The sequence below is a fragment of the Mycobacterium sp. PS03-16 genome (genome assembly GCF_004570325.1).
Lineage (GTDB): Bacteria > Actinomycetota > Actinomycetes > Mycobacteriales > Mycobacteriaceae > Mycobacterium.
The window spans coordinates 1-56,995 of record NZ_SPQO01000019.1; the positions used below are offsets into that span (position 1 = coordinate 1).

Annotated in this window: 52 protein-coding genes, 2 pseudogenes and 2 riboswitches; of the genes and pseudogenes, 25 read left to right on the forward strand and 29 right to left on the reverse strand. The window is 70.1% G+C overall.

Going from position 1 to position 56,995, the window contains the following annotated elements; translation table 11 throughout:
- The 8 genes and pseudogenes from E4P42_RS16640 to cobN all read right to left on the reverse strand — a co-directional run.
- Positions 1-289 (reverse strand): annotated as a pseudogene (locus tag E4P42_RS16640) (acetyl-CoA C-acyltransferase); the annotation flags it as partial.
- Between the two features lie 145 nt (positions 290-434).
- A complete protein-coding gene (locus tag E4P42_RS16645; protein ID WP_135127184.1) occupies positions 435-1,211 on the reverse strand; it encodes an ABC transporter ATP-binding protein in 777 nt (258 codons plus the stop codon).
- Positions 1,208-2,218 carry an iron ABC transporter permease gene (locus E4P42_RS16650; RefSeq protein WP_245234065.1) on the reverse strand — a complete coding sequence of 337 codons (1,011 nt, stop codon included), beginning with the start codon at positions 2,216-2,218 and terminating at the stop codon, positions 1,208-1,210. The genes E4P42_RS16645 and E4P42_RS16650 overlap by 4 nt, the downstream gene beginning before the upstream one ends.
- An 8-nt stretch (positions 2,219-2,226) precedes the next feature.
- On the reverse strand, positions 2,227-3,249 hold the full coding sequence (locus tag E4P42_RS16655) for an ABC transporter substrate-binding protein (RefSeq protein WP_135127186.1): 1,023 nt from the start codon (positions 3,247-3,249) through the stop codon (positions 2,227-2,229).
- A 55-nt stretch (positions 3,250-3,304) separates the two neighbouring features.
- A riboswitch (cobalamin riboswitch) is annotated at positions 3,305-3,501 on the reverse strand.
- Complete coding sequence (locus E4P42_RS16660; protein ID WP_135127187.1) at positions 3,499-4,275, reverse strand: cobalt-precorrin-6A reductase; 777 nt, start codon at positions 4,273-4,275, stop codon at positions 3,499-3,501. Its footprint overlaps the riboswitch before it by 3 nt.
- Positions 4,272-5,747, reverse strand: coding sequence for a cobyric acid synthase (locus tag E4P42_RS16665; RefSeq protein ID WP_135127188.1), 1,476 nt, complete (start codon positions 5,745-5,747; stop codon positions 4,272-4,274). The genes E4P42_RS16660 and E4P42_RS16665 overlap by 4 nt, the downstream gene beginning before the upstream one ends.
- Positions 5,747-6,520, reverse strand: coding sequence for a precorrin-6A synthase (deacetylating) (cobF, locus tag E4P42_RS16670; RefSeq protein WP_135127189.1), 774 nt, complete (start codon positions 6,518-6,520; stop codon positions 5,747-5,749). Before cobF ends, E4P42_RS16665 begins: the two co-directional genes overlap by 1 nt.
- Positions 6,520-10,134 (reverse strand): cobaltochelatase subunit CobN, encoded by a 3,615-nt coding sequence (gene cobN / locus E4P42_RS16675; RefSeq protein ID WP_135127190.1) that lies wholly within the window; start codon positions 10,132-10,134, stop codon positions 6,520-6,522. Before cobN ends, cobF begins: the two co-directional genes overlap by 1 nt.
- A 34-nt stretch (positions 10,135-10,168) precedes the next feature.
- Positions 10,169-10,319: riboswitch (cobalamin riboswitch) on the reverse strand.
- 158 nt (positions 10,320-10,477) lie between these two features.
- Between cobN and E4P42_RS27200 the strand changes: the two genes are divergently transcribed.
- The gene (locus tag E4P42_RS27200; RefSeq protein WP_371287046.1) at positions 10,478-10,702 is read left to right on the forward strand and encodes an HD domain-containing protein; all 225 of its coding nucleotides are present in this window, start codon (positions 10,478-10,480) and stop codon (positions 10,700-10,702) included.
- A gap of 80 nt (positions 10,703-10,782) precedes the next feature.
- Here E4P42_RS27200 and E4P42_RS16685 read toward each other — a convergent pair whose 3' ends face one another.
- Entirely contained in the window at positions 10,783-11,085 is a 303-nt protein-coding gene (locus E4P42_RS16685; RefSeq protein WP_135127191.1) for a hypothetical protein, read from the reverse strand.
- Positions 11,085-11,741 (reverse strand): DJ-1/PfpI family protein, encoded by a 657-nt coding sequence (locus tag E4P42_RS16690; RefSeq protein ID WP_135127192.1) that lies wholly within the window; start codon positions 11,739-11,741, stop codon positions 11,085-11,087. The genes E4P42_RS16685 and E4P42_RS16690 overlap by 1 nt, the downstream gene beginning before the upstream one ends.
- Positions 11,742-11,836: 95 nt before the next feature.
- On the opposite strand from E4P42_RS16690, the gene E4P42_RS16695 reads away from it, so the two are divergent.
- Positions 11,837-12,907, forward strand: coding sequence for a hypothetical protein (locus E4P42_RS16695; protein ID WP_135127193.1), 1,071 nt, complete (start codon positions 11,837-11,839; stop codon positions 12,905-12,907).
- Here E4P42_RS16695 and E4P42_RS16700 read toward each other — a convergent pair.
- The 9 genes and pseudogenes from E4P42_RS16700 to E4P42_RS16740 form a co-directional block, all read right to left on the reverse strand.
- Complete coding sequence (locus tag E4P42_RS16700) at positions 12,900-13,460, reverse strand: hypothetical protein (protein WP_135127194.1); 561 nt, start codon at positions 13,458-13,460, stop codon at positions 12,900-12,902. The genes E4P42_RS16695 and E4P42_RS16700 overlap by 8 nt on opposite strands.
- A 10-nt stretch (positions 13,461-13,470) precedes the next feature.
- Positions 13,471-14,112: a hypothetical protein gene (locus E4P42_RS16705; protein WP_135127195.1), complete on the reverse strand. Its 642-nt coding sequence runs from the start codon at positions 14,110-14,112 to the stop codon at positions 13,471-13,473.
- Between the two features lie 98 nt (positions 14,113-14,210).
- Entirely contained in the window at positions 14,211-14,885 is a 675-nt protein-coding gene (locus tag E4P42_RS16710; RefSeq protein WP_135127196.1) for a GntR family transcriptional regulator, read from the reverse strand.
- Between the two features lie 56 nt (positions 14,886-14,941).
- Complete coding sequence (locus E4P42_RS16715) at positions 14,942-16,507, reverse strand: GMC family oxidoreductase (protein WP_135127197.1); 1,566 nt, start codon at positions 16,505-16,507, stop codon at positions 14,942-14,944.
- Positions 16,508-16,671: 164 nt separating this feature from the next.
- Positions 16,672-17,481: an alpha/beta fold hydrolase gene (locus E4P42_RS16720; RefSeq protein ID WP_209305797.1), complete on the reverse strand. Its 810-nt coding sequence runs from the start codon at positions 17,479-17,481 to the stop codon at positions 16,672-16,674.
- A gap of 274 nt (positions 17,482-17,755) precedes the next feature.
- A pseudogene (locus E4P42_RS16725) lies at positions 17,756-18,051 on the reverse strand (SDR family NAD(P)-dependent oxidoreductase); the annotation flags it as partial.
- A gap of 4 nt (positions 18,052-18,055) precedes the next feature.
- The gene (locus E4P42_RS16730; RefSeq protein WP_135127199.1) at positions 18,056-18,421 is read right to left on the reverse strand and encodes a nuclear transport factor 2 family protein; all 366 of its coding nucleotides are present in this window, start codon (positions 18,419-18,421) and stop codon (positions 18,056-18,058) included.
- A gap of 45 nt (positions 18,422-18,466) precedes the next feature.
- On the reverse strand, positions 18,467-19,531 hold the full coding sequence (locus E4P42_RS16735) for a permease (protein WP_245234066.1): 1,065 nt from the start codon (positions 19,529-19,531) through the stop codon (positions 18,467-18,469).
- A gap of 48 nt (positions 19,532-19,579) precedes the next feature.
- Positions 19,580-20,800, reverse strand: a complete 1,221-nt coding sequence (locus tag E4P42_RS16740; protein WP_135127201.1) for a cytochrome P450 — start codon at positions 20,798-20,800, stop codon at positions 19,580-19,582.
- 185 nt (positions 20,801-20,985) lie between these two features.
- On the opposite strand from E4P42_RS16740, the gene E4P42_RS16745 reads away from it, so the two are divergent.
- The 11 genes from E4P42_RS16745 to E4P42_RS16795 all read left to right on the forward strand — a co-directional run bounded on the left by E4P42_RS16745 (position 20,986) and on the right by E4P42_RS16795 (position 30,753).
- The gene (locus tag E4P42_RS16745; protein WP_135127202.1) at positions 20,986-21,531 is read left to right on the forward strand and encodes a TetR/AcrR family transcriptional regulator; all 546 of its coding nucleotides are present in this window, start codon (positions 20,986-20,988) and stop codon (positions 21,529-21,531) included.
- Between the two features lie 107 nt (positions 21,532-21,638).
- Positions 21,639-22,238, forward strand: coding sequence for an L-lysine exporter (lysE, locus tag E4P42_RS16750; protein ID WP_135127203.1), 600 nt, complete (start codon positions 21,639-21,641; stop codon positions 22,236-22,238).
- A gap of 306 nt (positions 22,239-22,544) precedes the next feature.
- Positions 22,545-23,342, forward strand: coding sequence for an SDR family oxidoreductase (locus E4P42_RS16755; RefSeq protein ID WP_135127204.1), 798 nt, complete (start codon positions 22,545-22,547; stop codon positions 23,340-23,342).
- A gap of 52 nt (positions 23,343-23,394) precedes the next feature.
- Entirely contained in the window at positions 23,395-24,369 is a 975-nt protein-coding gene (locus E4P42_RS16760) for an ABC transporter substrate-binding protein (RefSeq protein WP_135127205.1), read from the forward strand.
- 45 nt (positions 24,370-24,414) lie between these two features.
- The gene (locus E4P42_RS16765) at positions 24,415-25,095 is read left to right on the forward strand and encodes a queuosine precursor transporter (protein ID WP_135127206.1); all 681 of its coding nucleotides are present in this window, start codon (positions 24,415-24,417) and stop codon (positions 25,093-25,095) included.
- Between the two features lie 48 nt (positions 25,096-25,143).
- Positions 25,144-25,812 (forward strand): allophanate hydrolase subunit 1, encoded by a 669-nt coding sequence (locus tag E4P42_RS16770; protein ID WP_135127207.1) that lies wholly within the window; start codon positions 25,144-25,146, stop codon positions 25,810-25,812.
- A gap of 11 nt (positions 25,813-25,823) precedes the next feature.
- On the forward strand, positions 25,824-26,711 hold the full coding sequence (locus E4P42_RS16775; RefSeq protein WP_135127208.1) for a 5-oxoprolinase/urea amidolyase family protein: 888 nt from the start codon (positions 25,824-25,826) through the stop codon (positions 26,709-26,711).
- Positions 26,712-26,747: 36 nt separating this feature from the next.
- Positions 26,748-27,320: a GNAT family N-acetyltransferase gene (locus E4P42_RS16780; protein WP_245234067.1), complete on the forward strand. Its 573-nt coding sequence runs from the start codon at positions 26,748-26,750 to the stop codon at positions 27,318-27,320.
- Between the two features lie 95 nt (positions 27,321-27,415).
- Positions 27,416-28,804, forward strand: coding sequence for a NarK/NasA family nitrate transporter (locus tag E4P42_RS16785; RefSeq protein WP_135127209.1), 1,389 nt, complete (start codon positions 27,416-27,418; stop codon positions 28,802-28,804).
- A 117-nt stretch (positions 28,805-28,921) separates the two neighbouring features.
- Entirely contained in the window at positions 28,922-30,073 is a 1,152-nt protein-coding gene (locus E4P42_RS16790) for a uroporphyrinogen-III synthase (protein WP_135127210.1), read from the forward strand.
- A complete protein-coding gene (locus E4P42_RS16795; RefSeq protein WP_135127211.1) occupies positions 30,070-30,753 on the forward strand; it encodes a sirohydrochlorin chelatase in 684 nt (227 codons plus the stop codon). The genes E4P42_RS16790 and E4P42_RS16795 overlap by 4 nt, the downstream gene beginning before the upstream one ends.
- 3 nt (positions 30,754-30,756) lie before the next feature.
- Here the strand turns inward: E4P42_RS16795 and E4P42_RS16800 are convergent, their stop codons facing one another.
- Positions 30,757-31,491: a GAF and ANTAR domain-containing protein gene (locus E4P42_RS16800; RefSeq protein WP_135127212.1), complete on the reverse strand. Its 735-nt coding sequence runs from the start codon at positions 31,489-31,491 to the stop codon at positions 30,757-30,759.
- A 72-nt stretch (positions 31,492-31,563) separates the two neighbouring features.
- On the opposite strand from E4P42_RS16800, the gene E4P42_RS16805 reads away from it, so the two are divergent.
- Positions 31,564-32,133, forward strand: coding sequence for a DUF2231 domain-containing protein (locus tag E4P42_RS16805; RefSeq protein ID WP_135127213.1), 570 nt, complete (start codon positions 31,564-31,566; stop codon positions 32,131-32,133).
- Here E4P42_RS16805 and nirD read toward each other — a convergent pair whose 3' ends face one another.
- Positions 32,134-32,511 carry a nitrite reductase small subunit NirD gene (nirD, locus tag E4P42_RS16810; protein WP_135127214.1) on the reverse strand — a complete coding sequence of 126 codons (378 nt, stop codon included), beginning with the start codon at positions 32,509-32,511 and terminating at the stop codon, positions 32,134-32,136. It lies immediately after the preceding gene.
- Positions 32,508-35,102 (reverse strand): nitrite reductase large subunit NirB, encoded by a 2,595-nt coding sequence (gene nirB, locus E4P42_RS16815; protein WP_135127215.1) that lies wholly within the window; start codon positions 35,100-35,102, stop codon positions 32,508-32,510. The genes nirD and nirB overlap by 4 nt, the downstream gene beginning before the upstream one ends.
- A 204-nt stretch (positions 35,103-35,306) precedes the next feature.
- Between nirB and E4P42_RS16820 the strand changes: the two genes are divergently transcribed.
- Positions 35,307-35,744: an Hsp20/alpha crystallin family protein gene (locus tag E4P42_RS16820; RefSeq protein WP_135127216.1), complete on the forward strand. Its 438-nt coding sequence runs from the start codon at positions 35,307-35,309 to the stop codon at positions 35,742-35,744.
- Between the two features lie 83 nt (positions 35,745-35,827).
- Here the strand turns inward: E4P42_RS16820 and E4P42_RS16825 are convergent, their stop codons facing one another.
- Positions 35,828-36,586: an isocitrate lyase/phosphoenolpyruvate mutase family protein gene (locus tag E4P42_RS16825; protein ID WP_135127217.1), complete on the reverse strand. Its 759-nt coding sequence runs from the start codon at positions 36,584-36,586 to the stop codon at positions 35,828-35,830.
- A 109-nt stretch (positions 36,587-36,695) separates the two neighbouring features.
- Here E4P42_RS16825 and E4P42_RS16830 point away from each other — a divergent pair, with 109 nt between their 5' ends.
- From E4P42_RS16830 to E4P42_RS27030, 5 genes are all read left to right on the forward strand, one after another.
- Positions 36,696-36,992 (forward strand): hypothetical protein, encoded by a 297-nt coding sequence (locus tag E4P42_RS16830; protein WP_135127218.1) that lies wholly within the window; start codon positions 36,696-36,698, stop codon positions 36,990-36,992.
- Between the two features lie 104 nt (positions 36,993-37,096).
- Positions 37,097-37,915: a hypothetical protein gene (locus tag E4P42_RS16835; protein WP_135127219.1), complete on the forward strand. Its 819-nt coding sequence runs from the start codon at positions 37,097-37,099 to the stop codon at positions 37,913-37,915.
- A gap of 54 nt (positions 37,916-37,969) precedes the next feature.
- The gene (locus tag E4P42_RS16840) at positions 37,970-39,916 is read left to right on the forward strand and encodes a fumarate reductase/succinate dehydrogenase flavoprotein subunit (protein WP_135127220.1); all 1,947 of its coding nucleotides are present in this window, start codon (positions 37,970-37,972) and stop codon (positions 39,914-39,916) included.
- Positions 39,916-40,671 (forward strand): succinate dehydrogenase/fumarate reductase iron-sulfur subunit, encoded by a 756-nt coding sequence (locus tag E4P42_RS16845; protein ID WP_256371159.1) that lies wholly within the window; start codon positions 39,916-39,918, stop codon positions 40,669-40,671. The genes E4P42_RS16840 and E4P42_RS16845 overlap by 1 nt, the downstream gene beginning before the upstream one ends.
- 93 nt (positions 40,672-40,764) lie before the next feature.
- On the forward strand, positions 40,765-40,926 hold the full coding sequence (locus E4P42_RS27030; protein ID WP_167759515.1) for a hypothetical protein: 162 nt from the start codon (positions 40,765-40,767) through the stop codon (positions 40,924-40,926).
- An 11-nt stretch (positions 40,927-40,937) separates the two neighbouring features.
- On the opposite strand, the gene E4P42_RS16850 is transcribed toward E4P42_RS27030, so the two are convergent.
- On the reverse strand, positions 40,938-41,423 hold the full coding sequence (locus E4P42_RS16850; RefSeq protein ID WP_135127222.1) for a flavin reductase family protein: 486 nt from the start codon (positions 41,421-41,423) through the stop codon (positions 40,938-40,940).
- A 195-nt stretch (positions 41,424-41,618) separates the two neighbouring features.
- Here E4P42_RS16850 and E4P42_RS16855 point away from each other — a divergent pair, with 195 nt between their 5' ends.
- The gene (locus E4P42_RS16855) at positions 41,619-45,803 is read left to right on the forward strand and encodes a serine/threonine-protein kinase PknK (protein ID WP_135127223.1); all 4,185 of its coding nucleotides are present in this window, start codon (positions 41,619-41,621) and stop codon (positions 45,801-45,803) included.
- Between the two features lie 5 nt (positions 45,804-45,808).
- Here the strand turns inward: E4P42_RS16855 and E4P42_RS16860 are convergent, their stop codons facing one another.
- Positions 45,809-46,888, reverse strand: coding sequence for a dihydrodipicolinate reductase (locus tag E4P42_RS16860; protein WP_135127224.1), 1,080 nt, complete (start codon positions 46,886-46,888; stop codon positions 45,809-45,811).
- 238 nt (positions 46,889-47,126) lie between these two features.
- On the opposite strand from E4P42_RS16860, the gene E4P42_RS16865 reads away from it, so the two are divergent.
- Positions 47,127-48,962, forward strand: coding sequence for an acyl-CoA dehydrogenase (locus tag E4P42_RS16865; protein WP_135127225.1), 1,836 nt, complete (start codon positions 47,127-47,129; stop codon positions 48,960-48,962).
- A gap of 51 nt (positions 48,963-49,013) precedes the next feature.
- On the opposite strand, the gene E4P42_RS16870 is transcribed toward E4P42_RS16865, so the two are convergent.
- Both E4P42_RS16870 and E4P42_RS16875 read right to left on the reverse strand, forming a co-directional pair.
- Positions 49,014-49,937, reverse strand: a complete 924-nt coding sequence (locus E4P42_RS16870; RefSeq protein WP_135127226.1) for a TIGR03564 family F420-dependent LLM class oxidoreductase — start codon at positions 49,935-49,937, stop codon at positions 49,014-49,016.
- A gap of 325 nt (positions 49,938-50,262) precedes the next feature.
- Positions 50,263-51,546: an acetyl-CoA C-acetyltransferase gene (locus E4P42_RS16875; RefSeq protein WP_135127263.1), complete on the reverse strand. Its 1,284-nt coding sequence runs from the start codon at positions 51,544-51,546 to the stop codon at positions 50,263-50,265.
- Between the two features lie 127 nt (positions 51,547-51,673).
- Here E4P42_RS16875 and E4P42_RS16880 point away from each other — a divergent pair, with 127 nt between their 5' ends.
- The 3 genes from E4P42_RS16880 to E4P42_RS16890 all read left to right on the forward strand — a co-directional run bounded on the left by E4P42_RS16880 (position 51,674) and on the right by E4P42_RS16890 (position 55,086).
- Positions 51,674-53,038 carry a 3-oxoacyl-ACP reductase gene (locus E4P42_RS16880; protein ID WP_135127227.1) on the forward strand — a complete coding sequence of 455 codons (1,365 nt, stop codon included), beginning with the start codon at positions 51,674-51,676 and terminating at the stop codon, positions 53,036-53,038.
- Position 53,039: 1 nt separating this feature from the next.
- Complete coding sequence (locus tag E4P42_RS16885) at positions 53,040-53,885, forward strand: MaoC/PaaZ C-terminal domain-containing protein (RefSeq protein ID WP_135127228.1); 846 nt, start codon at positions 53,040-53,042, stop codon at positions 53,883-53,885.
- A 112-nt stretch (positions 53,886-53,997) separates the two neighbouring features.
- Positions 53,998-55,086 (forward strand): methyltransferase, encoded by a 1,089-nt coding sequence (locus E4P42_RS16890; protein WP_135127229.1) that lies wholly within the window; start codon positions 53,998-54,000, stop codon positions 55,084-55,086.
- A 15-nt stretch (positions 55,087-55,101) separates the two neighbouring features.
- Here the strand turns inward: E4P42_RS16890 and E4P42_RS16895 are convergent, their stop codons facing one another.
- A complete protein-coding gene (locus E4P42_RS16895; protein WP_135127230.1) occupies positions 55,102-55,713 on the reverse strand; it encodes a TetR/AcrR family transcriptional regulator in 612 nt (203 codons plus the stop codon).
- Positions 55,714-55,741: 28 nt separating this feature from the next.
- Positions 55,742-56,932 (reverse strand): glycoside hydrolase family 3 N-terminal domain-containing protein, encoded by a 1,191-nt coding sequence (locus E4P42_RS16900; protein ID WP_209305798.1) that lies wholly within the window; start codon positions 56,930-56,932, stop codon positions 55,742-55,744.
- Positions 56,933-56,995 lie beyond the last annotated feature (63 nt).

Genomic DNA, 56,995 nt, shown 5'->3' on the forward strand with positions numbered 1-56,995 from the left:
ACGCGATCGCATCGATGCCCGACAGGCACATCTTGTTGATCGTCAACGCCGGCACATCCCAGCCGATCCCCGCCGCCACCGCGGCTTGGCGCGCCGGCATCTGCCCCGCCCCCGCGGTCAGCACCTGCCCCATGATCACGTAATCGACCGCCGACGGCGCCACCCCCGACTTCTCCAGGGCGGCCTTGATCGCGATGCCCCCCAGATCACTGCCCGAGAAATCCTTCAACGACCCCATCAACTTGCCCACCGGCGTACGGGCTCCAGCAACGATCACCGATGTCGTCATGACGACCTCCAGACTGGGCAGTGCGTCTGATCCGGTCGATCAGACGCCGAGTGGGTCGGCGCTCGCCATGGTTGACCACAGCGTGGTTCTACCATAGGGAGCGCGCGGTGATCTGTGCAACACCATGCGGTGAACATGGCGCGGATCATGAGGCGAACACCGGCACCGGCCGGCCGAACCGCACGAAGGGACGGTCGCCGTCGATCTCGACGACGGCGGGCACGCCGTACACCTCGGCGATGACCTCCGGAGTCAGGACAGCCGCCGGCGGTCCCGCGGTGTGCACCCGGCCGCGGTGCAGCAGCACCAGTTCCTGGCAGTACGTGGCGGCCATGTTGAGGTCGTGCAGCGCCATCAGCGTGGTCGTGCCGGCGGCGGCCACCAGTTCCAGCAGCTCGAGCTGATGGCGGATGTCGAGGTGGTTGGTCGGCTCGTCGAGCAGCAGTTCGGTGGGTTCCTGGGCCAGCGCCCTGGCGATCTGCACGCGCTGACGCTCGCCGCCGGACAGCGTGGAGTAGCGCCGGTCGAGCAGCCCGGCGACGCCGGTGGTGGCCGCGGCGGACGCGACGACGCCACGATCGTGCGCCGACATCGGCGCCCACGGCGGCCGGTGCGGCAGCCGGCCGAGTTCGATCACGTCGCGCACCGTCGGTTCCTGATCGGTCGCGGCTTCCTGGTCGACCACCGCCAACCGCTGCGCCAATCTGCGGCGGCCCAGGGTGGTGAGGTCGGTGTCGTCGAGGCGGACCACGCCCGAGGAGGTGGCGCGCAGCCCGGCGAGCAGCCGCAGCAGCGACGACTTCCCGGACCCGTTGGGGCCGAGCAGGCCGACGGTGGCGCCGCGCGCGACGGCGATGTCGACGCCGTCGATGATGATCGTGTCGCGGGTCTGCCAGGTCACCCGCCGGGCGGTCAGGCTCATACCGTTCTCCTTCGACGAAGCAGGATCACCACGAAGGCCGGCACCCCGACGATCGCGGTCGCCACCCCGACGGGCAGCTCCTCCGGGGCGATCACGATGCGGGACGCGGTGTCGACCCACACCAGGAAGACGGCGCCGAGCACGGTGGCCGTCGGGACGAGCACACGGTGCCGGGTCCCGACCAGTGCGCGGGCCGCATGGGGCAGCACCAGGCCCACGAATCCGATCGCCCCCGAGGTGGACACGATCACCGCGGTGACCAATGCGGTCACCACCAGCAGCAGCAACCGGATCCGCGCCACCGACACCCCGAGCGCGGCGGCGGCGTCCTGACCGAACAGGAACGCGTCCAGCGTCCCCGCGCACAGCCAGCAGACGATCACGCCGGCGCACACCAGGACCCCGCACACCGCGACGTCGCGCCACGACGCCGTGCCCAGCGAGCCCATCAGCCAGAACAACACCCCGCGGGTCTGTTCGGCGTCGGCCGTGGTGAACACGATGAACGCGGTGAGCGCCGAGAACAGCTGAGTGGCCGCGACACCGGCCAGGATCATCCGGTCCACCCCGCCGCCCGCGGCGACGGCCAGCAGCAGCACCAGTCCGAACGCCACCACCGCCCCGACGAACGCCCCGGCGGCCAACCCGATAGCACCGGCGCCGATCCCGACCACCACGATCGACACCGCGCCGGTGGAGGCGCCGGAGGCCACGCCGAGGATGAACGGGTCGGCCAGCGGATTGCGCAACAGCGACTGCAGCAGGACGCCGCACAACGCGAGGCCGGCACCGCACGCCGCGGCGAGCAGGGCGCGGGGTAGGCGCAGCTCCCAGATGATGCTCTGCTGCAGCAGCGACAGCTGCGAGGATGGGCCGCCGAGCCGTTCGATCACCACCGCGAGCGCGTCGCGGGGACCGAGGTTCGTCGGCCCGATCGTCGTGGCCACGGCGATCGACACCGCCAGCACGACCAGCGCGGCCGGGGCCGCCACCACCGAGGAGCGCACCGCTGTGCTCAGTGCGCCAGACCGAAGCGGCGCAGTCCGTCGGCCACCTTCTCGATGGCGTCCGCCATCCGGATCGACGGGTTGAGTTCCGCGCCGGCCAGCGCGATGTAGCGCTTGTTCTTCACCGCGCTCATCTCCCGGGTCACCGGATTGGCCTCGAGGAACCCGATTTTCGCGGCGGCCGTCTCGGCGGTCTGGCTCTTGCGGGTGAGGTCGCCGAGGACGAGCACGTCGGGATTGCGCTGCGCGACGGTCTCCCAGCCGATCTGCGGCCAGTCCTCGGGGGCGTCGGCGAACGCGTTGGTCAGGCCGAGCGTGCGGGTGATGACGCCGGGACCGCCGCAGCAGCCGGCCAGGTACGGCGATTCGGAGTTGGCGAACCAGTACATCACCGTGGTGTCGCCGGCATCGAGGGCGGCGGCCGCGGTGACCCGCTCCTGCAGGTCGGACACCAGGCTCTCCGCCCGCTGCGGCGCGCCGACCAGCGCGCCGAGATCACGGATCTCGGTGTAGATCTCGTCGATCTGGAGAGTCTTGGTGCGGGCGCCGTCGGAGTTGCCGGCCTCCTTGGTGCATTCGACGGCCGACATGTAGGACGGCACACCGAGCCGCTGCAGCTCCTCAGGCGTGGTGACGCCACCGGGGCCGAGTGTGCCCTGCAGGGATGCGGTGACCAGATCGGGCTCCTCGGCCAGGACCGCCTCGAACGAGGGCGCCTGGTCGGCGAGCCGCTCAACACCGGCGATGTCGGCTTCCAGCCCGGGCAGCACAGGGTCCGTCCAGCCGGCGGCGCCCACCATCCGGTCGGCCACGCCGAGGGACAACAGCACCTCGGTGCTGCCCTGGTTGAGCGAGACGATGCGCTCGGGCCGCTGTTGCACCGTCACCTCTCGGCCGCAGTTGGGGAGCGTGACCGGGTAGCCGGCGCCGTCGGGCGCGGCCTGCGGGGTTTGCGCCGCGGAGTCGCTGCATCCGGTCAGCGTCAACACCACCGCGGACAGCACAACCGGAACCGAATACGTCAATCGCATGGCGATCCTCTTCACCAGGGGTCTGATCAGCGAGACCCGATGACACGAACCGCGGCCGGAAACCACGGCTGCCAGCAGGTATTCGGACTCGGGGGTCGTCCTCGGCGGGCCGCCTTCCCAGGAGCGTGCGCTCCCAGTGGCTCTCGTGCGCGAGAGGCCCGCCTCGTCATCCCCACACCGCTGCGCGTCAGTCCCGGAATCTCACCGGGTTCCCTTTACCTCGCGGAGGTGACTGGCCCGCCCAGGCTATCAGTTCCCGCGCTGCGCTCCGGGCGGCGTCGACCGCAGCGCGTGCACCCACGCCACCGCGTCGTCGACGGCCGCGACCACCGCAACGTCCCCCGGCACCGGCGGGCGGCGCACGATCACCACCGGCACGCCGAGTTCGTCGGCCGCCTGCATCTTCGGCCAGGTGTACTCACCGCCGGAGTCCTTGGTGACGAGCACATCGGCGGCGTGCAAGCGCAGCAGCGCGACTTCGTCGGCCAGCGTGTAGGGGCCGCGGTCGTGGCGCACCTGCCACGACGCGGGCAGCTCGATGTCGGGGTGGTCCACCACGCGGGCGAGCACCGTGTGTTCGGCCAGGGCGGGCAGGAACGCCGCGAGTTGCTGGCGTCCCACGGTGAGCAGGGGTCGGCGGCCCAGCCGGGCGGCCAGCGCGGCGGCCTCGTCGTGAGTGTCCACCCACCGCCAGGATGGACGCGCCCGGTCGGCCCAGCCGGGCCGCTCCAGCCGCAGCAGCGGGCGGCGCACGTCGCCGGTGGTGCAGGCGGCGACGGCGTGGCGCGACATCGTCACCGCGAACGGGTGCGTGGCGTCGACGACGGCGTCGAAATCAGCGAGCGCGGAACGTAATCCGGCGACTCCGCCGAAGCCGCCGACCCGCACCGGTCCGACCGGCATTCGCGGCCGGGCGACCCGGCCGGCCAGCGAGCTGGTGACGTCGACGCCGTCGGCGACCAGGCGGGCGGCGAGCGCCCTGGCTTCCGAGGTACCGCCGAGCAGCAGGACGCGCGGCCCGGTCACGGCGCCCCCGGCGGGAGGAACGGCAGATCCGGGTCAGGTCCGGCTGCAACGAGTTCCAGCAGCGCGTCGACGTCGAGGTGGGACTCCACGAGATCGCCCAGCACGTCGAGGCGGCGCTCCCGCGCGGCCGTGAAGGACACCTCGGACGGTGCCAGCCCGAGCGTCTCGGCCAGGAATGCCCTGCGCAGCGCGTCGCCCTCCAGCGAGCCGTGCCACATCGTGCCGAACACCTGCCCCGCCCGGGCGCCGCCGAGGAACTCGTCGACACCGGGCGCGCGGGTGATACGGCCGTGGTGGATCTCGTAACCCGCTGCCGCGGCGCCCAAGCCGGACCCCTGCGGCAGCCGCAGGGCCTTCTCCGGCGCGAACGTCGTCTCGACCTCCAGCAGACCCAGGCCTTCGGCTTCCGGAACCGGGCCCTCCACCGCGTGCGGGTCGCGAATCATCCGGCCGAGCATCTGGAAGCCACCGCAAATGCCCAGCAACGGTTTTCCGGCCGCGGCGTGGGCGCGTACCGCCCGGTCCAGCCCACGCGAGCGCAGCCACGCCAGGTCTGCGATCGTGGCGCGGGTACCCGGGAGCACCACCAGATCGGCGTCGCCGAGCCCGCGGGGGTCGGAGACGAACACGACGTCCAGCCCGGGTTCGAGGCCGAGTGCGTCCACGTCGGTGAAGTTGCTGATCCGCGGCAGCCGGATCACCGCCGCGCGGCGGGCGCCCGATCCGGTCGACCGGCGGCCCTCGAGGTCCAGGGCGTCCTCGGAGTCCAGCCACAGGTCCGGATGCCACGGCAGGGTGCCGTAGACCCGCCGCCCGGTGACCCGCTCGAGATCGCGCAGACCCGGTTCGAGCAGCGCCTGATCACCGCGGAACTTGTTGACCACGAAACCCGCCAGCAGCGCCTGATCCTCCGGCGACAACAGCGCCACCGTGCCCAGGAATGCCGCGAACACCCCGCCGCGGTCGATGTCACCGACCACGACCGTCGGCAGGCCGGCGTGCCGGGCGAGCCCGAGGTTGACGTAATCGCCTGCGCGCAGGTTGATCTCGGCCGGGCTGCCGGCCCCCTCGGCGACCACGACGTCGTAGCGCGATGCCAGGTCGTCGAACGCGGCGTGCGCCGCCTCGGCCAGCGGCCGTCGCCCCTCCAGCCAGTCCGATGACGACACCTCACCCCACGGCCGGCCCATCAGGACCACGTGGCTGCGCCGGTCGCTGCCCGGTTTGAGCAGCACCGGGTTCATCGCGGGCTCGGGGACGGCCTGCGCGGCGAGCGCCTGAACCCATTGCGCCCGGCCGATTTCCACGCCATGACCGTCGGACGCGGCACACACCATGGAGTTGTTCGACATGTTCTGGGCCTTGTACGGCGCCACCTTCACCCCGCGCCGCGCCAGGGCCCGGCACAACCCCGTGGTCACGACGCTCTTGCCCGCGTCGCTGGTGGTGCCCGCGACCAGCAGACCGGCCATCAGGATTTCCTCACCAGAAACAGGTCCATCACCCAGCCGGCGTCGGCCTTGGCTTCCGCACGCGCGGCGACGATCCGGTCGAACACGTCGCCGAGCCGGCCGGTGATCAGACGTTCGCCGGTCGCGCCGAGGTTGGCGCCCCACCACACCGTCCAGTCCGACAGGCCCGTCAGGTCCAGGCGGTCGGGGGGTGGGTTGAGCATCGCGACGACGTTGTCGATTCCGGCCGCGACCGCCTCCTGCAGCCGTCGTCCCGTGGTCACGTGCACGGGCCGCCCGACATCGTGCAGCACGATGCGGTGCCGGGCGGCCAGCAGCTGCGGGGCGCTGATGCCGGGCAGCACGTCGTAGTCCACGGCCACCCCGAGCTCACGCACCTTCTCGACGATCCGGATGGTCGAGTCGTACAGCGACGGGTCACCCCACACCAGGAACGCCGCGGTGCCCCCGCGCTCGCGCAGCACGTCGGCGTAGCGGGCGGCGCGGGCAGCATGCCAGTCGGCCACCGCCCCCTGGTAACCCTTCTCCGACAACGACTCCGAGCGGTCCCGTTCGGGGTCGCGGATCGCGACGATCTCGGCGGTACCCTGCGGCCCGGCGTGTGCGCGCAGGATCTCCCGGCGCAGCGCGAGCAGCCCGTCGTCATCGCCCTTGTCGGCCTTGTCGGCGGCGAGCACGTAGTCGACCGACCGCAGCGCCTCGGCCACCTCGACGGTGACGTGCCGGGGTCCCATGCCGACGCCGAGGATGCGGACGGTCACCGGCGCGGCCATCAACGGTCCTCCAGGCTGCCTTCGACCTCGAGGTAGGCCTGCTGCAGCGCGGCCACCGTCTCCGGTGACGGCTCGGCCCACAGACCCCGGTCGGCCGCCTCCTGCAGGCGCTCCACGATGCCGTGCAGCGCCCACGGATTGGAGGTGTCGAGGAACTCGCGCGTGACAGGATCCAGCACGTAGGACTGCGCCAGCTTCTCGTACATCCAGTCGTGCACCACACCGGCGGTCGCGTCGAACCCGAACAGGTAGTCCACGGTCGCGGCGAGTTCGAACGCGCCCTTGTAGCCGTGCCTGCGCATCGCGGAGATCCAGCGGGGGTTGACGACCCGCGCTCGGAACACGCGGGCGGTCTCCTCGGCCAGCGTGCGGGTGCGCACCGCGTCGGGCGTCGTGGAATCCCCCACGTACGCCTTGGGATCCGACCCGGTCAGCGCCCGCACCGTGGCGATCATCCCGCCGTGGTACTGGAAATAGTCGTCGCTGTCGGCGATGTCGTGTTCGCGGGTGTCGATGTTCTTGGCGGCGACCTTGATCCGCGCGTAATTGGTGCGCATGTCTTCTGCTGCCGGCGCGCCATCCAAGCTGCGCCCGTAGGCGAATCCACCCCAGGTCGTGTACACCTCGGCGAGATCCTTGTCGTCGCGCCAGGTTCCGGCCTCCATGAGCTGCAGGAGGCCGGCGCCGTAGGAGCCGGGTTTGGAGCCGAAGATACGGGTGGTGGCGCGCCGCTCGTCCCCGTGCGCGGCCAGATCGGCGCGGGCGTGGGCGGCGACGTAGTTCTGCTCGTCGGGTTCGTCGAGCGCAGCCACCATCCGCACCGCGTCGTCGAGCATGGCCACCACGTGCGGGAAGGCGTCGCGGAAGAAGCCCGAGATGCGGACCGTCACGTCGATGCGCGGCCTGCCGAGCTCCTCGAGCGAGACGATCTGCAGCCGGCTCACCCGGCGCGACGCCTCATCCCATTCCGGCCGCACGCCCAGCAGCGCCAGCACCTCGGCGATGTCGTCGCCGGAGGTCCGCATGGCGCTGGTACCCCACACCGAGATGCCCACCGACTCCGGGTAGGCGCCGGAGTCGTCGAGGTAGCGCTGCACCAGCGACTCGGCCATCGCCTGCCCGGTCTGCCAGGCCAGCCGCGACGGCACCGCCCGCGGGTCCACGGTGTAGAAGTTGCGGCCGGTGGGCAGCACGTTGACCAGCCCGCGCAGCGGTGACCCCGACGGACCGGGGCGGACGAAACCGCCTGCCAGCGAATGGATCACCGCGTCGAGCTCACCGGCGGTGCCGGCCAGCCGGGGAATGACCTCGGTGGCGGCGAAGTGCAGCACCCGGCGCACCTCGGGATCGTCGTGCAGACCGTCGACGGCACCGGTGTCCCAGTGCGCGGCCTCCATCGCCTCGACCAGCGTGCGGGCGCGCTGTTCGATCTCGTCGACCGCCGCGGTTTCGGCGCCCTCCTTGAGGCCGAGTGCGGTGCGCAGCCCGGGCACGGCGTGGTCCTGACCGCCCCACACCTGCGCGGCGCGCAGGATCGCCAGCACCAGGTTGACCCGCGCCTCGCCTTCCGGCGCACCGCCGAGCACGTGCAGCCCGTCGCGGATCTGCGCGTCCTTGATCTCGCACAACCAGCCGTCGACGTGCAGCAGGAAGTCGTCGAACTCCTCGTCGTCGGGCCGGTCCTCCAACCCGAGGTCGCGGTGCATCTCCGCGGCGCGCATGAGGTTCCAGATCTCACCGCGGATGGCCGGCAGCTTGCCCGGGTCCATCGACGCGATGTTGCCGTACTCGTCGAGGAGCTGTTCGAGCCGGGCGATGTCGCCGTAGGTATCGGCGCGGGCCATCGGCGGGATGAGGTGGTCGACGATGGTGGCGTGCGCGCGCCGTTTGGCCTGCGCACCCTCACCGGGGTCGTTGACCAGGAACGGGTAGATCAGCGGCAGCGCGCCGATGGCCGCGTCGGTGGCGCACGCCGCCGAGAGCGCGGCGTTCTTTCCGGGCAGCCACTCCATCGAGCCGTGCTTGCCCAGGTGCACCACGGCGTGGGCGCCGAAACCCTTCTCCAGCCAGCGGTAGGCGGCCAGGTAGTGGTGACTCGGCGGCAGATCGGGATCGTGGTAGATCGCCACCGGGTTCTCGCCGAAACCGCGGGGCGGCTGGATCATCAGCACCACGTTGCCCGAGCGCAGCGCGGCCAGCACGATCTGCCCGGCCTCGTTGACGAACAACCGACCGGGTGCGGGACCCCACGCCCCGGTCATCGCGTCGGTGAGATCGGCGGGCAGGTCGGCGATCCACTCGGCGTACTGCGCGGCGCTCACCGTCACGTGCGCGTCGCTCAGTTGCGCTGTGGTGAGCCAATTCTCGTCCTGGCCGCCGGCGTCGATGAGGGTGTGGATGAGCCGGTCGCCGGCCTGCGTCTCGTCCTCGAGTCCCAGCACCCCGAAGCCGTCACCGACGTCGTAGCCCTCGGCGGCCAGCCGCCGCAGCATCCGCACCGCCGACGCCGGGGTGTCCAGCCCGACGGCGTTGCCGACGCGGGAGTGCTTGGTCGGGTAGGCCGACAGCACCAGCGCGAGGCGCTTGTGGCTGTTGGGTACCCGGCGCAGCCGGGCGTGGTTGACCGCGATGGTCGCGACGCGGGTGCAGCGTTCGGCGTCGGCGACGTAGCGGGGCAGGCCGTCGGCGTCGATCTCCTTGAAGGAGTACGGCGCGGTGATGATGCGGCCGTCGAATTCCGGGATCGCGATCTGGGTGGCGGAGTCCAGCGGCGAGACGCCGTCGTCGTTGGCCTCCCACTCCTCCCGCGAGGACGTCAGGCACAGCCCCTGCAGCACCGGGATGTCGAGGGCGGCCATGCGCTCGATGTCCCACGAGCCGTCGTCCTCCCCCGCGGCGGCCGCCGCCGGCTTCGAACCGCCCGCGGCGAGCACGCTGACCACCAGCGCATCCAGCGTCCCGAGCGCGTCGTACAGCTCCTGGGGCGCAGAACGCAGCGAGGAGGCGAAGATCGGCACGCCGACGGCGGCGCCGGTGGCGTCGATCGCGTCGGCGAGCGCGTGGGCGAAGGCGGCGTTGCCGCTGACCTCGTGGGCGCGGTAGTAGAGGACGCCGACGCGCACCGCGTCCGCGCCGCGGTCGGCGGTCGGGCGGTCGCCGTAGCCCCACTCCGGGATGGCCACCGGCGCGTCGAAGCCGTCGCCGGTGAGCAGCACCGTGTCGCACAGGAACCGGTGCAGCTGGCGCAGGTTGGCCGGTCCGCCCTCGGCGAGGTACGAATGTGCCTGCGCCGCAAGGCCGACGGGCACCGTGGACTGTTCCATCAGGTCGGCGCTGGGCTGCCGCTCACCGCCGAGCACCACCAGGGGGATCCCGGCCGCGCGCAGGATGGCCAGCTCGGCCTCGATCTCGGCCGACGAGCCGAGCACCCGCAGCACCGCGATGTCCGCACCGGCCAGCACCGGTTCGATCTCCTGGCGCGACGGGTTGCCCAGCTGGTAGGCCGCGCCGCTGGTCCGCGCCGACAGCAGGTCGGTGTCGGAGGTGGACAGCAGCGCGATGCGCCGGCGCTGCGTCGTGTCGTCGGGCAGCGTCGATTCCTCGGACGAAGACATGATCGGTGGGCTCCTCCTCGGGGTTCGCGCCCCGTGTGGTCGGATGCCCCGTGCCCAGTATCTGGCTGTGGGCCGCCGCGCGTGACGCCGGCCCTCACAGTGGCGGAACCGCCCCGGGATCTCACCGGGTTCCTGCGCCACGGAACGTCCCGACAGCCTATCGCAGCATGACTGTCCAGATCCTGACGGTGGATGGCCGTTTGACCGCTGGCGGGCGCGCGACCCCGCCGGGCACCGTTCACTCATGTCACCGCAGCAGCTCAACGCCCCGTTCGAGGCCCTGGCCGCCTGGAACGTCCCCGATTCGCCCGTCTGCGCGCACGCCTGAGAGCTGACGGCCGAGGTGTCCCCGGAGTACCTCGCGAACCACTGTGTCCGCAGCTACCTGTTCGGCCGCGAACTCGCGGCGGCCGAAGGGCTGGATTACGACGACGAGGACCTGTTCCTGGCGTGCATCCTGCACGACCTCGGCGTCACCGGCCACGGCCGCGGCGAGCAGCGGTTCGAGGTCGACGGCGCCGGTAAGCACCGCCGTTCTCGTTCCCCGCCCACCTGCACCAGCTGCTGAACAATGCCGCCTCGCCGACGTTCCTCGACGTGGTCGGCAACAACGGCTGGGGCGACCGACCGCCGCGGACGTGAGCCGGTCTAGATGCGTCGCACGCCGGTGACCGCCGACCGGGGCAGCCGGCCCGCCCGGGAGTGTCCGGTGAGCCGGTCGCCGTCGACGACCACCTCGAACTCCAGCTTGAGCCGCATCGGCGCGGTGATCGTCTGCCGCCACGTCACGTGGTGCCCGTCGACCGCGAGGTCGGTCAGCGGCACCGTTTCCTGCTTGCCGGTGGCGCTGCCGGCCAGAATGCCGTCGCGGTGCTCGAAGCGGTAGAGCACCTGCAGCGTGCCGATCGGCGTCTTGATCGCGACGTCCCAGTCACCCGCGATGCCGGCCATCACACCGCCTCCGGGAGCCGGCCGGTGTTCGTCCACACGGTGCCGCGGCGTTCGTAGGCGAACATCTCCTCGACGGCCAGCGCGATGCGCGGGCCGTAGGTGCGGTGCAGCAGATGCAGCGCCAGGTCGAGGCCGGAGGTGACGCCGCCGGCGCTGACCAGATCGCCGTCGTCGACCACGCGGGCGCGAACCGGAACCGCGCCGGTGGCCTCCAGCACGTCGACGCCGAGGTGGTGGGTGGTGGCGTGGCGGCCGTCGAGCAGCCCTGCCATCGCCAGCGCGAGTGAACCGCCGCAGACCGTGGCCACGGTGACGGCCGGGTTCTCGAACGCCGCGCGAATCAGCGGCACGGCGGCGGTCTCCCCGAACCGGGCCAGCAGCACCGGAATGGTGTCCACACCGTCATCGGGGTCGCCCTCGATCGGCCCGACGGCGCCGGGGACGACGAGGTAGCCGGGCCGGGCCGGATCCAGCGCGCCGGTGGCCCGCAGCGTCAGGCCCCGCGACCCGCTGACCACCTCCCGCGGGCGCTCGGCGGAGACCAGCTCCACGGTGAGCTCACCGCCGACCGCGTCGCTGCCGGCGACCAGTACCTCGTACGGGGCGATGACGTCGAGCGGGTCGAAGCCGTCGAACAACACGATTTGCGCATGCATGCCGTGATCATCGGCGCGGTGCGGCGACGTGCACACCGGCGCACGGGACAGCTTGCGCCGCGATCTGGCCAGGGCCCGCTCGATACCATTCGCGGATGACGCCGGATCTGACCACCGTCGACCTCGCCCACGAGGGCAACGAGGCCTCCGACCTCGTGCACGTCGACAACGATGCGCTGCTCGACGCGCACGGCTGGGACGTCGGGTTCTGGACCGTGCTCGACGAGGGTCCGGTCGAGCAGTGCATCGCGGTGTTCGGCCACGCCGGTGGCGAGGCGTCGGACCGCGGCTGGGAGATCTTCCGGCTGCCGGTCGACGCCGGTCCGGAGACCGGCCGCACCGAGGACGCCGAAGCTGTTGCGCGACATGATGGCTGGATCTACGTGATCGGCTCGCACTACGGCTCCAAGGGAGGCCCGCTACAGGCCAGACGAGCCTTCATCGCCCGCTTCGCCGAGCAGTCGATCGACCGCACCGTCTCCGAGCTGGACCTTCCGATCGATGTGCGCCGCAACAAGTTCCGCCTGCACCGGCTGATCAACGACGCACTCGACGCGTCCGCCGTCGTCCCGATCACCCCGGGAGACACCGTGCGCACCCGCCTGATCGCCCGCACCATCGAGCGCGGCACGACCAGGAAAAAGACGTGGGTGGACCGGCTGACCGACCGCGACGTGCCGGTCAACATCGAAGGCGCCGCGTTCCGGCCCAACGGCAACCTGCTGCTCGGTCTGCGGTTCCCGACCACCGCGGAGGGCGAGCCGATCCTCGTCGAACTGACCGGGGTACCGGAGCAGTTCGAGGGCGACGCGGTACCGCTGGCGGTCACGCACGTCTGGGAACTCTCGGGCGTGTCACCGCCCGGTGTGCTGGTCGGCTTCCGGGCCCTGTCGCACTCGTGCGAGGACGTCTACGACGCGATCATCGGGTCGATCGACGCGACCGGGAAGGGCTCGGCGCTGCTCGAGGACCATCCCGAAGGCGCCGACGTCCACTGCACGCACTGGCGCTTCCGGCTGCCCGCCGACTACCGCGGCGGCCCGGTGCCGGCCGAGAAGGTTCGCGACTTCCCCGACCTGCGCAACGTAGAAGGCCTGTCCCTGGAAGGCGCACAGGCCTTCTACGTCACCGACGAGGACCACCGCATCCAGCTGCGGTTCAGCTGACGGATCCGGGCAGCAGCCGCTGGACCAGGCCCTTCGACACCTCTTCGGGCCGGTACTGCTCGGCCGCGTACGCGCCGATGGCCGTCAGCGTGCCGGTCAGGGCGGGCACCGCCCACTGCAGCATCTTGAGCTGCTTCTGGGCGCTGGCCACCTCCGGCGGTGTGGAAGCGGCCGGAGTCGTGCCGTCCGCGGCCGGCACGTCCCGGTGGGCGGAGACCTTCTGGCCGAGCGCCCGGCTGTAGGCGGTGACCCCGAGCGCGGCCACGGTCAGCACCGTCTTGGTCGCAGCCATGCTGGGCACGCCCTGCTGCGCCTTCATCCGGCCCATATCGTGTTTGAGCAGGCCTGCGGCGCCGACGAGGTGCACCCCGATGGCGGCGGCGTTGACCGGTGTCCAGCGGTCCCAGCCGGCGTTGGCCACGGCGCCGACGCGCGAGGTGCCCCCGGCTTCGGCGGCCGCCGCGTTCAGCGCCACGGCGTTGGCGAGGGTGCCGCCGAACCAGGCGGCGAGGCCGAGATCGTGCATCTGGTGGAACAGGGTGGCGCGCGCCATGACAACTCCTTCAAGCAGATTTCTGGTCGGGCGCCGCATACCCGGGCGGGAAGCCACCAAACGATCGCCGCGGTGACGGCCCGCAGCCGACCTGGCCTCCTGTTGACCCTCCCCCTACATCAAGGCTCTGTTGAGCACCGGCGACGCCGACGCCCGTTCCGAGATCCTGGCCCGCCACCTCGAGCGCATGGAGCGCCGGCTCCGGGAGACCCAGGAGACCGTCGCCGCTCTGCGCGACCTGCTCACCCCCGCGCGGTCCCATCCCCAGGTGACGTTGCGCCACCTGCCCGCGACCCCGGTCTGGCTGGTCGGCGACACCATCGACCACACCGATCTCGGCGAGTGGTTCACCACGGGCATGCGCCGCCTCCACGGTGCGCTGACCGACGTGGGGCTGCGCCCCGACGGACCGCCCGGCGGGCTCTACGAGCGCGAGCTGTTCAGCGAGCATCGCGGCCGCGCAATGCTGTTCATCCCCGCCGCCCACACCGCGCGGAGTCCGGACCCGGTCCGGATGGAGGTGCTGGCGGCCGGTGAGTTCGCGGTGCTCACGCACACCGAGGGCGACGACCGGATCGACCTCAGCGACGGCGCGCTCGGTACCCACGTTCACGAACACCTGATCAGCCGCGAGGGTCTCATCCGGGAGCACTACCCGGGTCTGTCCACCGGTGACCGATCGAGTGGTCGTCGACCGAGATCTGCTGGCCGGTGTTCCACACCGCTCCGCGCGACTGATCGCGCGTTGCCTCACTCGCCGGCGGTCTCGGACTCGAGGTCCGTCAGCTGCGAGAGGTTCTGCCAATTGTGTTCGGTCGCTGCGGCTGCGGCGTCCGCGTCGCGTCGACGGCACAGATCGATGATCCGCTTGTGCTGGGCGATGGAGCCGCGCCCCGACAGCGATGAGAAGCGCTGGAACTCCAGGCGTCGCAGTACCGGGGTGACCTGTTCGAGCACCTGGCCGATCACCGCGTTCTGGCACGCGCGCACGGCCACCCCGTGGAATTCGTCGTCGCTGCGCATCGCCGCTTCGGCGTCACCGCGCGACATCGCCTCGGCGAACTTCTTGTTCGCCCGCGTCATCTCGTCGAAGTCGGTGCGTCCCATCAGCGGAACCGCGGTGCGGACCGCCAGCGCGTGCATGGCCGCGGCGACGTCCTGGGCGTTGAGCACCGCACGCCGCTCGATCTCGGACACCACCGTGGACCGGCCCGGCGTGGTGTGGACCAGCCCCGCCGCCTCCAGCCGGGCGAGCGCCTCCCGGATCGGGGTCCGGCTGATGCCCAACCACTCTTCGAGTTCGGGGTCGCGGAGCTTCTCGCCGGGGGCCAGGGTGCCGTTGATGATGGCGTCGCGGATCGACTCGTAGGCCTGTTCACGCAGCAGCGGCCTGCGGTGTCTTCCCCGTTCTCCCGGTACCGGCATGCGAAGTATCGTATATCGCGGTTTCGGCCGAACCGTCGTGCCGGGGCCGCCCGCCGTCAGTGGCGTGCGGCGCGGATCAGGTCGGCGGCCCGCTCCCCGATCATGATCGTGGCGGCGTTGGTGTTGACCGGGACGATCCTCGGCATGACCGACGCGTCTGCCACCCGCACCCCGGTCAATCCGTGAACGCGCAGCTCCGGGTCGACCACCGCATCGGGCCCCGACCCCATCGCGCAGCTTCCCACCGGGTGGTAGTACGTGCCGGTGGCACGGGCGAGGAAGGCCCGCACCGCGGCCTCGTCGGTGACGTCGGGCCCGGGCAGCACCTCACGGCCGCGCCAGGGGGCGAACGGCGCGCTCGCCGCGATGTCCCGGGCCACACCGATTCCGTGGATCATCCGCCGCACATCGGACTCCGCGCCGAGGTAGTCCGGGTCGATGAGCGGCGGCGTCGCCGGATCGGGTCCCGCCAACCGGATGGTGCCACGTCCGTCGGGCACCGTGGCAACGGCGAGGGTGAAGCTGTTCGGCGGTGCGACCAGGTGCGGCGGGTGGAACGGCACGTGGATGAACATGAGTTGCATGTCCGGGCCGGCGAGCGCGGCGTCGCTGCGCCACAGCAGCGATGTCTCGGCGTGGTTGGTCCGCCCCGGCGGGATGGGCCGGGTCGCCTCGTAGATGACGCCGCACAACGGATGGTCGTGCAGGTTGCGGCCCACACCGGGCAGGTCGTGCACCACGTCGACACCGACGGCCTCGAGGTCGGAGGCCGGCCCGACCCCGGAGAGCAGGAGCAGGCGCGGAGAGTCGACCGCGCCCGCGCTGACGATCACCTCGGCGTCGGCATGGACGGTTCTGAGCTCGCCGTTGTGCACGAAATCGACCCCGACGCATCGGCTTTGCGCGAAGAGCAGCCGGTGCGCGCGGCACCCGGTGGCGACGGTGAGGTTGGGGCGCGCACCGCGCACCGGGTGCAGGTAGGCAGCCGCGGTGCTCTGGCGCGCTCCGTCCGCGATGGACAGATCGTGCCAGCCGGCGCCTTCGGCGTCGGCGCCGTTGAAGTCGTCGGTGCGGGGGAAGCCGGCCGCGGCAGCGCCGTCGAGGAAGACCTGCGAGAGCGGGTTGGCGTCCTCGGCCGGCGCGGGCGCGGGGCGCATCGGGCCGTCGGTGCCGCGGTAGCGGGGATCGCTGCCGGCGACGGTCTCGATGCGCTGGAAGTAGGGCAGGACGGACGCGTAGTCCCAGCCGGGGCATCCGCCCTTGGCCCAGTTGTCGAAGTCGCTGGGATGTCCGCGCAGGAACACCATCGCGTTGATGCTTCCGCTGCCGCCGAGCGTGTGGCCCCGCGGCCAGTTGTGCCGCAGGCCGCCGGTACCCGGCTGCGGGACGGTGTCGTAGGAGTAGTCGATCTCGGTGCCCCACAGCGCCGGCCACGCGGGCGGCGCGACGATCTCCGGTCTGCGGTCCTCGGGGCCGGATTCGAGCAGCAGCACCCGCGCGGCCGGGTCCTCGGACAGCCGGGCCGCGAGCACACATCCGGCCGACCCGGCGCCGACCACGATGTAGTCGTAGCCGGCGGACGGCGAACCCGCATCGGACGTCAGGGTGTTCTCGGAATACATGATCTTCCTGGGGGTCTCGGGTCGCGGCGCGATCGCGTGGTGTTCAGACGCTCGGGTGCAGGACGAAGTCGTGCACTGCCGGCAGCCAGGGGGCGCTCGCCGGTGCCGCCGTGCGGGGTGCGCGCTTGTATCTTGTTATCTCTCCACAATGTTCGCGTGCGCGGTCAGGTCGTGGCGGCGTTGGCGGCTTCCTTGATCAGGTCGGCGACGGCGTCGGGCTGGGAGACGGTGACGGCGTGGGACGCGTCGATCTCCGAGTTGGTCGCCCCGGCACGTTCGCCCATGAACCGCATGGACTCCGCGGGGATCGCGAGGTCCCCGGTGGTGACCATGTTCCACGACGGGATGGTCTTCCAGGCGGCCTTGGAGGCCGGTTCGGCGAGCGCCGCCGCGGTGATCGGTCGCTGCGTCGCCGCCATCAGGTCGGCGACGTCCGGCGGGACGTCCGCGGCGAAGACGCGCCGGAACTCGTCCTGCCTGATGTAGAGGTCCTCCCCGGTGTTCCCGTCGGGCAGCGGGAACGTGACGGGGTCGAGCGCGGGACCGAGCTCTGCGCCCGGGAACTTGCCGGCGAGCTCCGACGTACTCTCGCCCTCCTCCAGCAGGAAGCTGGCGATGTAGACCAGCGCCTTGACGTTGGGCTGCTCGGCCGCGGCCTGGCTCATCACCGACCCGCCGTAGGAGTGGCCGGCCAGCACCACCGGGCCGGGAACGCTGTTCAGCACACTGCGTACGTACTCGGCGTCAGAGTGTAAGCCGCGCAACGGATTCGCGGCGGCGATCACCGGGTATCCGTCGGCTGCCAGGTTCTTGATCACCCCGTTCCAGCTGGAGGAGTCGGCGAACGCGCCGTGAACCAGCACCACGGTGGGCTTGGCCGCCGCCGGGAGCGGCTCGGCGGACGCACCGCTGCATCCGGCGGCCGCCGCCAGTGCCACGCCCGCGGTCACCGTGGTGAGGAGAGTTCTGATCATCGTCATGCCCTTTCGGGGAGGGGGAAGCGCGCGCCAGTCGGCGTTCGCTGTGAATACGGGAGCGCTGTGGAGAGGCCGCGGGGCACCAACCCGCCCGCGGTGGAAGCCGTGTGGGATTCTGTACGCGATATATTACATATCGGAAGGTCCTCGTTGTCAAGATCGCCCTTGGAGGCCCTTGGCGGTGCCCCGTCAGGACGGGTGATCCGCCGAGCGGGACAGAGTTTCACGAGGATCCTGCGCCATGGCGGCGAGCACTGCCGCGACCTCGCGCCATGCCCTCGATCGACCCGTACCAGCCGCGGCCGGCGTTGGTGACCAGCACGTCGATCGCCCCAGGGCGCTCCTCGGCGGCCTGCACGGCCTCCTGCACCTGGCGCGTGTCGGTCACGTCCATCGGCAGGACGAGCACGCGCTCGCCGTTGCGCGCCGCCCAGTCGTCCAACTCCGCGCGCCGTCGGGCGGTCAGCACCACCCGGTCCCGGCGCTGAGCGCGGCCTCGGCGAAGGCCATCCCGAATCCTCCCGGTGTGCCACCCGTGATGACCCATGTTCTCGTCGTTGTCGTCATCGGCTCAGGGCTCGATCACCAGGTGGCTGATCAGGCCGTCGCGCAGCCGGAAGCGGAAGTGCAGATCCGCCACCCCGCCGGGGAAGTTCCCTTCGAGGTGCTGGGTGACGTCGTAGTCCGCCGCGCCGATCGTGGCCGCGCCGGTGAGCTCCGTGGTGTAGGTGAACTCACTGGCCGCGTCGCTCAACCAGGCCACGATCTCCTGGTGGCCCCGGTACGTGTGGCCCTCGTCGACGACGACCGCGTCGTCGGTGAACGTGGCGACCGCGGTCGCGGCATCACGGGCCTGGTGCGCGGTGAGGTAGGCGGTGATCGCGGACGGAAGCGCGTCGGGCGCGATCCTGGTGTGCATGGTGTGTTCGGATGCCATGGACCCACCGTCGGGCTTCCCCCAAGGGGAAGGTCAAGCGGTGTGTCAGCGGATGCCGGTGAGCAGGCCGAGCACCGCCGCGCCGACCAGGCCGGCGGCCATCACGGCCGCCGCGACGGTGGCAGTCATCCGCCAGCCGAAGCTGCGCGCCACCATGACCGCGCCGGGCAGGCTGACGGCGGGCAGCGTGATCAACAGGGCGCCGAGCACCGCCGACGATGCGCCCAGCAGGGTGAGCGCATGCAGGATCGGGATCTCCCCCGCGGTGGGCAGCACCAGCAGCGTGCCCACCACGCTGGCGACCACCACCATGAGCAGCCCGTGGTGGGCCGGTTCCGACAGCGTGAGCAGCCACCCGCGGCAGGCGCCGATGAGGAGGATCAGCAGCGCGTACTCCGGGAGCAGCACCAGGCACATCCGCCCGAGCGCCGCCAGGAAGCGGGTGCCCGACGGCTGGAAATCCGGCGCGGTCACCGCGGCGGCAGGCGAAGCACCGCGCCGATCCGCCACCGCCGCAACCAGAGTCGCGATAGCGACGACGGCCGCGACCCCGACCAGGAAGCGGGTCACGCTCCACTGCCAGGGCGCGACGAGCAGCAGGAACACCAGGACGGCGGGGTTGAGCAGCGGGTTGCCCAGCCAGTAGGCGGTGGCCGCGGCGGGGGTGACACCGGTGCGGTGCAGCGTCGCGGCCACGGGTGCGGCGCAGCACGTGCACATCATCGACGGCATGCTCGCCGCCCCGCCGGCCAGCGCACTCGTGATCGGGCGGCGGCGGTTGAGCACCCGCGGCAGCCACCAGGGCGGCAAGAGGGCAGCCACCCCGGCGCTGAGCAGCAGCGCGACCAGCAGCGCCGGCCATATCGAGCCCACGTAACCGGTGAAGAACGTCGTCGCGGCGGGCCAGGTGGGCGCGTCCCCGGACCGCACGCCGCCCACGGTGAGAATGTCCGCACCCGGCCACTGGTGGGTCCGGGCGAGGTCCACGACCTTGGTCGCGTACGGCACCCACTTGGCCCACAGCAGCCCGCCCACGAACACCGCCGCGACGAGCACCACCCCGGCCGCCACGCCCGGATGCGCGCGGATCCGGTCCGATGCGGCCCTCACCGACGCCACCATCGACGCGACGTTATCCCATGTCGATGCTCACCTGGGTCATGACGCTACGGCCAGCCGCAGGTGCTCGAGGCGCCGCACCAACAAGCTCGGTAGCCAACGACCGGTCTCGATGGCGTCGATGCCGGTGCTGCGCTCCAACAGACGGTCGATCACGATCCTGGCCTCGAGCCGAGCGAGCGCGGCTCCGACACAGAAGTGCACCCCTTTGCCGAAACTGAGGTGGCTTTTGGCTGCCTGCCGGTCGAGCCGGAACTCCGTCGGGTCGTCGAAATGCGCGGGATCGCGATTGGCGGCGCCCCACAGCAGGACCAATCGTGAGCCGGCCGGAAGCTCGACGCCGCACAACGCCGTGTCGCCCACGACGTGACGGTAATGCCCGCGGAAGGGTGGTTCGTAGCGCAGAACCTCCTCGAGGAAGGCGCCCATCAGATCAGGGCGTTCCCGCACCTGCTGCTGTACGTCCGGAATCGTCGCGAGAATCCAAGCGGCAGAGCCGATCAGTGAGGCGGTCGATTCACCGCCGGCGCTGAACAGCGTGATCATCATGGCAAGCGCGGTGATGTCGTCGAGTTCGCCGGCGGCACAGGCGGTGGCCAGATCGCCGAGAAGGTTGTCCGCCGGGTCGGCAGCGGCATAGCGGAACTGTTCGGTGATGTACGCGCCCAGTTCCATGACCGCGACGCCGGCAGCCTCCATCTCCCGGCGGGTCACCAGTCCTTCGACGACTTGGGTGGCGGCGTATCCCCACCTGATGAGATCGTCGACGTCGGCATCGGGAACGCCGATGATCCTGCCGACAACCATCATGGGAAGCCTGTTGGCGATCGCGGACATCCACTCGATGTTGTTGTCCGCGTCGGGATTCCACAGATGGTCGACCGTATCGGCGATGAAGGACTCGAACGCCTGGATCCGCTTGGCGGCCAGATGCGGGACCAGGGCCTTACGGTGCACCGCGTGTGCCGGATCATCGGCGGTCGCCAGGGCTTGGGTCGCTCCGCCCAGCTCGCCGATCGTGAACTCGGCGACGACTCCCCCGGGTTCGTACATCATCGTCGCGGTCAGGTTGGACGAGAAGTCGCCGCACCGGGAAACCGCGTCTTGGACGGCTTCCCAGCTGCTGACCGCGTAGAACCGTGAGTCACCGATACGGTGCACGGGTCCAGACTCGTGCATCTGCGCGTAGAGGCGGTGCGGGTTCTGGATGTTGGCCTCGTCGAACAGAGCGAGGCCCAGGCCGCCGTCATGCACCGTCATGGCTCAACGGTGAGGCGGCACTCCGGGTCTCGTCAACCACGCCGCCCAAAGCTGCGATGCGCGCGGCGTCCGACCGCCGGGGCGGCGTCTCACGATGGCCTGGATGAGCAGTGACGGAACTGAAACAGCGTGGCAGATTCGTCTCAGAACTGAGAAACTGAGCCGAGGCCGGCGGAAAGGACCCCGTGGTGCGCGACGACTGGGTGGTGGGCGCCGATCGCCGTGACGTGGGAGCCGAACGAATCTACGCGGCAGCAACGGAACTGATACTCCGGGACGGGCTGGACGCCTTCGACGTCGATACCCTGGCGACACGGGTGCACTGTTCTCGCGCCACCGTCTATCGCTACGCCGGCGGCAAGAAGCAGATCCGTGACGCGGTTCTCCTGCGCTTGGCCGCGGGCATCGTCGAGGATGTCCGGCGGGCCGTCGACGGGCTGAGTGGGCCGGAACGGGTCGTCACCGCCGTGTCCGTGGCGTTGGCGCAGATCAGAGCGAACCCTCTACGCGCTCTTGTCTTCAGCCCGCAGAACACCTCGGACCTCCGCGAGTTGCACTCGTCGCCGCTGCTGAGGCACTTGGCCGCCGAACTCACCGGCTTGACCGAGGACGACCCGGCGGCCGCGCAGTGGATCGTGCGGGTCGTGATGTCCTTCGCCCACTGGCCGATGCCGGATCCTGGGGGCGAACAGGAGGCGATACGGCGCTTCGTCGCACCCGCGTTCGCGTGACAGACGCGCCCGCGGCAGAGCTTCGCGCGGCCTCGGATCAGAATGGCTAATGCAGATAAAGAATCTTTAGCTGTACTGTCTCGGCCGCACTGCCTACCGTCGACGCCGTGACCTCCCCCGCCGTCCTCGGCTTCCTCTCGTCGCTGGCATTGATCGCCGCGATCGGCGCGCAGAACGCCTTCGTGCTGCGCCAGGGGATCCGCCGCGAGCACGTCGTGGCGGTCGTTGCGGTGTGCACGGTCTCCGACATCGCGCTGATCTCCGCGGGCATCGCCGGCTTCGGCGTGCTCGTCACCGCCCACCCCGAGGCCATCACCGTCGCGCGCATCGGCGGCGCGGCGTTCCTGTTCGGTTACGGACTGCTGGCCGCGCGGCGCGCGCTGCGGCCGTCCGCCCTGACCCCCGCGGAGAAGGGGCCCGCCCGGCTGCTCGAGGTGCTGGCCACCTGCGTCGCGCTCACCTGGCTCAACCCGCACGTGTACCTCGACACCGTGGTGCTGATCGGCGCGCTGGCCAACGAACACCGCGACGGGCGCTGGCTGTTCGGCGTCGGGGCCGTCACGGCCAGCGCGGTGTGGTTCACGGGTCTCGGATTCGGCGCCACCCGGCTCGCGGGGTGGTTCGCCTCCCCACGGACCTGGCGACTCCTCGACGGGGTCATCGCCGTGACGATGCTCGCGCTGGGTGTCAAGGTCGCGCTCGGCTGACGGTGGGCGTCGAATTTGTGACGGGTTGTGACGAAAACGCGTCCGCAGCGAAATCGAGGCGTAACCTGATCTCAGGCCTGGGACTTCTCTGAGCGGTCGTTCTCCCTAGCGCCGCGAGGGGGAGTTCCAGGCCATTTGGTGCGGGTATGCACCATCCGGCATGCCACAGCCGTCACATCCGCCACATCGGTCGCGTTGCTCGGTTCTTTGTACGAGCAAAGAGCTTCCGCTGCGCCGATCGTGACATCACCACCAGAACCGGCCGATACCGGGTTTGCACGGCGCGGCGATGGGTGACTATGTCTCATGCCCACCCCGAGATCCGTGTTCATCACCGGCGCCGCCGCCGGCATCGGCCGCAAGACGGCCATCGCCTTCGCCCGTAAGGGCTACACCGTCGGAGCCTTCGACATCGACGAGGTCGGCCTCAAGAGCCTCGTCGAGGATCTCGAGCGGGTCCGCACCACCATCATCACCGGCCACCTCGACGTCACGGACAGCGACGAGATGGCCGCACGCATCGCGGAGTTCACCGCGGCGACCGACGGCCGCCTCGACGTGCTGATCAACAACGCCGGCATCCTGCGCGCCGGCCGCTTCGAGGAAATGGACCTCGCCGGCCACTTCAAGGAGATCGACATCAACGCCAAAGGCGTCGTCAACGGTCTGTACGCGGCGTTCCCCCACCTGCGGGCCACCCCGGACTCGGTGGTGGTGAACCTGGCCTCGGCCAGCGCGATCTACGGTCAGGCCGAGCTCGCCAACTACAGCGCCACGAAGTTCTTCGTCCGCGGCCTCACCGAGGCCCTCGACCTGGAGTGGAATCGCTACGGCATCCGGGTCATCGCGATGTGGCCGCTGTACGTGCAGACCGCGATGACCGACAACATCGCCACCGGCACCACGCAGTCCCTCGGCATCCGGCTGACCGCTCAGGACATCGCCGACGCGATCGTCGCCGCCGTCGAACCGTCCGCGCTGCGGCGGGCCCTGCACCAGGTGCACTTCCCGGTCGGCATCCAGTCCAAGGTGCTGGCCACCGGGGCGCGGTTCTCGCCGGCCTGGCTGACCCGCCTGGTCAACAAGCGGCTCGCCCACTCCTGACGCGCCCCGGCGGTTGACCGCCTTGCGGCCGGCGAGCGGTTACGCTCCCCGCGTGGCTCATGCCTGGTCGCGGCGCACCTTCCTCGCCCGAATGGGCATCGCCGCCGCGGCCACCGGGTCGGCCGCACTCGCGGCCTGCAGCCCGGAGGCGCCCGGCGCGGTCGCCGAGGACGGCTCCGTCACCATCCCGCACGCCTTCGGCGAGACCCGCATCCCCGCCCCGCCCACCCGCGTCGTCAGCGCCGGGCTCACCGAACAGGACGATCTGCTCGCCGTCGACGTGGTGCCGATCGCGGTGACCGACTGGTTCGGCGGGGAGCCGTTCGGCGTATGGCCGTGGGCGCGCCGCCAACTCGGCCCCGCCCAGCCCACCGTGCTCAGCCTCGACGGCGGCATCCAGGTCGACGCCATCCGCGCGCTGCGGCCCGACCTCATCGTCGCGGTCAACGCCGGCCTCGACGCCGACACCTACGCCCGGCTGTCCGAGATCGCGCCGACGCTCGCCCAGGGCGGGTCGGCGGCGTTCTTCGAACCCTGGAAGGACCAGGCCACCCGGATCGGCCAGGCGGTGTTCAAGGCCGACACCATGGGCACGCTGATCGCCCGCGTCGACGAGCGGTTCACCACCGCGGCGTCGCAGAATCCGCAATTCGCCGGGAAGACCGCGCTGCTGCTCGGCGGCACGCTGACCCGCGGCAGCGTGCCGGCCACCCCGCCCGGGTGGCGCACCGACTTCCTCACCCAGCTGGGCTTCACCGTCGCCGACCCCGGCGGCGCGGAGATCCCCCGCGACCGCATCACCGATGTGCTCGACACCGCCGACGTCCTGATCTGGACCACCGAGAGCGAGCAGGAGCAGGCCGCACTGCTGGCCGACCCCGTCATCGGCGCGCTCGACGCCGTCACCGGCGGGCGCACCATCTTCACCGACAAGGAACTCGCCGGGGCGATCGCGTTCGCCTCCCCGCTGTCCTATCCCCTTGTGGCCGACCGGCTGCCGCCGCTGCTCGCCCAGATCCTGGCCTGAACCGGCGATTGGTCCGGCCGCCGCACCTGCTGCGAGAATGTGCCGATGACCAGCACGCTGACTGACCACCGCGGCTCGGCGACCGTCGGGTCGGCCTACTATCCGACGCTGGTCGCCGTCTTCACCGGCCTGGTGCTGATCTCCAACGTGGCGGCCACCAAGGGCGTCGCGTTCGGACCCCTGCTCACCGACGGCGGCTTCCTGGTGTTCCCGCTGACCTACGTGATCGGCGACGTGCTCAGCGAGGTGTACGGCTTCCGCGCCGCGCGCCGCGCGGTGTTCATCGGCTTCGCCATGCAGGCACTCGCCGTGTTCGTGCTGTGGGCCACCGTCCACCTGCCGCCGGCGCCCGACTACGCCAACCAGGACGCGCTGGCCACCACGGTGTCGTCGATCACCGGGCTGGCGATCGCCGGGCTGTCCGGGTTTTTGGTCGGCCAGCTGGTCAACGCCTGGGTCGTGGTGCGGATCAAGGAGCGCACCAAGGAGCGTCACCTGTGGGCCCGGCTGCTCGGGTCGACGGTCGTCGGGCAGTTCGCCGACACCCTGGTGTTCTGCGCGATCGCCGCACCGATCATCGGATTCGGGAACATGAGCTCGTTCGCGATCTACGCCGCGCTGGGGTGGATCTACAAGACCGTGGTGGAAGCCGCCATGCTGCCGATCACCTACCGGGTGATCGGCGCGATCAAACACCGCGAACCGAGCTACCAGCCCGCGCTGTAGTCCGACTCCGCGCTGGTCGTGGACGCGGGGTCGGCGGTAGTTTTGGGTATGACCGCCGTACCGGATGTGGCCGATTCGATGGCGCTGGGCACCGTCCTCGACTACGGGGACCACGCGCTGCTGCTGGAGTTCGCCGGCACCGCCGAAGTGCTGGCCTGGACCGGCGCGCTCCATGACGCCGCGCTGCCCGGCGTCGTCGACATCGTCCCGGCGTCGCGCACCATCCTGCTCGAGTGCGACGGCCCGCATTACCGCCACCCCACCCGCCAGCGCCTGGCCGCGCTGCGCGTGCCCCGCAGCGCCGTGGCCGAGGCCGCGACCGCCGGCGGCCACGAGCCGGACATCGTGATCGACGTCGCCTACGACGGACCCGACCTCGACGAGGTGGCCCGGCTGACCGGACTGGATCCCGCACAGGTCGTCGAGGCCCACACCGCGACGATGTGGCGCGTCGGGTTCGGCGGCTTCGCACCGGGATTCGCCTACCTCGTCGGCGGCGACGAACGCCTGCGAGTGCCCCGCCGCGCCGAACCCCGCACCAAGGTGCCCGCCGGAGCCGTCGGGCTGGCCGGCGAGTTCAGCGGCGTGTACCCCCGCGAGTCCCCCGGCGGCTGGCAGCTGATCGGCCGCACCGACGCCGTGCTGTGGGATGTCGATCGCGACCCGCCCGCACTGCTCACGCCGGGGATGTGGGTGCGGTTCCGCGCCACCGACTAAAAGGAGGATCCGTGACCACCACGCTGGAGATCCTGAACACCGGCCCGCTGGCGCTCGTCGAGGACCTCGGACGGCCGGGCTATGCGCACATGGGCGTCACCCGCTCGGGCGCCGCCGACCGCCGGGCGCACACCCTGGCCAACCGGCTGGTGGCCAACCCCGACGACCGCGCCACCGTGGAGGTGATGTTCGGCGGGTTCAGCGCCCGGGTGCGCGGCGGCGACATCGCCGTCGCGGTGACCGGAGCCGACGCCGACCCCGCCGTCAACGGAAACCCGTTCGGCACGAACAGCATCCACTACGCCCACGACGGGGACGTCATCTCCTTGGGGGTGCCGAGCGCCGGGCTGCGCAGCTACCTGGCGGTGCGGGGCGGCTTCGACGTCACCCCGGTGCTGGGCTCGCGCAGCTACGACGTGATGTCCGCGATCGGTCCCCAACCGCTGCGGACCGGCGACGTGTTACCCATCGGCGACCACACCGCCGACTTCCCCGAACTCGAGCAGGCGCCCGTCGCGGCCATCGAGGACGACGCGCTCGACCTGATGGTGGTGCCGGGCCCGCGCGACGACTGGTTCGTCGACCCCGACATCCTGGTCCGCACCAACTGGCAGGTCACCACCCGCAGCGACCGGGTCGGCATGCGCCTGGTCGGTATGCCGCTGGAGTACCGCGACACCGACAGGCAGCTGCCCAGCGAGGGCGCGACCCGCGGCGCGATCCAGGTGCCACCCAACGGTTTCCCGGTCATCCTCGGGCCGGACCACCCCGTCACGGGCGGCTATCCGGTGATCGGTGTGCTGGCCGACGACGACGTCGACACCGCGGCCCAGGCGCGGCCCGGTCAGACGGTGCGGCTGCACTGGTCGCGGCCGCGCCGGCCGTTCGTGCAGAGTTGACGCCGCAGCGTCGCGCGCACTGGTAGAACGGCACCTGTGCACACGAGGGAGTCGCTCGCCGCGCGCGGCCACGAGATCCACACCGCGCGGCTGATCCACACCGCCGACCTCGACGCCGAGACCCGCGACGGTGCGCGGCGCATGCTCGTCGACGCGTTCGACGGCGACTTCGGCGACGACGACTGGGAACACGCGCTGGGCGGGATGCACGCGCTGATCTGGCGGCACGGCGCGATCCTCGCCCACGCCGCGGTGGTGCAGCGCCGCCTCGTCTACCGCGGCACCGCGCTGCGCTGCGGCTACATCGAGGCCGTCGCGGTCCGCGAGGACTGCCGCGGGCAGGGACTCGGCAGCGCCGTCATGGACGCCTGCGAGCAGGTGCTGCGCGGCGCCTACCAACTCGGTGCGCTGGGCGCCACGGACATGGGCAAGCCGATCTACCTGTCGCGCGGGTGGCTGCCCTGGCAGGGACCGACGTCCGTGCTGACCCCCGACGGCCCGGTCCGCACCCCCGGCGACGACGGCGCGGTGCTGGTGCTGCCGGTGGGGCTGGACCTCGATCTCACCGAGAGCCTGGCGTGCGATTGGCGCGGTGGCGACGTCTGGTGACCTCACACCCTCCCCACGGATGAGGTGAGGGGAAGTTCACGACGGGGACACCGCGGGCAGCGTGCGGGTAATGAACGCTCCCTACCGTTTCCGCCATGTCGCATCGCATCACCGACTGGGATCCCGAGGACACGGTCGCCTGGGAGGCCGGTAACAAGCACATCGCCCGACGGAACCTGATCTGGTCGGTCGCCGCCGAGCACGTCGGCTTCTCCGTGTGGTCGATCTGGTCGGTGATGGTGCTGTTCATGCCCGAGAGCGTGTACGGCTTCACCGCCGGCGACAAGTTCCTGCTCGGCGCCACCGCCACCCTGGTCGGCGCCTGCCTGCGGATCCCCTACACGCTGGCCACCGCGACGTTCGGCGGCCGCAACTGGACGGTGTTCTCCGCCTTCGTGTTGCTGATCCCCACCGTCGGCACGATGGTGCTGCTGGCCAATCCCGGGCTGCCGCTGTGGCCGTATCTGCTGTGTGCGGCGCTGGCAGGGTTCGGCGGCGGCAACTTCGCCTCGTCGATGACCAACATCAACGCGTTCTACCCGCAGCGGCTCAAGGGCTGGGCGCTGGGCCTCAACGCCGGCGGCGGCAACATCGGAGTGCCCGCCATCCAGCTGGTCGGCCTGCTGGTGATCGCCACCGCGGGCAACCGGGAACCGTACTGGGTGTGCGCGATCTATCTGGTGGCGCTGGCCGTCGCGGGGATCGGCGCCGCGCTGTACATGGACAATCTCGACCAGCACAAGATCGACTTCACCGCGATGAAAGACATTCTGCGGGAACGGGACACGTGGGTGATCTCGCTGCTCTACATCGGCACCTTCGGCTCGTTCATCGGGTTCGCGTTCGCGTTCGGCCAGGTGCTGCAGATCAACTTCGCCGCGGGCGGTCAGAGCCCGGCCGAGGCGTCGCTGCACGCCGCCCAGATCGCGTTCATCGGCCCGCTGCTCGGCTCGCTGTCGCGGGTCTACGGCGGGAAATTGGCCGATCGGATCGGCGGCGGACGTGTCACGCTGGTGGTGTTCGCCGGGATGATCCTGGCCGCCGGGGTGCTGGTCACCGTGAGCATGCTCGACGACCGCACCGCCGGCGCCGCGACCACGGCGACCATGATCGGCTACGTGGTCGGGTTCATCGCCCTGTTCCTGCTGTCGGGCATCGGCAACGGCTCGGTGTACAAGATGATCACGTCGATCTTCGAGGCGCGCAGCCGCTCGCTCGAGGTCGGCGAGGACCAGCGGGTGGCGTGGTCGCGGGCCATGTCCGGTGCGCTGATCGGGTTCGCCGGTGCGGTGGGCGCACTGGGCGGCGTCGGCATCAACCTGGCCCTGCGCCAGTCCTACCTGTCCAGCGGATCGGCCACCACGGCGTTCTGGATCTTCGCAGCCTTCTACGTGCTGGCCTCGGCGGTCACCTGGTTGCGGTACGTACGGCGGCCGGTCGCCGCCGGCGGTCGCGCGGCGCGCCCCGACCTGGCCCGCGCGTGACCCACCGAACCGTGGGCGGGAGGACAATGACGTCATCCCGCCCACACCGCGGGCATGGCAATTGCCCGGCAATGGCCAGGAAACAGAACCGAAACACGGACTGCATACACAGAACGCATGAGTGAGCCTGATTGGGCACCGCTCACCGGATTCCGGGTGGCGGTGACCTCCGCCCGCCGCGCCGACGAGCTGAGCGCCCTGCTGCGCCGCCGTGGCGCGACCGTCACCAGCGCGGCGGCCATCGCGATGGTGCCGCTGCCCGACGACGACGAGCTGAGGGCCAACACCCGGGCACTGATCGACGGACCGCCCGACATCGTGGTCGCCACCACCGGCATCGGGCTGCGCGGCTGGATCGCCGCCGCCGACGGCTGGGGGGTGGCCGGCGACCTGACCGCCGCGCTGCAGCGGGCGCGCATCGTGTCGCGCGGCCCGAAGGCCACCGGGGCGCTGCGGGCGGCCGGGCTGCCCGAGGAGTGGTCGCCGGAATCCGAGTCCAGCCGTGAGGTGCTGCGGTACCTGCTCGAGGGCGGGATCGCCGGGAAGCGCCTCGCGGTGCAACTGCACGGCGCCACCGACGAATGGGATCCGTTCCCGGAGTTCCTCGACGAATTGCGCGCGGCCGGCGCCGACGTGGTGCCGATCCGGGTGTACCGGTGGCGGCCGGCGCCCCGCAACGGGGACTTCGACCAGCTGGTCACCGCGATCGCCGACGAGAAGTTCGACGCCGTCAGCTTCACCTCCGCGCCCGCGGTGGCCGCGATGCTGATGAGGGCCGGCGAGCTCGGTATCGCCGACGCGGTGGTGCAGGCGTTGCGCACCAACGTGCACGCCATGTGCGTCGGCCCGGTGACCGCGCGGCCCCTGGTCCGGCTCGGGGTGCCGACGTCGGCGCCGGAACGGATGCGCCTGGGTGCGCTGGCCCGGCACATCACCGACGAACTGCCGTTGCTGCAGTCGCGAACCGTGCGCGTCGCCGGCCATCTGCTGGAGATCCGCGGCACCTGCGTGCTGGTCGACGGGGTCGTGAAATCGCTGTCCCCCGCGAGCATGGCGACCATCCGGGCGCTGGCCCACCACCCCGGCGCGGTGGTGTCGCGCGCCGACCTGCTCGGCGCGCTGCCCGGCAGCGGCACCGACACCCACGCCGTCGAGACCGCGGTGCTGCGGTTGCGAACGGCACTGGGCGACAAACAGATCGTGTCGACGGTGGTGAAACGCGGGTACCGCCTGGCCGTCGACGACGAGAACCTGCCGGCGGCCCTGTGAACCGCATCCTCGTCGCCCACGGCACCCGCAAGGCCAGCGGCGTCGCGCTGATCGGCGACATCGCCGGCCGCGTCGCCGAGGCCCTCGGCGCCCCGGTCGAAGTGGCGTTCGTCGACGTGCTCGGCCCCACGCCTTCCGAGGTGCTGCAGACGATGCCCGACCGGCCGGCCGTGCTGGTCCCGGCCTTCCTGGCGCGCGGCTACCACGTGCGCAGCGACATCCCCACCCACGTCGGGGCCAGCGGCCACGCGGATGTCACGGTGGCCGAGGCGCTCGGCCCGGACCCGCAACTGGTCCGGGTCCTGGCCGACCGGCTCATCGCATCCGGTTGGCGGCCCGGCGATTCGGTGATCCTCGCCGCGGCGGGCACGTCGGATCCGGGCGCGATGCGCGATCTGCACCTGACCGCCACGTGGCTGTCCGCGCTGACCGGTGACCGCGTCGACCTGGCGTTCGCCGCCACCGGCGCACCGCGGATCGCCGATGCGGTCGCCACGGCACGCACCAGGTCTCGCCGCCGCGTGGTCGTCGCGTCCTATCTGCTGTCCGAAGGGCTGTTCCAGGACCGGTTGCGCGCCGGCGGCGCCGACATCGTCACCGATCCGCTCGGCACCCATCCCGGCCTGATCCGGTTGATCGCCGGCCGGTTCCGCCGGGCCCGGCTGCCGGTCGCGGCGTAGGGCTCAGTTCAGGCGCGTCAACCCGTTCCTGGCCACCACCTGCCGCGCCACGCTCTCGATCGACTCGTTCTGCTGTTTGGCCATCTGCACCAGGATCGCGAACGCCTGCGCCACGTCGACATCGCGCTGCGCCATGATCATCGCCTTGGCCTCGGTGATGATCTGCGACCGGGCCGAGCGGACGGGATGCCTGCGGTGCGCGGCATTCATCGCCTCCGCGACGTGGGCGGCGACCAGCGCACCGCTGGCCTCGGCGCGGGCGTCGAAGGCGCCCGCCCGGTCGGAGTACAGGTTGAGCGCCACCGGTGGGCGTCCGTCGCGAAAGACCGGCAGCGACAGGATCGCCCGGACGGGTGTGCAGATGATCGCCTTGGCCGTGAACTGCGGCCAGCGCGATTCGACGGTGAGGTCGTCGCTGCGGATCAGGCGGTGTCCGGTGATCGTGTCCAGGCAGGGACCCTGCCCGCAGCCGCGCACGATGTTGTCCAGGACCAGTGGGTGGCCGTCGGTGGCGGCCAGGCAGCGGATCACCCTGCCGTCTTCGGTGCTGTCGACATCACCGTCCTCGGTGGCCGGTTCCACCAGCGTGACTCCCGCGTGGTGCACTCCGGGCAGCTGCTCGACGGCCAGGGTCGTGATCGACGCCAGGACACCGGTCAGATCCGCGCGCGCCCGACGCGTCGAATGACGAAGGCTCTGTTCGAGAACCTCGTCGAGGCGCTCGACGCTCGCTGTCATTGACCCGACGTACCCACATTGCGGGCGGTCAAACAACGATTTGCCGGCACCCCACGGGGTACCTCGACAGGCATGAATCTGCATCGCATCCTGACCCGCGTCGAAGACGCGTCCGCACTCGACGGCGCGGCCGACACCAGTGCCCGGGTGGCCGGTCAGCTGATCGACGGCGCGGGGCTCGGGCGGGCACTGCGCGGCTCCTGGCTGGGACACCCCGTGCATCCGCTGCTGATCACCCTGCCGATCGGGACGTGGATGACCTCGGCGGTGTTCGACGTGCTGTTCAAGGATCCGACCACGGCCCGCCGGCTGCTCGCGGTCGGACTGGCCGCCACCCCGCCGACCGTGCTGGCCGGCTGGGCCGACTACGCCCTGCTCAACACGCGTCAGCGCCGGGTCGGCCTGGTGCACGCCGGGTCGAATGCCGTCGGCGTGGCGTTGTTCGGGCTGTCCTACCGCGCCTACCGCCGCGAACGGCTGCGCGCCGCACGGGTCTACACCCTGCTGGGGCTCACCGCGATCAGCGTCGGTGGTGCACTCGGCGGGCACCTGTCCTACGCGCAGGGCGCGGGCATGTTCCGGTGGAACCCCGTGCGCGCGGTCACCCACCGCGCCCCGGTCGAGTTCACCCGCGCCGCCTGACTAGGCCTGCGCGCCGATCTCGACGTAGCCGTCGGCGGTGAGCCGCGTGCGGTACACCGGTAGCGCCACCGACGGATCGTCGAGGCAGCGGCCGTCGTCGAAGGCGAACGCCTGCTTCTTGATCGGTGACTGCACGACGGCGCGCCCCGCGCGGTCACCGGTCAGCCCGCGCGACATCACCGCCGCACCGGAGAACGGGTCGATGTTGCCGACGGCGTGCAGGCTGCCGTCGTCGAGCCGGAACAGCGCGGCCTGCGCCCCGCCGGGCAGCAGCACGCCCACGCCGCGGCCGGGGATCAACTGGTCGACGCGGCAGGCCACGGTCCACGGCGAGACCTGGCCGGGGGCACGGTCGGTGCGGTCGTCGAGAACGGTCACGGGGTCTCCTGAAGGGGTCGGACGGTGGGCATGCCGATGGCGACGGGTCCGGCAGGCACCTTGCGGCCGGAGTTCTCGGTGAACGTGACGGTCGGGTCGGCGACGTCTGGGGCGTTGACGAACGACACGAACCGCGAGAGCTTGTCCGGGTCCTGCAGCACGCCCTTCCACTCGCACGCGTACCCGTCGACGTGGCGGGCCATCGCCGCCTCGAATTCGGTTGCCAGGCCCAGGGAGTCGTGGCAGACGACGTCGCGTAGATGGTCCAGGCCACCCGGCAGGGCCTCCAGCCAGGGCGCCGTGCGCTGCAACCGGTCGGCGGTGCGGATGTAGAACATCAGGAACCGGTCGATGTAGCGGATCAGCGTCTCGTCGTCCAGGTCACCGGCGAGCAGTTGCGCGTGTTTGGGCGTCATCCCGCCGTTGCCGCAGACGTAGAGGTTCCAGCCGGTCTCGGTGGCGATGACCCCGACGTCCTTGCCGCGGGCCTCCGCGCATTCCCGGGCGCACCCCGACACCCCCATCTTGATCTTGTGCGGGGCGCGCAGCCCGCGGTAGCGCAGTTCGAGGTTGATCGCCATCTGCACCGAATCCTGCTGGCCGTAGCGGCACCAGTCGCTGCCGACGCAACTCTTCACGGTGCGCAACGATTTTCCGTACGCCTGACCGGACTCCATCCCGCCTTCGACCAGCCGGCGCCAGATCTCGGGCAGCTGGTCGACCCGGGCGCCGAACATGTCGATGCGCTGGCCGCCGGTGATCTTGGTGTACAGGTCGAAGTCGCGGGCGATCTCGCCGATCAGGATCAGCTGTTCGGGAGTGATGTCGCCGCCGGGCACCCGCGGCACCACCGAATAGCTGCCGTTGCGCTGGATGTTGGCCAGGAAATGGTCGTTGCTGTCCTGCAGCGCGGCCTGCTCGCCGGACAGGATGTGGTCGGAGCTCGTCGACGCCAGGATCGAGGCGACGGTGGGTTTGCAGATGTCGCAACCCTTTCCGGTGCCGAACTTCTCGATCAGGCCGGAGAAGGTGCGGATCTCGGTGGCGCTGATGATCTCGAACAGCTCCGCGCGCGACTGGCTGAAGTGCTCGCACAGCGCCGTGGACTGCTCGACGCCCTCGGCTTCGAGCAGCTGTTTGAGCAGCGGCACGCACGACCCGCACGAGGTGCCGGCCAGCGTGCACTTCTTGAGCCCGGCCACATCGGTGCAGCCGCCGCAGATCGCGTCCTTCAGATCACCCTTGGTGACGTTGTTGCACGAGCAGATCTGCGCGATGTCCGGTAGCGCGCCGACACCCAGGCCCGGCGCCGCACCATCCTGAGCCGGGGCGATCAGCGACAGCGGGTCGCCCGGCAGCTCGCTCGCGACCATCGGCCGCAGCACCCCGTAGGCCGACGCGTCGCCGACCAGGATGCCGCCGAGCAGCGTCTTGGCGTCGTCGGAGAGGACCAGCTTGGCATACGTCTGCTTGACCGGATCGTTGACGACGACGTCGAGACTGCCCTGCGTATGCCCTTTGGCGTCACCGAAACTCGCGACGTCGACGCCGAGCAGCTTGAGCTTGGTGGACATATCGGCCTCACCGAACTCCGCCGCACCGCCGAGCAGCCGATCGGCGACCACCTCGGCGCTGGTGTAGCCGGGGCCGACCAGGCCGTAGCAGCGGCCCTCGATGGCGGCCACCTCGCCGATCGCGTAGATATGCGGATCGCTGCTCACACAGGACAGGTCGGTCAGCACGCCGCCGCGCTGGGCGACGTCGAGGCCGGCCGCACGGGCGAGTTCGTCGCGCGGGCGGACACCGGCGGCGAAGATCACGACGCCGGCGTCGATGCTGGTGCCGTCGTTGAGCGACACCCGCACCGAATCGTCGATCTGCTTGCGGCGCAACGGCTGGTTGCGCTGCGCGGGCTGGATGCTCTCGGTGCTGACGTCGGTGTGCACCTCGATGCCGAGGCCCCGGATCATCCGGGTCAGCACGGCGCCGCCGGCCTCGTCGAGCTGGGCCGCCATCAGGTGCGGTGACATCTCCAGGACATGGGTGCGCAGCCCGAAGTCGCGCAGCGCGTTGGCGGCCTCCAGCCCGAGCAGGCCGCCGCCGATCACGACGCCGACCGGGTTCTTCGACTCCAGGGCGGTTCGGGCGCCGGCGCGAATGGCATCCAGGTCGTCGAGCGTGCGATAGACGTGGCACTGCGGCAGATCCCGGCCCGGCACCGGCGGGACGAACGCATAGGACCCGGTGGCCAGCACCAGCGTGTCGTAACCGAAGCTCCGGCCGTCGGCGGTGCGCACGGTGCGGGTGGGGCGGTCGATCTCGGTGACGCGGCAGCCGAGGCGCACATCGACCAGATCGTCACCGGGATAGTCGTTGCCGGGCAGCGCGAGCCGCACCCGGTCCCAGTGTTCGGTGTAGGCGGTCAGCCCGACCCGGTCGTAGGCGGCGTCCGCCTCCTCGGCGAGCACGGTGACCCGCCAGGTCCCGGCTTCGTCCCGCGAGCGCAACGCCTCGACGAACCGGTGCCCGACCATGCCGTGGCCGACGACAACGACCTCCTTCGGTGCCATACCGGCGTTGTTCGTTGACATGCCGGCCAGGCTAGGAAGCCCATATTGCCGATGTGTCGCCTCGTGTTATCCCCCCATCACGGTGTGCTCACGTCGGCCGTCGGCGGTCGGTGAGCCCACGTTCGCCGACGGCGAACGACACCGGGAACATGAGCGTGGTCGACTCAAGTTATAGAGGGCAGCGGACCGGCGCGGGGCCGGTCACGACCACACGAGGAGACCATCATGAGCAACGTGGCTTTGCGGACACGTCCCGCCTGGGACCTGGACCGCTGGGTACGCGACTTCTTCGGGCCCGCGGCGGCCCAGGACTGGGCCGGCGCGGCGGGATTCAACCCGGCCGCCGAGATCGCCAGGGACGGTGAGGACGCGGTCGTGCGCGTCGAACTGCCCGGCGTCGACGTCGAGAAGGACGTCACCGTGGAGGTCGACCGCGGACAGCTGGTGATCCGCGGCGAGCGCCGTGACGAGCGCAGCGAGGAGAAGGACGGCCGCACCCTGCGCGAGATGCGCTACGGGTCCTTCCACCGCTCCTTCGCGCTGCCCAAGCACGTGACCGGTGACGCCATCTCCGCGTCCTACGACGCCGGCGTGCTGAGCGTGCGGGTCGCCGGGGCGTACGCCGGCAGCCGGCCGCAGCGCATCGCGATCGACAGCAAGTAACCGTACGTCTGCCGAGCAGACGCAGAAGTGCCCCGAAACGCGCGTTTCGGGGCACTTTTCTGTCTGCTCGCAGGGAAGCGCGCTCAGCGCCAGCGGGTGAGCAGTTCGGTCGCCCGCTCTCCCAGGGCCCGCTGCAGGAACGGCCCGAAGCTGATGCGCGCCACGCCCAGCGGGCCGAACGACGCCGGGTCGTCCTGGTCGGGCAGGCCGATCGCGTTGACCGGCAGCGGCAGCTCAGAGGTCAGCCGCCGCAGCGTGTCCGGGTCGTGGCGACCCACCGGATAGAGGCTGTCGGCGCCGGCCGCGGCGGCATCCTTGAGCCGCGCGATCGCCCGCTCGACCCGGTCGGCCTCGTCGCCGTCCTGGCGCAGGAACAGGTCGGTGCGGGCGTTGACCACCACGTGCACCCCGGCGTCGTCGGCGGCCGCACGCAGCGCCCCGACCAGCTCGGCGTGCTCACCGGAAGACCGCAGCCGGCCACCCTCCTTGTGCACGGTGTCCTCGATGTTGAGCCCGACGGCGCCCGCGCCCAGCAACCCCTCGATCAGCCGGGTGGGCGCCTCGGCGTACCCGGACTCGATGTCCACCGACACCGGGACGTCGACGGCCCCGGTGATCTGGGTGACCCGGGTGAGCAACTCGTCGAACGTCATCCCCTCCTGGTCGGCACGCCCGACCGAATCGGCCACCGGATGGCTGCCGACGGTCAGGGCCGAGAACCCGGCCTCGACCGCGAGCTGGGCCGACCACGCGTCCCAGACGGTGGGCAGCACCACGGGGTTTCCCGGCTGGTGCAGTTCGAGCAGGCGGCGCGCCCGCTGCTGCAGATCCTGGTCCGACACTGCGTCATCCTTCCCACGAGACGTGATCTGTCTCACTTTTAAGTCGGTGATGTGGCTAGCATCGAGTGCGTACTGTGATCCATGACACCCTTCAGCCCAAGGAGGTCGCTTGTCCAGCACCACCGAATTCGCCGAACTGCACGAACTCATCGGCGGCCTGCGGCGTTGCGTCACCACGCTGGCGTCCCGCTACGGCGATTCACCGGCCATGCGCCGCATCGTCAATGATGCCGAACGCATCCTCAACGACATCGATCGCCTCGACATCGACGCCGAGGAGCTCGAACTCGGCCGTGGGATGAGCAGGCACCGCCACATCGGCGAGAAGATCCCGATCCCCGACACCCAGTACGACACCGACTTCTGGCGCGGCGTCGACGACGAGGGTCTCGGCGGCACCCGCTGACCGGTGGCGCGGGCGAGCGATCGCCCGCGCCACCGAAGGGTGCGTCACCGCGCGCCCGGGGCGGGGTACCGCACGTTGCTTCACCGACTTCCCGAAAGGCCACCGTGAGCGCACCGACCGCCGACCGCAAGGGCTCCGGCGTCTTCTCCTCCAGCCGTGCCCAGATCCCGCAACGGACGCTGCGGACCGATCGCTGGTGGATGCAGTCGCTGCTGACGAACCTCGGCTTCGCCGCGTTCGTGATCTATGCGACGGTGCGTGCGTTCCTGCAGCGCGACTATTTCGTCGCCGACTACCACTACCTGACGCCGTTCTACTCACCGTGCATCAGCACGGGGTGCGTCCCCGAGGCCAGCCACTTCGGCCAGATCCTGCCCGACGTCTGGTGGCTGCCCTACGCGGCGCTGTCGTTGCCGTTCCTGCTGCTGTTCCGGTTGACCTGCTACTACTACCGCAAGGCCTACTACCGGTCGGTGTGGCAGTCGCCGCCGGCCTGCGCGGTGGCCGAACCGCATGCGAAGTACACCGGCGAGACCAGGCTGCCGCTCATCGTCCAGAACGCGCACCGCTACTTCTTCTATGCGGCGGTGATCATCTCGCTGATCAACACCTACGACGCGATCCTGGCGTTCCACTCCCCCACCGGCTTCGGATTCGGCCTGGGCAACGTCATCCTCGTCATCAACGTCATCCTGCTGTGGGTGTACACGATCTCCTGCCACTCCTGCCGCCACATCACCGGCGGCCGGCTCAAGCACTTCTCCAAGCACCCGGTGCGGTACTGGATGTGGACCCAGGTGAGCAAGCTCAACACCCGGCACATGTTGTACGCGTGGATCACCCTCGGGACCCTGATGGTGACCGACTTCTACATCATGCTGGTGGCCGGCGGCACCATCTCGGATCTGAGATTCATCGGCTGAACCAGCCTGCGCACCATAGCTTTCGGACAGTGACGACATGACGAGTGAGGATTGATGGCGGCGACCGATCCCCGGCCCAACGACCCCAACGGAATCGAGCGGCACCAGTACGACGTGGTGGTGATCGGCGCCGGCGGCGCGGGTCTGCGCGCGGTCATCGAGGCGCGCGAACGCGGTCTGCGGGTCGCGGTGGTGTGCAAGTCGTTGTTCGGCAAGGCGCACACCGTGATGGCCGAGGGCGGCTGCGCGGCGGCGATGAAGAACGCCAACGCCAAGGACACGTGGCAGACCCACTTCGCCGACACCATGCGCGGCGGCAAGTTCCTCAACAACTGGCGGATGGCCGAACTGCACGCGCAGGAGGCGCCGGACCGGGTGTGGGAGCTGGAGACCTACGGCGCGCTGTTCGACCGGACGAAGGACGGCCGGATCAGCCAGCGCAACTTCGGCGGCCACACCTACGCGCGGCTGGCCCACGTCGGTGACCGCACCGGCCTGGAGATCATCCGCACCCTGCAACAGAAGATCGTCTCGCTGCAGCAGGAGGACAAGGCCGAACTCGGCGACTACGACGCCCGCATCCGGGTGTTCGCCGAATGCACGGTCACCGACCTGATCAAGGACGGCGACCGGATCGCGGGGGCGTTCGGGTACTGGCGGGAGAGCGGACGGTTCGTGCTGTTCGAGGCGCCCGCGGTGGTGCTCGCGACCGGCGGCATCGGCAAGTCGTTCAAGGTGTCGTCGAACTCGTGGGAGTACACCGGCGACGGCCACGCGCTGGCCCTGCGCGCCGGCTCGACGCTGATCAACATGGAGTTCATCCAGTTCCACCCGACCGGGATGGTCTGGCCGCCCAGCGTGAAGGGCATCCTCGTCACCGAGGGTGTGCGCGGCGACGGCGGGGTGCTGAAGAACTCCGAGGGCAAGCGGTTCATGTTCGACTACATCCCGGACGTCTTCAAAGGCCAGTACGCCGAGACCGAGGAAGAGGCCGACCAGTGGCTCAAGGACAACGACTCCGCCCGTCGCACCCCTGACCTGCTGCCCCGCGACGAGGTGGCCCGCGCGATCAACACCGAGGTCAAGGAGGGTCGCGGCACCCCGCACGGCGGCGTCTACCTCGACATCGCGTCGCGCATCTCCACCGAGGAGATCAAGCGCCGGCTGCCGTCGATGTACCACCAGTTCATGGAGCTCGCCGAGGTCGACATCACCACCGACGAGATGGAGGTCGGGCCGACCTGCCACTACGTGATGGGCGGCATCGAGGTCGATCCGGACACCGCGGCCGCCGCGACGCCGGGGCTCTTCGCCGCCGGCGAGTGCGCCGGCGGAATGCACGGCTCCAACCGGCTGGGCGGCAACTCGCTGTCCGATCTGCTGGTGTTCGGCCGCCGCGCCGGGCTCGGCGCCGCGGACTACGTGCGGGCGCTCCCCGACCGGCCGACCGTGTCCGAGGGGGCGCTCGAGGAGGCGACGAAGCTGGCGCTGGCGCCGTTCGAGGGTCCGTCCAACGGCGATCAGCCCGAGAACCCGTACACGGTGCAGCTCGACCTGCAGGACACCATGAACGAGCTCGTCGGCATCATCCGCAAGGAAGACGAGATCAACGAGGCGCTCGGCAAGCTCGACGAGCTGCGGCAGCGGTTCAAACGGATGAAGGTCGAGGGCGACCGGCACTTCAACCCCGGCTGGCACCTGGCGATCGACCTGCGCAACATGCTGCTGGTCAGCGAATGCGTCGCCAAGGCGGCGCTGACCCGCACCGAGAGCCGCGGCGGGCACACCCGCGACGACTACCCGTCGATGGATGCGAACTGGCGCAACACCCTTCTGGTGTGCCGGACCGAGGGTGACGATCCCGTCGTGCCGGACGTCAGCGTCACCAAGGAGCCCCAGCCGAAGATGCGACCGGACCTGCTCGGCTGTTTCGAGCTGTCCGAGCTGGAGAAGTACTACACCGATCCCGAACTGACCGAGCATCCGGAACGGAGCAGCTAGTGGGCACCTACAACGCGAGCATGCGGGTCTGGCGCGGTGACGTCGACGGCGGTGGCCTGCAGGAGTACACCGTCGAGGTCAACGAGGGTGAGGTGGTCCTCGACATCATCCACCGGCTGCAGCAGACCCAGGCCGGTGACCTCGCCGTGCGGTGGAACTGCAAGGCGGGCAAGTGCGGATCGTGTTCGGCCGAGATCAACGGCCGGCCGCGGCTGCTGTGTATGACCCGGATGTCGACGTTCGGGGAGGACGAGACCGTCACCGTCACCCCGCTGCGCACGTTCCCGGTGATCCGCGACCTGGTGACCGACGTGTCGTTCAACTACGAGAAGGCCCGCGAGATCCCCGCGTTCACCCCACCCAAGGATCTGCAGCCCGGTGAGTACCGGATGGCGCAGGAGGATGTGAACCGGTCACAGGAGTTCCGTAAGTGCATCGAGTGCTTCCTGTGCCAGAACGTGTGTCACGTGGTGCGTGATCACGAGGAGAACAAGAAGGCGTTCGCGGGTCCGCGCTACCTGATGCGCCAGGCCGAACTCGACATGCACCCGCTCGACGTGCACGAACGCCGCGCCGAGGACGCGCAGGAGGTGCACGGCCTGGGCTACTGCAACATCACCAAGTGCTGCACCGAGGTGTGCCCCGAACACATCAAGATCACCGACAACGCGCTGATTCCGATGAAGGAGCGCGCCGCCGACCGCAAGTACGACCCGGTGGTGTGGCTGGGCAATAAGTTGTTCCGGCGCAGCTGAGTTCGCCGGTCACTGCGAGCGAATCGTGATTGAGCCGGGGGTGTGCGGGGGTAGCCTCCGTCTAGCGGCCAATCAACGTCGAAAGGCAGCCCCATGACCCTGAGTCATCCCCAGAGCGTCAACGACATCCGCACCGCGATCCGGCAGCTGTCCACCCGCGCCGAACTGGCCCGTAAAGAGGGCAGACCGGACGACGCGGAGGAGATCGAGCGCCGTATCCAGGGCTACCGCGAAGAGCTCGCCACCCGCCCCTGACCCGCGGCCGGTCAGCCGTCGAGGCGGCGGAACGTGCTGCGGTGGAACACGATCGGCGCGACGTCGGGGTGCACGTTGATGTCCTCGACGCGCAGGATCACGATGGTGTGGTCGCCGGCTTCCACCAGCTGATGGATCGAACTGTCCAGCCACACGCTGGTGCCGTGGATGAACACCGCCCCCTGATCGGTGGACTCGGTGTCCATTCCGGCGAACCGGTCGCCGGCCTTGGCCGCCAGCGTGCGGGCCGCCGCGTCGTGTGATTCGCCCAGCACGCTGATGCCCAGCCGGGGCAGGTCCTTGAGCTTCGGCCACGTCGTCGAGGTGTTCTGCACGCAGAACGACACCAGCGGCGGATCCAGGGACACCGGCACGAACGTGCTCGCCGCCAGCCCGACGCGGACACCGTCGACCTCGGCGGCGATCGCGATGACGCCGGTCGGAAAGTGACCGAACGCCTCCCGCAGGGTGGCCGGGCTGAGCTCTGCGCTACTCATGGCGGTTTCCATCTTCACACGGCGACGGCGCGGGCGGCGTCGGCCCCGGCCGACGCACAACCGTTGACCACCGGACCATGGTCTTTGCAGGTAGCCATAAGTCCACTCTGGTGGCGCAAACAGCTGTGCACCGACTTCTCACAGCCTTATCGTGGATTAGCCGTCGATGGCTCATGGGCACGGGGAGGCAGACAGGTGGACGGCACTCCGTTCGGGCGCTACCTGCTGCTCGAGGTTCTCGGACGCGGCGGTATGGGCGAGGTCTGGCGCGCCCACGACACGTCCACCGACCGGACGGTCGCACTGAAGCTGCTCCCCGCCCACCTCGCGCAGGACACCGATTACCAGCTGCGGTTTCGGCGTGAGGCGCACGCGGCCGCGCAGCTCACCGAACCTCATGTCGTACCGATCCACGACTACGGGGAGATCGACGGGCGTCTCTACGTCGACATGCGGTTGATCGAAGGACGCGACCTGCACAGCCTGCTCACCGACGGCCCTCTCGATCCCGCACGCGCCGTCCTGATCATCGACCAGGTGGCTGCCGCGCTGGATGCCGCGCACGAGATCGGACTGGTCCACCGCGACGTCAAACCGTCCAACATCCTGGTCGCGAGATTCGACTTCACCTACCTGATCGACTTCGGCATCGCACGCGCCCCCGACGACACCGGTTTGACATCGACCAACCGGGCCATCGGCACCTTGCACTACATGGCTCCCGAACGCTTCCGGGAAGGACGCGGTGACGCCCGGTCGGATGTCTACGCATTGGCCTGCGTACTCCACGAGTGCCTGACCGGACGCCGGCCGTTCCTCGGCGAGAGCGTCGAACAGCAGATCGCGGGGCACCTGATGACCCCGCCGCCGCGACCGTCGACCGTGGTCTCCGGTGTGTCGTCGAAATTCGATGCCGTCATCGCCAAGGGCATGGCGAAGGATCCCGACGAGCGATATCAAACCACGTTCGACCTCGCGCACGCCGCGCGAGCCGCGGTGACGACCACGGTCGCCCCGTCGGCCCGTACCCGCAACCGCCGGCCGAGCATGGACCACCAGCGCGACGTCTGCACCCAGCCGGCACCCGCGTTCGACACGTCCACGGCCGCACAACAGGCTCAGCAGCCGGACAACGTCGACCACGTACCGCCGCTCGGCTTTCCCCGGCTGCCCGATGGGCGGAACCAGGCACGAGCCGGCGCATCCATCGACGAGCTGCTGGAGCACGCGGTATCGGCGATCAGCCGCGGCGATCATGCCACCGCCTCCGCCATCGCCGAGCATGTCCTCGACCCTGCGGACGGCGAACTCGACGCCGACGATCTGCTGGCCGCGCCCAGCGACCCCGGTGAGATCCGTCGGCTGACGCTGATGTTCGCCGACCTCGTCGATTCCACCGTGCTGTCGACCGAAGTGGAACCCGAGACCTACCGCCTGCTCGTCGGCCGCTACCGCGACCAGGTGAAGCGGATCGTCCAGCGCTATGAAGGCCACATCGGCTCCACCAAGGGCGACGGGCTGCTCATCGTGTTCGGGTATCCGATCGCGCACGAGAACGACGTGCGCCGGGCGGTCCAGGCGGGACTGGAGATCACCCGGGACGTCGCCCGGCTCAGCGATCAGGCTCAGCGCCGCTTCGGGCTCCGGATCGACGTGCGCGTCGGGGTCCATCGAGGCCTGGTGTACCTCGACACAGCTCAAGACGATGTGTTCGGGCTGGCCGCCAACATGGCGGCACGGGTGTCGGGTCTGGCGCCTCCGGGCGCAGTGGTGGTCTCCGACTCGGTCGAGCAGCTCGTCAAGGACGCCTTCGAGCTGGAGTCGCTGACGCCCGCACCCGTCAAGGGCATCAAGGGATTGATCAGTCATTCGCGCGTGCTGTGCGAACGCGCCGAATCCTCGCGCGGACCCGGCGGCCCCCTGGTGGGCCGGGAACGGGAACTGTCTCGGTTGCGCAAGAGCTGGGGACGGGCACAGGCGGGCACCCTCACCACGCCTGGGATCGTGCTCCGCGGAGAGGCGGGCATCGGCAAGAGCCGGCTGGTGGTCGCGGCCATGGAGATCGCCGAGGCCGACGGCGGCGTCGTCGTCGAGCTCGCCGGATCCCCATTCCACTCGGATGTCGGCCTGCACCCCGTGAGAACGCTGCTCGAGCGTCGCTGCGGCATCACCCGCCTCACCCCACCCCGCGAGCGTCTCGACAGGTTGGGTTCCGAGCTGACCCTGCACGGCTTGGATCCCGCCACGCTCGTCCCCCTGCTGGCACCGGTGCTGGGCATCGCTCCCGAAAGCGGTTATGCCGCATCACCGGTCGAAGGCCGCAAGCTCGAGGAGTCGATCCTCGAGGCTGTGCTGCAGTACCTGTTCGGCTCGCTCGGCGACGGTTCCGGACTGGTGGTGGTGGAGGACGGCCACTGGCTCGACCCCGCCACGTTGGACTTGATCGGGCGACTTCTGGGTGACGCCGACGGCCGGATCCTGGTGGTGGTCACCGGACGCCATGGGGACTGGCTGCGCAGCACCTGGCCGGCGAAGCTCTTCGAGCTGACGCCGCTCACCGACGAGGAGGTGGATGCGCTCGTCCACGCACTCGATCCGACCGTCACGGCCGACGAGTGCGCGGCCGTGCGTGCGCGATGCGACGGCGTTCCCTTCTACGTCGAGCAGGTCGTCAGCGGATTGGGGCAGACGAGTCAAGACGAGAACCGGCCGCCGGTACCGGATCCGCTGTACGAGCCCCTGTTCGCCCGGTTGCTCACGCGGCCGAACGTCGTTCCGGTCGTGGAGGCGGCGTCGGTCATCGGTCGGCATGTCGATCGAGGCCTGCTGATCCTGGTCTCCGGCTTGCCCGAGGACGACGTCGATGACGTGCTCGACGAGCTCGAGGACGCCCTGGTCCTCGAACCGCAGGGCACCGGGGGCTGGCGATTCCGCCATGAACTCCTTCGGGAGGTCGCCGCCGAACTGGCCCCGCCGACGGTGCGACGCGAGCTGCACGCCAGGGTGGCCGACGCACTGATTTCGACGGCTGCCGGCGATCCCGATTGGCGCATGGTGGCCTCTCACTACGAGAACGCCGCACGGCACATCGATGCGGCCTCGGCCTACCGTGAGGCGTCGGCTGCCGCACGTCGGCGCGGCGCGCTCGTCGAAGCCCGCAACTACCTGACCCACGGATTGTCGCAGCTCGAGAAAAGCCCTCCCGGTGCCGATCGGGACCGCCGCGAGATCAGGCCGCGGCTCGAGCGCGGGTTTCTGGCGGCCGCCATGGAGGGTTACCAGAGCCCCTCTGTCGCCGAGGATTTCGAGCGGTGCCTCCAGCTCGTCGGTTCCGACCTGCGCGACGACGAGGTGTGGTCGACCTTGGTCTCGGTGAGTGGCTACTACATCTCTCGCGCCGATCTCGATCGCGCGGACCAGTTGCTGCAGCTCGCGGAATCAGCGCCGGACATGGGCCGCGGCTGGCTGCGCCCGGCGATCAACGGGGCGCTGGGAATGACCGCCTTCGTCCGCGGTGACATGAGCAGGGCCCGCGGCTACTTCGCCAAGGCGTTGGTCGATGTCGACATCCATGACCGGCAGCGGACAGCCGAACTGTGGTACGTCCCCCATGACCCGGTGTCGATGGCGCACGAGCACCTCGCGATGGACAGGATCTGGCACGGCGATCTCGACGGAGCGGAACGGGCGATGGCGTCGGCGCACCAACGCGCCGACGAACTCGGCGTTCCGCTGGGCCCCTACAACATCGTCAACGCCATCGACATGGAGATCTGGATGCGGGTCGATGCCGGCCAATTCGACCGGGCTCGCGCACTCGTCGCCGAGATGATCGAGAAGGCCGACGCGTACGGCTTCGACTTCTGGCAGCTGTTCGGCGCGACCGAGCAATGCATGGTGGACGCCGAAGTCGCGCTCTCTGAACCCAACCCCGAACAGTCCGCGATGGCGGCGCTGATCACGACGATGACCGAGTACGTCGAGTTCTGGCGCGCGGTCGGGCTCTACATCTATCAGACCCACTATGACTGCATCCTGGGGAAGCTCCTGACCGCCGCCGGTCGGCCGGACGAGGCAATGGCACGCATCGCCACCGGGCTGAAGATCGCCGCCGACACCGGAATGCACTTCCACGACCCGGAGCTGTTGCGAGCGCGCGCACGGGCACGAGGCGACGCCGATGCCCGTGCCGCCGACCTAGCGTCGGCGATGCGGGTGGCGCGCAGGCAGGACGCGCCACTATTCGAACTGCGCGCAGCGCTGGACGCCTTCGCATTCCACGGTGAGACCGCACGGGACGGCCTCGCTGCCGCGGTGGGCCGGCTACCCGCCGATTGCCCGCTGCCCGAGGTCGTTCGGGCTCAGGCGATCCTCGGCTGACGCGCTCAGTCCGCCCAGCGCGTGGCCTGCAATCCGGGCGCGGTGCTGTTGAGCGGAACGTCGAGGCCGTCGTAGAGGCCCGGCTTCTGCCGGGCGAGCCAGCCGATTGCGCCGAGCAGCCGGTTCGCGGCGGTGGTGTTGCCGCCGTCGGCGCGGGTGCCGCCGGGGACGTCGGCGCGGGTGACGATCGTCAGCTGTGGGTCCCCGTCGACGATGACGCGGTGGTCGCCGACCCCCTCGTCGGGTTGCGGCCAGTCCGGGGCGCAGGACGGATGGATGCGGGTGATGTGGTCGATGACGATGCGTTCGCGGCCGCCGGCCTTGCCGATGATCTTCAGCCAGAACGCCCCCTGGGTGCCGGTCTCGAAACGGCCCATCACGGTGTCGACGGCGGTCTCCAGCGGGCGGCGCTGCACGTCTTCGGCGATCTCGTCGATCTCCAGGCCCAGACCGCGCCCGATGAGCCGGAGGTTGCCGCCCCACACCATGGTCGGGATCGACGGCAGCAGCATCATCGGGGTGTCGTCCATCGAGCCACCGAAACCACAGAGCACCCGCACAGAATGCGGTTGGTCATACGTCGAGTAGTCGAAGATCTCCTGACAGTGGATGGTGTTGATCCGCGTGCACAGCCCGGCGGCGAGCACCGCCAACGCATCGTTGGCCCAGCCCGGGTCGACGCCGCTCACCAGTAGGGCGGCCGCACCCTCCTCGGCCGCGGCGGTGAGCCGCTGCACCCAGTCGGCCGGCGCCGATGCAGGGTCATAGAGCGAGTACAGCGACGGCGTGACGACGTGGGCGCCGGCGCGCAGGCAGCGCTCGATGTCGGCGAGCGCCTCGTCCGGACGGATGTCACCGGAGCCCATGTATGCGACGGCATCACACCCGGCCAGGGCGCCGTCGACGTCGTCGGTGGCGCTGACCCCGGTCGGGGTGTCGAGTCCGGCGAACGACGCCGCGTCGCGGCCGACTTTCTCGGCCGTCGACGTGATCACCGCGCCGAGTCGCAGACCCGGGAATCCGGTCAGTGACCGGATCGCCGTCGACCCCATGTTCCCCGTTCCCCAGACCGCGACATTCAGCATCCGGACACCGTATCCGGCATCGACGTGATGAGTGTCACATCACCGCGTAATCCCAGGTCAGTCCGGTGTTCCGCGCCTGCGCCGCAGGTCGGCCAACTGCTCGGTTGATTAGCTGGTGGAAATTGCTCTGCACCGCTTTGCGTTGAAGTTACCGAGCGGTATAGTCGGCGACAGTTACTGGTGGGTAACTTATCCCGAAGTACCCAACCGCAGGTGGCATTCTCATCGAGGAGGAAACGTGAGCCACTACAAGAGCAATGTCCGCGATCAGGTCTTCAACCTGTTCGAGGTGCTCGGCGTCGACAAGGCTCTGGGTCAGGGCGCCTACGCCGATCTGGACGCCGATACGGCCACCGAGATGCTCGGTGAGATGGCCCGCCTGGCCGAGGGGCCGATCGCGGCGTCCTTCGCCGACGGTGACCGCAACCCGCCGACGTTCGACCCCAAGACCCACTCGGTGACGCTGCCCGAGTCGTTCAAGAAGTCCGTCCGCGCGGTGACCGAGGGCGGTTGGGACCGCGTCGGCATCGAAGAGGAGCTCGGCGGCATGCCGATGCCCCGCGCGCTGGTGTGGGCGCTGCACGAGCATCTGCTCGGCGCGAACCCGGCGACGTGGATGTACGGCGGCGGCCCCGGCTTCGCCAGCATCTTCTACAAGCAGGCCACCGAGGAGCAGAAGAAGTGGGCCGTCCTCGCCGCGGAGCGCGGCTGGGGCGCCACGATGGTGCTCACCGAGCCCGACGCGGGCTCCGACGTCGGCGCCGGCCGCACCAAGGCCGTCGCGCAGGACGACGGCTCGTGGCACATCGAGGGCGTGAAGCGCTTCATCACCTCGGCCGACTCCGACGACCTGTTCGAGAACATCTTCCACCTGGTGCTGGCCCGCCCCGAGGGCGCAGGCCCCGGCACCAAGGGTCTGTCGCTGTTCTTCGTCCCGAAGTTCCTGTTCGACTTCGAGACCGGCGAACTCGGCGAGCGCAACGGCGTCTTCGTCACCAACGTCGAGCACAAGATGGGTTTGAAGGTCTCGGCCACCTGTGAGCTGTCGTTCGGCCTGCACGATGTCCCCGCCAAGGGCTGGCTGGTCGGCGAGGTGCACAACGGCATCGCGCAGATGTTCGATGTCATCGAGCAGGCCCGCATGATGGTGGGCACCAAGGCCATCGCGACGCTGTCGACCGGTTACCTCAATGCGCTCGAGTACGCCAAGAGCCGCATCCAGGGTGCCGACATGACCCAGATGACCGATAAGACCGCGCCGCGGGTCTCGATCACCCACCACCCGGACGTGCGTCGTTCGCTGATGACCCAGAAGGCCTACGCCGAGGGTCTGCGTGCGCTGTACCTGTTCACCGCCACCTACCAGGACACCGCGGTGGCCCAGGCCGTGCACGGTGTCGACGGCGACCTCGCACTCAAGGTCAACGACCTGATGCTGCCGATCGTCAAGGGTGTCGGCTCGGAGCAGGCGTACGCCAAGCTCACCGAGTCGCTGCAGACCTTCGGTGGGTCGGGCTTCCTGCAGGACTACCCGATCGAGCAGTACATCCGCGACGCCAAGATCGACTCGCTGTACGAGGGCACCACCGCCATCCAGGCGCAGGACTTCTTCTTCCGCAAGATCGTCCGCGACAAGGGTGTGGCGCTGGCGCACGTGGCCGGCCAGATCGAGGAGTTCGTCAAGGCCGAGGCCGGTAACGGCCGGCTCAAGGCCGAGCGGGCGCTGCTGGCCACCGCGCTGACCGACGTGCAGGCGATGGCGGCCTCGCTGACCGGCTACCTGATGTCGGCGCAGGAGGACCCGAAGAACGTCTACAAGGTCGGCCTGGGTTCGGTGCGGTTCCTGATGAGCGTCGGCGACCTGATGATCGGCTGGCTGCTGCAGAAACAGGCCGCCGTGGCGATCGAGGCGCTGGACAACGGCGCGACCGGTGCGGACAAGAACTTCTACGAGGGCAAGCTGGCGGTGGCATCGTTCTTCGCGAAGAACTTCCTGCCGCTGCTGACCAGCACTCGCCAGGTCATCGAGAACATCGACAACGAGATCATGGAGATCGACGAAGCGGTCTTCTGATCCGAGCTCACGAACGGCCCCCGCTCCGGCGGGGGCCGTTTGCGTTGGTGGCTACCCGTCGAGGCGGCGCAGCAGGGCGCGGGTGCGGGCCCGGCCCTCCGGCGACGCGTCGAACGCCGTGCCGACGAACTCGTCGACGCCCGCGGCACGCAGCTCGTCGAGCCGGTGGGTCACGGTGTCCTCGTCCCCGATGATCGCGGCGTCCGCCGGGCCGGCGTACCCCTCGCGGTCGAGCATCGCCCGGTAGGACGGCAGCTGCCCGTACACCGCGAACTGCTTCGCGGCCTGCGCGCGCACCCCGTCGACGTCGTCGGTGACGCTGACCGGAAGCGCCGCGACGACCCGCACCTCACCGTCGGCCCGGCCGGCGTCGGCCGCGGCCTGACGCAGGGTCGGCCCCACGTGGTCGGCCAGCGTCTTGGGTCCGGTCATCCAGGTCACGGTGCCCGCGGTGCGCCGTCCGGCCAACCGCAGCAACTGCGGGCCCAGCGCGGCCAGGTACACCGGCGGCTGCGGTGCCTGGATCTGCAGCGCTCCGCGCGTGGTGACGATCTCGCCCGCCGCGTCGGCGGGCTCACCGGCCAGCAGTGGCTGCAGGCCGTCGAGGTACTCGCGCATGCGCCGCACGGGCCGATCCCAGGAGATGCCCCACATCCCCTCGGTGACCATGCGGTGTGTCAGGCCCAGGCCGAGAACGAAGCGGCCGTCGCTGATGTGGCTGAGGGTGAGCGCCCGCTGCGCGAGCAGCATCGGATGCTGGTTCTGGATCGGCAGCACGCCGGTGCCGACCTCGATGCCGTCGACCTCGTGCAGGGCGACGGCCAGGATGGTAAGCAGATCGGGTTCGTGGGGCAGCTGCGCCAACCAGACGCGGGAGAAACCCTCGTCGCGGTAGCCGGCGAGTTGGCGGACGCAGAAGTCGACGGGCGATTGATCGCCGTGGTCACTGAGAAATCCGAAGATGCTGGTGCGCATACCGCACAGGCTACGTCCGGGAAAACAGGGCGGGTCCGGGAGGACAATGAGGGCGTCTCAACACCTGTCTCGCGCCGCCGGCTGTTCACCTCTGCGCCGGCTGTTTGGATCAGTCACTCCCGAACCCGTCGTGGATTCGACTGTACGCCTCTGACTCCCCTCAGGCCAGAGGTGAACTAGGTCGAATCGAGCCGCGTCGATTCAAGAAGATGGCCCCGTGTTGCCGTCGGGTCGGGGGGTCAGACGGCAACACGGAGCTATCTGGAGTATCGGTGCGGCAGACGGCGGCGTTACACGCCTTGGCAGAAAAGTTTCAGCAAATCTCTCACGCCTCGAGGATCGCCGCCACGCCCTGGCCGCCGGCGGCGCAGATCGAGATCAGTCCGCGCACCGGCTGGCCGGTCTGCTTGCGCTTCTCGGCCAGCTGCTTGGCCAGTTGCGCGACGATGCGCCCGCCGGTCGCAGCGAAGGGATGCCCCGCGGCCAGCGACGACCCGTTCACGTTGAGCCTGGTGCGGTCGATCGAGCCCAGCGCCGAATCCAGGCCCAGCCGTTCCTTGCAGTACTCCTCGGACTCCCAGGCCTGCAGGTGGGCCAGCACCACCGAGGCGAACGCCTCGTGGATCTCGTAGAAGTCGAAGTCCTGCAACGTCAGGCCGTTACGGGCGAGCAGCCGCGGCACCGCGTACGTCGGCGCCATGAGCAGGCCGTCCTTGCCGTTGACGTAGTCGACCGCGGCGGTCTCCCCGTCGACGTAGTAGGCCAGCGGCTCGATGCCGTGCTGCTGCGCCCAGTCCTCGGAGGCCAGCAGCGAGACCGAGGCGCCGTCGGTGAGTGGCGTCGAATTGCCCGCGGTCATGGTGGCGTCGCCATGGCGGACACCGAAGACGGGCTTGAGCTTGGCGAGCTTCTCCGCCGAGGAGTCGGCGCGCAGATTGTTGTCGCGGTACACCCCGAGGAACGGGGTCACCAGATCGTCGAAGAAGCCGCGGTCATAGGCGGCCGCCATATTGCGGTGGCTGGCCGCGGCGAGCTCGTCCTGGTCGACGCGCTTGATGCCCATCTCCTTGGCGGTGATGGCGGCGTGCTCACCCATCGACATCCCGGTGCGCGGTTCGCTGTTGACCGGGATCTCGATGCCGACGGCCGCGGGCAGCTTGCCTGCGAGTTTGAGCCGGTCGACGTTCGACTTGGCGCGGCGCAGCCCGAGCAGTGTCTTGCGCAGGTTGTCGCCGAATGCGATCGGCGCATCGGAGGTGGTGTCGACGCCACCGGCGGCCGCCGCCTCGTAGCGCCCGGAGGCGATGCCGTCGGCCGCGGCGATGGTCGCCTGCAGCCCCGTGCCGCAGGCCTGCTGGATGTCGAATGCGGGCGTGTACGACGACAGCGCGCTGCCGAGCACGCATTCCCGCATGAGATTGAAGTCGCGGCTGTGCTTGAGCACCGCACCGCCGATGACCGCGCCCAGCGTCTCGCCCTGCAGGTTGAAGCGGTCGACGAGCCCGCCGAGCGCGGCGGTGAACATGTCCTGGTTCGACGCGTTCGCGTACGCCCCGTCGGACCGGGCGAACGGAATCCGGTTGCCGCCGAGGACGGCGACCCGTCGCATGGTTCTGCCTTCAGCCACGTTTGCCTCCACTGTCTATCCGGCTATCTAACCCCTGATATTACCCACCGTTCTTACTCTGGAGTAAGTTCAGGGTGGACTACCACTCCGCGGACGAAAGGCAGCTGAAGTGGCCTCCGACATCTATACCCAAATTGTCCATTCCGGCCCCGGCGCGTTCCTGGCCAAACAGCTGGGGGTCCCCCAGCCCGAGACCCTGCGCCGATACCGGGCCGGTGAGCCGCCGCTGCCCGGCGCGCTGCTGATCGGCGGCGAGGGCCGCGTGGTCGAACCGCTGCGCGCGGCGCTGGCCGAGGACTACGACGTGGTCGGCAACAACCTCGGCGGCCGCTGGGCCGACACCTTCGGCGGGCTGGTGTACGACGCGACCGGCATCACCGAACCCGAGGGGCTCAAGGGTCTCTACGAGTTCTTCAACCCGCTGCTGCGCAACCTCACCCCGAACGCCCGGCTCGTCGTCGTCGGCACCACCCCCGACGAGACCGAGAGCCCGCACGAACAGATCGTGCAGCGCGCACTCGAGGGCTTCACCCGCTCGCTGGCCAAGGAGCTGCGCCGCGGCGCGACCGCCTCGCTGGTCTACCTGTCGCCGCTGGCCAAGCCGGCCGTCACCGGGCTCGAGTCGACGATGCGGTTCATCCTGTCCGGCAAGTCGGCCTACGTCGACGGTCAGGTGTACCGCGTCGGCCCCGAGGACGCCGCCCCGCCCGCCGACTGGGACAAGCCGCTGGCGGGCAAGGTCGCGGTGGTGACCGGCGCGGCCCGCGGCATCGGCGCCACCATCGCCGAGGTGTTCGCCCGCGACGGCGCCAAGGTGATCGCCGTGGACGTCGAGCAGGCGGCCGAGGATCTGGCCAAGGTGGCCGCCAAGGTCGACGGCACCGCGCTGACCCTCGACGTCACCGCCGCCGACGCCGTCGACCGCATCGCCGAGCACGTGCGTGAGCACTACGCCGACGTCAACGGCGGCAAGCTCGACATCCTGGTCAACAACGCCGGTATCACCCGCGACAAGCTGCTGGCCAACATGGACGAGGGCCGTTGGGACGCGGTGCTCGCGGTCAACCTGCTGGCGCCGCTGCAGCTCACCGAGGGGCTCGTCGACAACGGAGTCCTCGGCGAGGGCGGCCGAGTGATCGGGCTGTCGTCGATGGCCGGGATCGCCGGCAACCGCGGGCAGACCAACTACGCCACCACCAAGGCCGGGATGATCGGGCTGACCGACGCGCTGGCCGAGAAGCTGCTGGAGAAGGGCGTCACGATCAACGCCGTCGCCCCCGGGTTCATCGAGACAAAGATGACCGAGGCGATCCCGTTCGCCACCCGCGAGGTGGGACGCCGGCTGAACTCGCTGTATCAGGGCGGGCAGCCGGTCGACGTCGCCGAGACCATCGCCTACTTCGCCAGCCCGGCGTCGAATGCGGTGACCGGCAACACCGTCCGGGTCTGCGGCCAGGCCATGCTGGGGGCGTGAGGTGAGCGACCAGCCCAGCGGGACCCGGAATCTGCTGCGCGCCGCGGTCGGTGCACTGCCGTTCGTCCCGCGCGGCGCCACCCTGCCCGACCGCACCCTGACCGTCGACGAACTGTCGATCGATCCGGTCAACGTCGCCGAGTACGCCGACGTCACCGGTCTGCAGTTCGGGGACACGGTGCCGCTGACATACCCGTTCGCGCTCACCTTCCCGACCGTGATGTCGCTGGTGACCGGCTTCGACTTCCCGTTCGCCGCAATGGGTTCGGTGCACGTCGAGAACCACATCACCCAGCATCGGCCGATCTCGGTCAGCGACACCGTGTCGGCCGCCGTGCACGCCGAGAACCTACGTGAGCACCGTCGCGGACTGCTGGTCGACGTGGTCACCGACGTCCACGTGGGCAACGAGCTGGCCTGGCACCAGGTCACCACGTTCCTGCACCAGCAGCGCACCAGCCTGTCCGACGAGCCCAAGCCGCCGCCGCAGAAGCAGCCGAAGTTGGGTCCGCCGAACGCGCTGCTGAACATCACCCCGGGACAGATCCGGCACTACGCGTCGGTGGGTGGCGACCACAACCCCATCCACACCAACCCGGTCGCGGCCAAGCTGTTCGGGTTCCCGACCGTCATCGCCCACGGCATGTTCTCCGCGGCCGCGGTGCTCGCCAACGTCGAGGGTCAGCTGCCGGGTGCGGTGCGCTATTCCGTGCGGTTCGCCAAGCCGGTGGTGCTGCCGGCCAAGGCCGGCCTGTACGTCGACCGCACCGGCGACGGCGGCTGGGAACTGGTGCTGCGCAACAAGATGGGTGAGCCCCACCTGACCGGCACGGTCGCAGCGCTGTAACCCCTCTCCGGGCCGCGCGAGCAGACGCACAGTCGTGTGAATCCGCACGGATTCGTGCGACTGTGTGTCTGTTCGCCGGGAATGGGTGCGCGCGCCGTCGTACAGTGCTGCGGTGTCTGCCGCCAAGGTGCCGCCGGTCCGTGTCGTGCGCGTCGTCGAACGGGTCCGGAATCTGTTGAAAGGTCTGCATCAACGCAGCGCGCCGCCGTCGGCGGTGATGCTGGAGAAGATCCTCGGCGCCTGGGTGGCCCAGGGCATCACGGTGGCCGCCGACCTGAAAGTGGCCGACGCGCTGGCCGACGGGCCGCTGACCATCGACGAGCTGGCCCGCCGTGTCGGTGCCGATCCCGACGCGCTGCGGCGGTTGATGCGCGCGTTGATCGGCGAGGGTATCTTCACCCGGCGCCGCGACGGCCGCTACGCGCTCAATCCGCTGGGTGAGAGCCTGCGTTCGGACGTCCCGATGTCGGTTGCGGGGATGGCGCGGATGATCGGCCACCCCGCCCACCGGGAGCACTGGAGCGCGCTGCTCGAGGCGATCCGCACGGGCGAGGCGACGGTGCCCAAGATGCGCGGCATGCCGGGCTTCGAGTACCTGGCCACGAACGCCGAGTTCGGCGAGATCTTCAACGACGCGATGACGAACATGTCCGCGGCCGCGGTCGTCCCGCTGACCGCCGCCTACGACTACCGCCCTTTCGGCACGGTCGTCGACGTCGGCGGCGGCCACGGCCGGCTCCTCGCGGCCATTCTCGCCGCCACCCCGACCGCGCGCGGGGTGCTCTACGACCTGCCGGAGGTGGTCGAGGGCGCGCCCGAGCTGCTGGGCCGCCACGGCGTCGCCGAGCGGGTCGACATCGTCGGCGGCTCGTTCTTCGACGCCGTGCCCGCCGGCGGCGACGTCTACGTGGCCAAGAACGTGATCCACGACTGGCCCGACGATCAGGCGCTGACGATCCTGCGCAACATCCGGGCCGCCGCGACACCGGACACGACGCTGCTGCTCGCCGAGTTCGTGATTCCCGAGCACGACCGCGCATTCATCGGCAACTGGACCGACCTGGAGATGCTGATGGCCACCACCGCGCGCGAGCGGACCGCGCAGGAGTACCGAGAGCTGTTGCGGCAGGCGAATTTCCGGCTGACCCGCATCGTGCCGACGGTCGCCCCGATCAGCCTGATCGAGGCCAAGGCGGTGTAACGCCCGTCGGGAGAGTCAGCGGCTCACCGGGGTGTCGGCCGGCGTGCCCTTCAGGCCGCGCCAGAACAGGTTGATCATCAACTCGGCGGCCTCCTCGACGTCGGCGTCGCCGGCGCTGACCCGCGTGGCGATCGCCTCGCCGGCACCCACCAGCGCGACGGCCATCATGTCGAAGTCGGTGTCGGGTTCGGGGTGGCGGGTGCCTTCGCGCAGCAGCCGGCCGACCAGGTCGATGATCCGCTCGCGGCCCTCGCGCACGGTGTGGGCGAACGCCTGCGAACTGGTGGCCTGGGTGTAGAGCACGATCCACGACGCGCGGTTGGTGTCGATGTAGGACAGGAACGCCCGCACCGCGTTGCGCAGCAGATCCTTTGCGCTCTGGGAGAAATCGATGCCGGCGCGGACCTCGTCGACGAACCGGCCGAGCTCACGATTCAGACACGCGCCGAACAACTCCTCCTTGGAGCCGTAATACAGGTACAGCATCGGCTTGGAGATCTGCGCCTCGGCAGCGATGGCGTCCATCGACGTCTCGTGATAGCCGTTGACCGAGAACATCTGCACCGCCGCGTCGAGCATCTGCTGCTCGCGCACGGCGCGCGGTAAACGTTTTGTTCCTCCGGCCATCACTTCAGGGTAAGAGATCGGCCACCGGTCAGCCGCCGCAGCGCGGGTTGGGCCCCTTCATCGCGGCGATCCGCAGCACCGAATCGTCGACCCGCGCCATCGGCAGATCGCCGCCGGCGACCGCGGCCTCGAGCCGGTCGAGCACCGCGGGGACCTCGGCCGTCGTCACCCACAGCGCGGTGTCCGCACCCGCCTGCAGGCTGCGCAGCGCGGCCTCGGCCACGCCGTAGCGGTCGGTGATCGCGCGCATGCTGGAGATGTCGTCGGTGAACACCGGCCCGTTGAAGCCCGGCCCGCCGTAGCCACCCGAGCGCAGCAGCGCGTAGGCCGCCGGGCTCAGGCTGGCCGGGTCGCTGCCGGTCAGCCCTGGCACCTGCATGTGGCCGACCATCACCCCCACCGGCGCCTGTGTGGTCAGCGTGCGGTACGGCACCAGGTCGCTGTTCTGCAGATCGGCCAGCGGCGGGGTGACCACACCCTCGGCGTGCGAGTCGCCGGAGGCGTTGCCGTGGCCGGGGAAGTGCTTGAGCACCGGTAGCACCCCCGCGTCACGCAGGCCGCGCGCGTAGGCGCCGGCGTACTCGGTGACCGTGGCCGGGTCGGCACCGAAGGACCGGTCCCCGATCACGGTGCTGTTCGGGGCATCGGTGACGTCGACGACCGGCGCGAAGTCGATCGTGATGCCCAGGCCGCGCATCGCCTGCCCGCGCTGGCGCGCGATGCCGTACACCTGCTCGGGCGTCGAGGTCTGGGCGAGCGTGCGGGGGGCGGGCTGGCTGCCGATCAACCCGGCCAACCGGGACACCCGGCCGCCCTCCTCGTCGACGCTGACCGCCAGCGGCAGCGGCGCTGCCGATGCGGCGATGTCGGCCAATGGGGCGCCGAGCATCGACAGGTCGGTCCAGCTGCCGATCATGATGCCGCCGACGCGATGGGTGTCGACGACCGCGCGGGCGTCGGCGGCGTCCGCGACGCCGACCATCACGAGCTGCGCCAATTTGTCGCGGGTCGACAGTTCGGCGAGCAGTTGGGGCCCCTGTCCGCACGCGGGGACGCCGGGCGCCAGCGGGGCCGGCGGCTGCAGCGGGATGTTGGTGGACGCCGGCTGCACCTGGGCCGGCTGTGGCGGCGCGGCGGCCGGTTCCTGCGCCTGCGATGAGCAGCCGAGCAGCAGTCCGGACGTCGCCAGCACCGTGAACACTCCGCGGGTCCAAGCCATGGATCCCGACAGTAACGGCTTTGCCGGCGGTTATCGACCACGCGCACCGCCGGGATGCCGGCG

What these genes read in the sequence shown, in the direction of transcription:
- E4P42_RS16790 (WP_135127210.1), top strand. Translation starts at nt 28,922, where the DNA reads ATGAGTGAGCCTGATTGGGCACCGCTCACCGGATTCCGGGTGGCGGTG.
- E4P42_RS16710 (WP_135127196.1), bottom strand. Translation starts at nt 14,885, where the DNA reads ATGCCGGTACCGGGAGAACGGGGAAGACACCGCAGGCCGCTGCTGCGT.
- E4P42_RS16770 (WP_135127207.1), top strand. Translation starts at nt 25,144, where the DNA reads ATGACCGCCGTACCGGATGTGGCCGATTCGATGGCGCTGGGCACCGTC.
- cobN (WP_135127190.1), bottom strand. Translation starts at nt 10,134, where the DNA reads ATGTCTTCGTCCGAGGAATCGACGCTGCCCGACGACACGACGCAGCGC.
- E4P42_RS16720 (WP_209305797.1), bottom strand. Translation starts at nt 17,481, where the DNA reads ATGATCAGAACTCTCCTCACCACGGTGACCGCGGGCGTGGCACTGGCG.
- E4P42_RS16800 (WP_135127212.1), bottom strand. Translation starts at nt 31,491, where the DNA reads ATGACAGCGAGCGTCGAGCGCCTCGACGAGGTTCTCGAACAGAGCCTT.
- E4P42_RS16840 (WP_135127220.1), top strand. Translation starts at nt 37,970, where the DNA reads ATGGCGGCGACCGATCCCCGGCCCAACGACCCCAACGGAATCGAGCGG.
- E4P42_RS16700 (WP_135127194.1), bottom strand. Translation starts at nt 13,460, where the DNA reads ATGGCGCGCGCCACCCTGTTCCACCAGATGCACGATCTCGGCCTCGCC.
- E4P42_RS16900 (WP_209305798.1), bottom strand. Translation starts at nt 56,932, where the DNA reads ATGGCTTGGACCCGCGGAGTGTTCACGGTGCTGGCGACGTCCGGACTG.
- E4P42_RS16695 (WP_135127193.1), top strand. Translation starts at nt 11,837, where the DNA reads ATGACGCCGGATCTGACCACCGTCGACCTCGCCCACGAGGGCAACGAG.
- E4P42_RS16665 (WP_135127188.1), bottom strand. Translation starts at nt 5,747, where the DNA reads ATGGCCGGTCTGCTGGTCGCGGGCACCACCAGCGACGCGGGCAAGAGC.
- E4P42_RS16895 (WP_135127230.1), bottom strand. Translation starts at nt 55,713, where the DNA reads ATGGCCGGAGGAACAAAACGTTTACCGCGCGCCGTGCGCGAGCAGCAG.
- E4P42_RS16860 (WP_135127224.1), bottom strand. Translation starts at nt 46,888, where the DNA reads ATGCTGAATGTCGCGGTCTGGGGAACGGGGAACATGGGGTCGACGGCG.
- E4P42_RS16820 (WP_135127216.1), top strand. Translation starts at nt 35,307, where the DNA reads ATGAGCAACGTGGCTTTGCGGACACGTCCCGCCTGGGACCTGGACCGC.
- E4P42_RS16645 (WP_135127184.1), bottom strand. Translation starts at nt 1,211, where the DNA reads ATGAGCCTGACCGCCCGGCGGGTGACCTGGCAGACCCGCGACACGATC.
- E4P42_RS16765 (WP_135127206.1), top strand. Translation starts at nt 24,415, where the DNA reads ATGACCAGCACGCTGACTGACCACCGCGGCTCGGCGACCGTCGGGTCG.
- E4P42_RS16730 (WP_135127199.1), bottom strand. Translation starts at nt 18,421, where the DNA reads ATGGCATCCGAACACACCATGCACACCAGGATCGCGCCCGACGCGCTT.
- E4P42_RS16715 (WP_135127197.1), bottom strand. Translation starts at nt 16,507, where the DNA reads ATGTATTCCGAGAACACCCTGACGTCCGATGCGGGTTCGCCGTCCGCC.
- E4P42_RS16870 (WP_135127226.1), bottom strand. Translation starts at nt 49,937, where the DNA reads ATGCGCACCAGCATCTTCGGATTTCTCAGTGACCACGGCGATCAATCG.
- E4P42_RS16685 (WP_135127191.1), bottom strand. Translation starts at nt 11,085, where the DNA reads ATGGCCGGCATCGCGGGTGACTGGGACGTCGCGATCAAGACGCCGATC.
- E4P42_RS16690 (WP_135127192.1), bottom strand. Translation starts at nt 11,741, where the DNA reads ATGCATGCGCAAATCGTGTTGTTCGACGGCTTCGACCCGCTCGACGTC.
- E4P42_RS27030 (WP_167759515.1), top strand. Translation starts at nt 40,765, where the DNA reads ATGACCCTGAGTCATCCCCAGAGCGTCAACGACATCCGCACCGCGATC.
- cobF (WP_135127189.1), bottom strand. Translation starts at nt 6,520, where the DNA reads ATGGCCGCGCCGGTGACCGTCCGCATCCTCGGCGTCGGCATGGGACCC.
- E4P42_RS16755 (WP_135127204.1), top strand. Translation starts at nt 22,545, where the DNA reads ATGCCCACCCCGAGATCCGTGTTCATCACCGGCGCCGCCGCCGGCATC.
- E4P42_RS16785 (WP_135127209.1), top strand. Translation starts at nt 27,416, where the DNA reads ATGTCGCATCGCATCACCGACTGGGATCCCGAGGACACGGTCGCCTGG.
- E4P42_RS16740 (WP_135127201.1), bottom strand. Translation starts at nt 20,800, where the DNA reads ATGACGGTGCATGACGGCGGCCTGGGCCTCGCTCTGTTCGACGAGGCC.
- E4P42_RS16850 (WP_135127222.1), bottom strand. Translation starts at nt 41,423, where the DNA reads ATGAGTAGCGCAGAGCTCAGCCCGGCCACCCTGCGGGAGGCGTTCGGT.
- nirB (WP_135127215.1), bottom strand. Translation starts at nt 35,102, where the DNA reads ATGTCAACGAACAACGCCGGTATGGCACCGAAGGAGGTCGTTGTCGTC.
- E4P42_RS16805 (WP_135127213.1), top strand. Translation starts at nt 31,564, where the DNA reads ATGAATCTGCATCGCATCCTGACCCGCGTCGAAGACGCGTCCGCACTC.
- E4P42_RS16655 (WP_135127186.1), bottom strand. Translation starts at nt 3,249, where the DNA reads ATGCGATTGACGTATTCGGTTCCGGTTGTGCTGTCCGCGGTGGTGTTG.
- E4P42_RS16875 (WP_135127263.1), bottom strand. Translation starts at nt 51,546, where the DNA reads ATGCGACGGGTCGCCGTCCTCGGCGGCAACCGGATTCCGTTCGCCCGG.